The 40,693-nt window shown below is 64.3% G+C and carries 38 protein-coding genes and 3 pseudogenes (1 of these 41 cut by a window edge); 20 read left to right on the top strand and 21 right to left on the bottom strand.

The features are described from left to right. Positions 1-75: 75 nt before the first annotated feature. The gene (locus tag GVV77_RS18605) at positions 76-303 is read right to left on the bottom strand and encodes a hypothetical protein (RefSeq protein ID WP_159618871.1); all 228 of its coding nucleotides are present in this window, start codon (positions 301-303) and stop codon (positions 76-78) included. 123 nt (positions 304-426) lie between these two features. On the opposite strand from GVV77_RS18605, the gene GVV77_RS12610 reads away from it, so the two are divergent. The 3 genes and pseudogenes from GVV77_RS12610 to GVV77_RS12605 all read left to right on the top strand — a co-directional run bounded on the left by GVV77_RS12610 (position 427) and on the right by GVV77_RS12605 (position 2,450). Continuing rightward, the gene (locus GVV77_RS12610; RefSeq protein WP_159618869.1) at positions 427-1,311 is read left to right on the top strand and encodes a helix-turn-helix domain-containing protein; all 885 of its coding nucleotides are present in this window, start codon (positions 427-429) and stop codon (positions 1,309-1,311) included. Positions 1,312-1,753: 442 nt separating this feature from the next. Next, a pseudogene (locus GVV77_RS18600) lies at positions 1,754-1,822 on the top strand (hypothetical protein); the annotation flags it as partial. Positions 1,823-1,862: 40 nt separating this feature from the next. Further along, positions 1,863-2,450 (top strand): MmyB family transcriptional regulator, encoded by a 588-nt coding sequence (locus GVV77_RS12605; RefSeq protein WP_201291437.1) that lies wholly within the window; start codon positions 1,863-1,865, stop codon positions 2,448-2,450. Between the two features lie 358 nt (positions 2,451-2,808). On the opposite strand, the gene GVV77_RS12600 is transcribed toward GVV77_RS12605, so the two are convergent. Together GVV77_RS12600 and GVV77_RS12595 are read right to left on the bottom strand one after the other, a co-directional pair. Next, positions 2,809-3,672: an aldo/keto reductase gene (locus GVV77_RS12600; protein WP_159618867.1), complete on the bottom strand. Its 864-nt coding sequence runs from the start codon at positions 3,670-3,672 to the stop codon at positions 2,809-2,811. A gap of 210 nt (positions 3,673-3,882) precedes the next feature. Beyond that, positions 3,883-4,956: a Gfo/Idh/MocA family protein gene (locus tag GVV77_RS12595; protein ID WP_281350591.1), complete on the bottom strand. Its 1,074-nt coding sequence runs from the start codon at positions 4,954-4,956 to the stop codon at positions 3,883-3,885. 1,017 nt (positions 4,957-5,973) lie between these two features. Between GVV77_RS12595 and GVV77_RS18370 the strand changes: the two genes are divergently transcribed. Together GVV77_RS18370 and GVV77_RS18365 are read left to right on the top strand one after the other, a co-directional pair. Next, on the top strand, positions 5,974-6,426 hold the full coding sequence (locus tag GVV77_RS18370; RefSeq protein WP_159618863.1) for an aldo/keto reductase: 453 nt from the start codon (positions 5,974-5,976) through the stop codon (positions 6,424-6,426). Further along, positions 6,309-6,623, top strand: a complete 315-nt coding sequence (locus GVV77_RS18365) for a winged helix-turn-helix transcriptional regulator (protein ID WP_159618900.1) — start codon at positions 6,309-6,311, stop codon at positions 6,621-6,623. Before GVV77_RS18370 ends, GVV77_RS18365 begins: the two co-directional genes overlap by 118 nt. Before the next feature lie 1,181 nt (positions 6,624-7,804). Here GVV77_RS18365 and GVV77_RS12580 read toward each other — a convergent pair. From GVV77_RS12580 to GVV77_RS12555, 6 genes are all read right to left on the bottom strand, one after another. Next, complete coding sequence (locus GVV77_RS12580) at positions 7,805-8,101, bottom strand: KOW domain-containing RNA-binding protein (RefSeq protein WP_159618861.1); 297 nt, start codon at positions 8,099-8,101, stop codon at positions 7,805-7,807. Between the two features lie 254 nt (positions 8,102-8,355). After that, entirely contained in the window at positions 8,356-11,160 is a 2,805-nt protein-coding gene (locus GVV77_RS12575; RefSeq protein WP_159618859.1) for a helix-turn-helix transcriptional regulator, read from the bottom strand. 224 nt (positions 11,161-11,384) lie between these two features. Beyond that, on the bottom strand, positions 11,385-12,674 hold the full coding sequence (locus GVV77_RS12570; RefSeq protein WP_246199794.1) for an MFS transporter: 1,290 nt from the start codon (positions 12,672-12,674) through the stop codon (positions 11,385-11,387). Between the two features lie 235 nt (positions 12,675-12,909). Next, positions 12,910-13,293, bottom strand: coding sequence for a RidA family protein (locus GVV77_RS12565; RefSeq protein WP_159618855.1), 384 nt, complete (start codon positions 13,291-13,293; stop codon positions 12,910-12,912). An 89-nt stretch (positions 13,294-13,382) separates the two neighbouring features. Beyond that, positions 13,383-14,921, bottom strand: a complete 1,539-nt coding sequence (locus tag GVV77_RS12560; protein WP_159618853.1) for a carboxylesterase/lipase family protein — start codon at positions 14,919-14,921, stop codon at positions 13,383-13,385. Then, a complete protein-coding gene (locus GVV77_RS12555; protein WP_159618851.1) occupies positions 14,918-15,850 on the bottom strand; it encodes an MBL fold metallo-hydrolase in 933 nt (310 codons plus the stop codon). The genes GVV77_RS12560 and GVV77_RS12555 overlap by 4 nt, the downstream gene beginning before the upstream one ends. Positions 15,851-16,367: 517 nt before the next feature. Between GVV77_RS12555 and GVV77_RS12550 the strand changes: the two genes are divergently transcribed. Beyond that, positions 16,368-16,514: a hypothetical protein gene (locus GVV77_RS12550; protein WP_159618849.1), complete on the top strand. Its 147-nt coding sequence runs from the start codon at positions 16,368-16,370 to the stop codon at positions 16,512-16,514. Positions 16,515-16,999: 485 nt separating this feature from the next. On the opposite strand, the gene GVV77_RS12545 is transcribed toward GVV77_RS12550, so the two are convergent. Continuing rightward, complete coding sequence (locus GVV77_RS12545) at positions 17,000-17,266, bottom strand: RidA family protein (RefSeq protein ID WP_246199798.1); 267 nt, start codon at positions 17,264-17,266, stop codon at positions 17,000-17,002. On the opposite strand from GVV77_RS12545, the gene GVV77_RS12540 reads away from it, so the two are divergent. After that, positions 17,265-17,789: a TetR/AcrR family transcriptional regulator gene (locus GVV77_RS12540; protein ID WP_159618848.1), complete on the top strand. Its 525-nt coding sequence runs from the start codon at positions 17,265-17,267 to the stop codon at positions 17,787-17,789. The two genes, GVV77_RS12545 and GVV77_RS12540, sit on opposite strands and share 2 nt — an antisense overlap. Positions 17,790-17,989: 200 nt before the next feature. On the opposite strand, the gene GVV77_RS12535 is transcribed toward GVV77_RS12540, so the two are convergent. After that, the gene (locus tag GVV77_RS12535) at positions 17,990-18,631 is read right to left on the bottom strand and encodes a hypothetical protein (RefSeq protein ID WP_159618846.1); all 642 of its coding nucleotides are present in this window, start codon (positions 18,629-18,631) and stop codon (positions 17,990-17,992) included. 902 nt (positions 18,632-19,533) lie between these two features. On the opposite strand from GVV77_RS12535, the gene GVV77_RS12530 reads away from it, so the two are divergent. The 3 genes and pseudogenes from GVV77_RS12530 to GVV77_RS12520 all read left to right on the top strand — a co-directional run bounded on the left by GVV77_RS12530 (position 19,534) and on the right by GVV77_RS12520 (position 22,172). After that, complete coding sequence (locus tag GVV77_RS12530; RefSeq protein ID WP_159618844.1) at positions 19,534-20,190, top strand: winged helix-turn-helix domain-containing protein; 657 nt, start codon at positions 19,534-19,536, stop codon at positions 20,188-20,190. Positions 20,191-20,192: 2 nt separating this feature from the next. Beyond that, positions 20,193-21,497, top strand: a complete 1,305-nt coding sequence (locus tag GVV77_RS12525) for an MFS transporter (protein WP_159618842.1) — start codon at positions 20,193-20,195, stop codon at positions 21,495-21,497. A 220-nt stretch (positions 21,498-21,717) separates the two neighbouring features. After that, positions 21,718-22,172 (top strand): annotated as a pseudogene (locus tag GVV77_RS12520) (recombinase family protein). Positions 22,173-22,700: 528 nt separating this feature from the next. Here GVV77_RS12520 and GVV77_RS12515 read toward each other — a convergent pair. Next, a complete protein-coding gene (locus GVV77_RS12515) occupies positions 22,701-23,663 on the bottom strand; it encodes an aldo/keto reductase (protein ID WP_159618840.1) in 963 nt (320 codons plus the stop codon). A gap of 140 nt (positions 23,664-23,803) precedes the next feature. Here GVV77_RS12515 and GVV77_RS12510 point away from each other — a divergent pair, with 140 nt between their 5' ends. After that, positions 23,804-24,388, top strand: coding sequence for a TetR/AcrR family transcriptional regulator (locus tag GVV77_RS12510; RefSeq protein ID WP_201291527.1), 585 nt, complete (start codon positions 23,804-23,806; stop codon positions 24,386-24,388). A gap of 80 nt (positions 24,389-24,468) precedes the next feature. On the opposite strand, the gene GVV77_RS12505 is transcribed toward GVV77_RS12510, so the two are convergent. After that, positions 24,469-25,638, bottom strand: a complete 1,170-nt coding sequence (locus tag GVV77_RS12505) for an IS30 family transposase (RefSeq protein WP_246199793.1) — start codon at positions 25,636-25,638, stop codon at positions 24,469-24,471. A 313-nt stretch (positions 25,639-25,951) separates the two neighbouring features. Here GVV77_RS12505 and GVV77_RS12500 point away from each other — a divergent pair, with 313 nt between their 5' ends. From GVV77_RS12500 to GVV77_RS12490, 3 genes are read left to right on the top strand one after another with little or no spacing between them, the layout of a single operon-like run. Next, the gene (locus GVV77_RS12500; protein ID WP_159618838.1) at positions 25,952-26,167 is read left to right on the top strand and encodes a hypothetical protein; all 216 of its coding nucleotides are present in this window, start codon (positions 25,952-25,954) and stop codon (positions 26,165-26,167) included. Then, the gene (locus tag GVV77_RS12495; RefSeq protein WP_246199792.1) at positions 26,164-26,424 is read left to right on the top strand and encodes an Atu4866 domain-containing protein; all 261 of its coding nucleotides are present in this window, start codon (positions 26,164-26,166) and stop codon (positions 26,422-26,424) included. The genes GVV77_RS12500 and GVV77_RS12495 overlap by 4 nt, the downstream gene beginning before the upstream one ends. Before the next feature lie 43 nt (positions 26,425-26,467). Further along, a complete protein-coding gene (locus GVV77_RS12490) occupies positions 26,468-27,301 on the top strand; it encodes a helix-turn-helix transcriptional regulator (RefSeq protein ID WP_159618836.1) in 834 nt (277 codons plus the stop codon). A 142-nt stretch (positions 27,302-27,443) separates the two neighbouring features. On the opposite strand, the gene GVV77_RS12485 is transcribed toward GVV77_RS12490, so the two are convergent. Then, the gene (locus tag GVV77_RS12485) at positions 27,444-27,749 is read right to left on the bottom strand and encodes an Atu4866 domain-containing protein (RefSeq protein ID WP_246199791.1); all 306 of its coding nucleotides are present in this window, start codon (positions 27,747-27,749) and stop codon (positions 27,444-27,446) included. Positions 27,750-28,307: 558 nt separating this feature from the next. Between GVV77_RS12485 and GVV77_RS12480 the strand changes: the two genes are divergently transcribed. The 3 genes from GVV77_RS12480 (at position 28,308) to GVV77_RS12465 (ending at position 31,709) form a co-directional block, all read left to right on the top strand. Next, positions 28,308-29,075: an SDR family oxidoreductase gene (locus GVV77_RS12480; protein WP_159618832.1), complete on the top strand. Its 768-nt coding sequence runs from the start codon at positions 28,308-28,310 to the stop codon at positions 29,073-29,075. 634 nt (positions 29,076-29,709) lie between these two features. After that, positions 29,710-30,444 (top strand): SDR family oxidoreductase, encoded by a 735-nt coding sequence (locus GVV77_RS12475; RefSeq protein ID WP_159618830.1) that lies wholly within the window; start codon positions 29,710-29,712, stop codon positions 30,442-30,444. Between the two features lie 482 nt (positions 30,445-30,926). Then, positions 30,927-31,709, top strand: a complete 783-nt coding sequence (locus GVV77_RS12465; protein WP_159618828.1) for a hypothetical protein — start codon at positions 30,927-30,929, stop codon at positions 31,707-31,709. A gap of 1,487 nt (positions 31,710-33,196) precedes the next feature. Here GVV77_RS12465 and GVV77_RS12460 read toward each other — a convergent pair. Then, on the bottom strand, positions 33,197-33,916 hold the full coding sequence (locus tag GVV77_RS12460) for a flavodoxin family protein (protein WP_159618826.1): 720 nt from the start codon (positions 33,914-33,916) through the stop codon (positions 33,197-33,199). A 248-nt stretch (positions 33,917-34,164) separates the two neighbouring features. Continuing rightward, positions 34,165-34,755, bottom strand: coding sequence for an NADPH-dependent FMN reductase (locus GVV77_RS12455; protein WP_159618824.1), 591 nt, complete (start codon positions 34,753-34,755; stop codon positions 34,165-34,167). Positions 34,756-34,904: 149 nt separating this feature from the next. Here GVV77_RS12455 and GVV77_RS12450 point away from each other — a divergent pair, with 149 nt between their 5' ends. Beyond that, positions 34,905-35,858: a DUF5996 family protein gene (locus GVV77_RS12450; protein ID WP_159618822.1), complete on the top strand. Its 954-nt coding sequence runs from the start codon at positions 34,905-34,907 to the stop codon at positions 35,856-35,858. Between the two features lie 114 nt (positions 35,859-35,972). Here the strand turns inward: GVV77_RS12450 and GVV77_RS18595 are convergent. Together GVV77_RS18595 and GVV77_RS12440 are read right to left on the bottom strand one after the other, a co-directional pair. Continuing rightward, positions 35,973-36,155: pseudogene (locus tag GVV77_RS18595) on the bottom strand (hypothetical protein); the annotation flags it as partial. Between the two features lie 119 nt (positions 36,156-36,274). Then, a complete protein-coding gene (locus GVV77_RS12440; protein ID WP_201291513.1) occupies positions 36,275-36,496 on the bottom strand; it encodes an isochorismatase family protein in 222 nt (73 codons plus the stop codon). Between the two features lie 207 nt (positions 36,497-36,703). Here GVV77_RS12440 and GVV77_RS12435 point away from each other — a divergent pair, with 207 nt between their 5' ends. Continuing rightward, the gene (locus GVV77_RS12435) at positions 36,704-37,174 is read left to right on the top strand and encodes a MarR family winged helix-turn-helix transcriptional regulator (RefSeq protein ID WP_159618818.1); all 471 of its coding nucleotides are present in this window, start codon (positions 36,704-36,706) and stop codon (positions 37,172-37,174) included. A 45-nt stretch (positions 37,175-37,219) separates the two neighbouring features. Here the strand turns inward: GVV77_RS12435 and GVV77_RS12430 are convergent, their stop codons facing one another. Both GVV77_RS12430 and GVV77_RS18590 read right to left on the bottom strand, forming a co-directional pair. Further along, a complete protein-coding gene (locus GVV77_RS12430) occupies positions 37,220-38,701 on the bottom strand; it encodes an MFS transporter (protein WP_159618816.1) in 1,482 nt (493 codons plus the stop codon). After that, positions 38,698-39,135, bottom strand: a complete 438-nt coding sequence (locus GVV77_RS18590) for a (4Fe-4S)-binding protein (RefSeq protein WP_159618814.1) — start codon at positions 39,133-39,135, stop codon at positions 38,698-38,700. Before GVV77_RS18590 ends, GVV77_RS12430 begins: the two co-directional genes overlap by 4 nt. Positions 39,136-39,214: 79 nt before the next feature. Between GVV77_RS18590 and GVV77_RS12420 the strand changes: the two genes are divergently transcribed. Continuing rightward, positions 39,215-39,490, top strand: coding sequence for a hypothetical protein (locus tag GVV77_RS12420; RefSeq protein ID WP_159618812.1), 276 nt, complete (start codon positions 39,215-39,217; stop codon positions 39,488-39,490). A gap of 204 nt (positions 39,491-39,694) precedes the next feature. Here GVV77_RS12420 and GVV77_RS12415 read toward each other — a convergent pair whose 3' ends face one another. After that, positions 39,695-40,693: the 3' portion of a low temperature requirement protein A gene (locus tag GVV77_RS12415; protein WP_159618810.1), read on the bottom strand. The gene runs 174 nt beyond the window's last position; only the last 999 of its 1,173 coding nucleotides appear in the window; its start codon lies off the right edge, out of view — the gene reads right to left on this strand; its stop codon occupies positions 39,695-39,697.

Genomic DNA, 40,693 nt, shown 5'->3' with positions numbered 1-40,693 from the left:
GAGGTCGCCACCGAACTCAATGACCGGCCGCGTAAAACCCTCGGCGGAATCACCCCCGCACACGCCATGCAACAACTACTGTTCAAACCAGAAAACCCGACCGTTGCAACGACCGCTTGAATACACCATCCCATTGGAGGGGTCCAAGGAGACCAGGGTCTTCCGCACGGGCACCTGCCCCTGGGCCGGGACAGGCGCCCGTCCGTCCTCGATCCTGAAGTTGCTTCCCTTCGGATTTCCATGCGGTCGCGCTGCGAGGACGAGGCGTCGATTCACCTGCGGGCTCAAATGCGTTCCTTTCATGAAGGAGGGCCGTAGTGCCGCTATCTGAGAAAGTCATGGCAGTGATCCCAGCCAGTACCCTCGAAGACCCGGGTAGTGGCAGGGCCCTCCCTCATCGTTCCCAGCGCTGGGTACCGTAGCGGTATGACCGACAACGCCAACCACCTGGGTGAATACCTCAAAGCCCGACGAGAACTCGTGACCCCCGAACAGGCGGGCATTCCCGATCACGGGAAGCGGCGGGTACTGGGGCTGCGCCGTGAAGAAGTTGCCATGCTCGCGGGCATCAGCGTCGAGTACTACCTGCGCCTCGAGCGAGGACGTGACCGTAAACCCTCGGTGCAGGTGCTCGAGTCCATCGCCCGGGTCCTCCGTCTCGATGACGAGCATCTGGCCCATCTCCTGAGCCTGGCCGCGGACCAGCCGAGCACCCGCCGGAAGGGCGGCACCGAGGCGGTACCCGGCGGCATCAGGATCCTGCTGTCGACGCTGCCTTACCCGGCCTTCGTCGAGGGACGGTACTTCGACATCCTGGCGGCGAACGCCCTGGCCGCAGCGTTGTCACCGCGCCTGTCAGTCGGGCGTAACCAGCTTCTCGACGTGTTCCTAGACCCAGCCGAGAAGTCCCTCCATCTCAACTGGGACGGCACCCTCAAATGCTACGTGGCGAGCCTGCGTCAGGCCGTCGGCCCGGACACCGGGGACCGCCGCTTCATTGACCTCGTCGGCGAGCTTTCCCTCGCCAGCCCGCGCTTCCGCGACCTGTGGAACCGCCACGACGTCGGCGCCCAACGCGGCGCGTCGGTTCTTTTCGACCATCCGGAAGTCGGAGAGATCACCCTGCACCGCGAGCGGCTCACGATCAGCGGAGCCAATGGAATGACGCTCGTGGTGTACCACGTCGAGGCGGATTCCGAGGATGCCGATAAGCTGGCGCTGCTGGCCTCCTCCATGCTTGAACCTGCGGACGGCAGCGGGCCGGACCGCCGGTCGCCCATCCGACGCCCGGCATCTGACAGGCGGGACTAAGACCTTCTGACGTTTGCGCAGGCATATTCGTCTGGGCAACCGTCAGACTTGCGTACCGAACGGTGCGCGGCACCCGCCTCCACATCCCTTGTGTTCTATGGCGCGGCTCGCAACACGTCACAGGTGGTGCCTTAATGCGCTGAAATTGCGGAAGGAGATCAGATGAGCCCTCTGGCCGCTCGGGATTGAGCCGGAGCACTCCCGCCTTAATTCTGAGGGCGGTTGGAGGCGGGACGCGGCTTTTCCGACCAGGCTTGATGCAGGGCATCCCCGTTGTCGCGTTCCGGCCCCACCCGGGAGCCAACAACGCCCCCTCGGTGGGAACGGCGAATGCTCTCGGCGCGTATCTGCGCGCCCGACGGGAAGTGATCAGCCCTACGCAAGCAGGTATCCCGATGTCGGGGTCCGCCGTGTGCCCGGACTGCGCCGGGAGGAAGTCACCATGCTCGCGGGCATCAGCGCCGACTACTCCCTGAGGCTCGAGCGCGGACGTGACCGCCGTCCGTCCTTGCAGGTACTTGAGGCCATTGCCCGCGTCCTTCAACTCGACGATGACCACCTCGCCCACCTGCTGTCCCTGGTCGCCGAGGTCCCGCGCCGGAGCCAGCGCCGCCCGGGCGCTCAAACCTCTCGAGTCCCTTGCCCAGCCTGCATTTATCGAAGGGCGGTACTTTGACATTCTGGCGTCCAATACCCTCGCGAGGGCACTCTCGCCGCGACTCGACGCCGGGGGCAATCAGCTCAGGGATATGTTTCTCGACCCTGCAGAACAGGCGGTGCAACCCGACTGGAAATTCGTTGCAGAATGCCTCATCGCCAACCTCCGGCGATCCGTCGGCACCGACATCGACAACCCCAGGTTCGTCGGGCTCGTCGGCGAGCTTTCGCTGGCGAGCCCTCTGTTCGGCCAGGTTTGGGCCCGCCATGAAGCCCGCGGGCAGCGAGGAACCCTGATGCGGTTCAACCATCCGCAGGTGGGCGAAATGATCCTCAACCGGGAGAGACTGAGCATCGGCGGTGCCGAGGGCCTGATGCTTGTCGTGTACCACCCGGACGCCGATTCCCGGGACGCACACAAGCTCCCGCTGCTCGCTTCCGCCGGCCTTCCGGCCACATCACCGCGAACGGTTCCTCAGTAGACACTGACGGGCGTACGCACGAAAAACACCGGCGGTCAGGCCGGAACGATGCGGAGAGCAGCGCCCGAAGTTCACGCCGGCCGCTCACCGTGACCGCCCTCCGGCCCTCGACGATGGATCCCCAAGGATAAGTACGGCCGGTGCGTGGACCTCGTCGAACCCTGCCGGTGCGGCGATCAGTTCGGCCACGCCCTCCGCCCGGCCTGGGCGCGCCGGACGGACAAGGGCGGCCCGGACCTGTGCCCGGCCGGGCGATCAGGCTGGGCAGGATCCACGGCGGAGGAGCGCAGGGGCCGCAGCACACATACGCCCGCCCTTCCAGGGAGAAGGACGGGCGCCTGCCTGTGGTGACGAAGAATCACTCGGTGCCGGAGAGCTCCGAGATTTCCTCGGCGGAGAGTTCCAGTTCCGATGCCTTCGCGGAGTCCGAGATGCTTGCCGGACGCGTAGCGCCCGGGATCGGGATGACCGTCGGGGCCAGCGCGAGCTCCCACGCGAGGCAGACCTGCTGCGGGCTGGCGCCATGCCTGTCGGCGACCTGCTGGAAGGATGCGAAATGGGTACCCAGTCCACCGGCGTTCTGAATGCCGCCGAGCGGGCTCCACGGAAGGAAGGCGATACCGTTCTCGCCGCAGTAGCGCAGCTCGCCCTCGCTGGAACGGAACGCGGGGGAGAACTGGTTCTGCACCGCGACGAGCCGTCCGTCCAAAATCTTGTTGGCCTTCCTGATCTGGTCCACGGTGGCGTTTGAGACGCCGGCCATACGGATCACGCCCTCGTCGAGCAGGTCCTTCAGGGCGCCGACCGAGTCCTCGTAGGGGACTCCGGGATCTGGCCGGTGGAGCTTGTAGAGGTCGATGGCGTCGCCGCCGAGCCGCTTCAGGGAGGCCTTCGCGGCTTCCTTGAGGTAGTCCGGGTGGCCGTTCTGCGTCCACGAACCGTCACCGGGGCGCAGGTGTCCGCCCTTGGTTGCCACGAGAACACCGGTGGAGTCCGAGCCGTAGCTTGAGAGGGCCTCAGCGATGAGTGACTCGTTGTGGCCGACTTCGTTCGCTTCGAGGTGGTAGCAGTCCGCGGTGTCGATCAGTGTGACGCCGGAATCGAGCGCGGCGTGGATCGTTCGGATGGAACGGTCCCGGTCGGGGCGTCCCTCGATCGACATGGGCATCGCGCCCAATCCGAGGGCGCTGACCTTGGTTCCGCCGAGTGAGCGTTGCTGCATTGTCGTTCTCCTTTGGGTGGATGCGCGCGTGCGCGTGGTGGATTGGTTCCGACGCTACGGTGTGGACTGCCGGGTAACTCCTGAGTGAATCTGAACGGAGCCCCGCCCCGGGCGGAGCGCACCAGCTGCGGTCGTTCCCGGGGCGTGCAGGATGCTCCGCTGCACAGCCGCCGGCCGGAATGCTCGCCCGAAGCTGAGCTGGCTCATGGTTCACAGCTGCACTCGTCGGCCCGTCGCGGCCGAACGTAGGACCGCGTCGAGGAGTCGGTGCCGCCTGACCGCGTGGGCGAAATCAGGCACGGCCGGTGTGCCGCCCCGGAAGACGTCGCCGATACCTGAATAGGCGTGTGTCAGGGAGTGGATTGCCGTGTCAGCCAGATGCGGATACCGGTCATAGCTTTCCGGAAGCATCAGTGGGGCCAATCGATCGCGGCCGCGGCCGCCCCGAACCTTGACCGGGCCAATATGGGCGTGGTGGGGCGCCGAGATCTCCAGGGTCCCGTCGGTGCCGTCGATCACCATGAGGAACCCTGAGCCCGACGCCGTCCCGCCGCGGTGGTGAGCCGACAGGACGGCGCCCCCGGCAAGAGTGCCCACCACAGCGATCTGGTCCTCGGCTGTCATGGCGACCATTCGCCCGGATTGGGCGAGCGGGACCTCGGGGTGCCGTACTGCGGTCGCCGCCATCACATCCTGAAGTTCGCCGACAACGAGCGCCGCGGTATCCATCGCGTGGCCGAAGCCAATGCCCAACATTGTCGCGCCCTGGTCGCGGTCCAGCATGTAGAGCGACTGCTCGTGAACGGGGCCGCCCCACTCGTCAAAGGTCGCAAGCACGGTCGCCGAAAGGACCTGACCCACATAGCCCTGCGCCACGAGATCAGCCAGCCAGCGAAACTTTGGTGACGATCTACCCTGCAGACCAACGAACGTCGGGATGCCCTGGGCAGCCCGGGCCATCTCCTCGGCCTCCGGCAGGTTGACGGCGAAGGGCCATTCGCCGAGCACCGGCTTTCCGGCCGCAAGCACCGGAAGGATGAGCTCGCGGTGGCGGGGCGTCTTGACGGCCACCACGACAAGGTCAATGTCAGCGGCCCCCGCAAGCGCCGCCGCTGAATCATAGGCATCCACCCCGAAAACCTCGCTTGCAGCCCGGCCTGAAGCTGAAGAGCTTCCCACAAGCCCGCGGACTTCGAAACCGCCGACGGCTGACATGGCCGGCAGGTGTGCTCCGGCCCCCCAACCGCCGCCCGCGCTCAATCCTATGACTCCCACACCGACCATCCGGCCAAGTCCTGCCGGGGGATGTGCCGGGCGCGTCTTATTGGCCATTTCCGTCCTTCCAGGTTCCATTAAAATTCCTCCTTCGACCGCATTGCCCGCGTCATGCCAGTCAGGCCGGGGGAGATTCGGCTGTGGCCGTGTTCCGTCCCGGCCGCAGGCAGCCGGTCGGAGGAGCCGGCCGGGTGCGCAGGGCGAGATCCGGAACTTCCCATTTTTCACCTGCGTGAACCGTTGCCTGCGGGATGAGGTGGAGGCTGTCCGTTCCTCCGCTGGGCTGGCACGCGGCCGTGACAGCCGGCGGGATCGCGGGCGGGTTCATGGGATTCCAATCGTGGGGCAAATCAATCGATGCCTCCAGTAGATCCGTATCCATGATCTCCAACCAGTTCCCTGCGGGACCCGGGTAGCGGCAGGGTCCCCTTCACCGGCGGTGCGCACCCCAACGGGACCCGGCGATAAGACGGACGCGACGGACCCGACGGACCCGACGGACCCGACGGATAGAACCAGAGCGGGCCGGACCGTGGTGCCGAGCGGGCGCCGCCCGGGCCGCTGGTGCGCCGAGGTTCCTGTCAGTCAGGGTGATCACGATCTTGCCGGTCCCGCCCGCGGACGGCCCGTGCGCCGTGCTCATCGAGCCGGGAGGCAGCGCGTGGTCGGCGCGGGGGATGCGCGGGTCATCCATTTCTCCGGGACAGCACCTCGTCACCTGTCTGCGGGCTTGCTACGCCGAAAGGGTCAACGCGGCGCCGGGTCACAACATTCAATCGTTGCGTCGTCGTGGAATCATCCCGACTAACCGGGAACGCGTATCTGGCGGTAATGGCGAGCTTCCCCGGAGCCGCGGACACTACCCCGGAGTTTTCCATTGCGAAGCTGCGGTCAAGGCCGGCGACAGAGGCCGAATCCTCGTATCCGGCGCCTGCCCCCCCCCCCGGGGCCGGTTCGGAACGCCGATCGAGGAAACGGCAGGGGCTGCCGCCGAGTTGATCAGCGAGGGCAGTGCTGCAATTCGGGTTGTCCGAAGCATCCCCCGCCACGATCCGCCCCGCCCACGCCGTGCTGCCGGTGACGGCGCTGCAGACAGAGTACTCGCTGTGGACGCGCGACGTGGAAGAGGAGATCCTGCCCCTGCTGCGCGAACTTCGCGTCGGTTTCGTTCCCTACTCACCACTGGGACACGGCATACTCACTGGGCAGATCCGGACCGTCGAGGACTTCGCCGACGACGACTGGCGCAAGACCAAGCCCCGCTTCACCGGGGAGAACTTCACCCGGAACCTCCGCATCGTCGATGAAGTCCAGAGCGTCGGCGCCGAGATCGGCGCTACCCCCGCCCAGACCACCCTGGCCTGGATCCTGACCCGAGGCGACGACATCGCGCCGATCCCACCCGCCGTGTCTCCCGAGTCGAGGAGAACACCTCGGCCCACGCCGTCGAACTCAGCGCAGACCAGCTCCAACACCTGAACTCACTGCAGCCCGCAGCGTTTCCCTTAGCAGTGCTGCCGACCTCACCCGTGGTCGTCGAATACGCCATCACGCCTCTTGGGGAATCGCTGCGAGAACTATTCGGGCATGCCTACGACTGGACTGTGACCAACGCCCCGTCAATCCGCCGCAAGCAGATCGCCTATGACCAGCGCAAAGAATCCGGTGCAACCTGATTCGTCCGCTGGAAGGCCCCACCCGAAACCGTTCGAGCCGCCTCACGGTGGCGCGCATGCAGTATGTAAGGCGGTTGAAAATCGACGGGCACAGGGTGCAGGAGAACCACGCGGACGCCACGGCGGCAAGGGACCGGCTTCCCCGTCAGGGCCCTTCCCTGAAGAGGAGCTGAACCCATCCGGAGGATTTCCCTATGCGGTTATTGCACAACCCATCTACCGGTCCATCTACATTACGGAGCGCGAAGCCGTCGCACGGTGTTTAGGCCGTGCGTCGCGGTATCTGCGGCCGGGCGCACGATGGGGGGGCGCGGCCCCGCGTGTAAGCAAGCACGGGCGTTGTAGAACGTGGTCTCCATCCACCACCAGCCAGCACATATAGCGGAGCGGTCCGAGGGGGCTATCTGGGAGGGAGACCTTGTAATGGGCAGGCGCCCGTGGGCTGTCATAACCTTGGTTGATCGGAAGACCCGGTATGTGCAGCTGGTCGAGCTGCCGGCGGTAATCACAGCCGACGTCATCCGACAAGCACTAGCGTTGAGCTTCCGCGGGTTACCAGCCCGGCAACGCCGCTCGCTGACCTGGGATCGGGGCCGGGGACCGACTGCTCATCAGGGCTCACATCGGAGCTGGGTTTGTCGGGCTACTTCTGCGACAAGCGCAGTCCCTGACAGCGGGGCACGATCTAGAACACCAGCCGGCTACTGCGCTCGTATCTGCCGAAGAACAGTGACCTGCGCCGGCTAACCCAGCAGGACCTTGAAGAAATCGCGGACAGGACCTGCACCAGCGCGCAACGTCCTGGACTGGAAGATGTCCGCAACCGCTGTCCAACCCTCTGCGCGGCCCGCCGCCGGTGTTTCATAGACAGCGTCCGACTGATGCCGGAGTGGGTGACACCGGAATCGATAACCTGCCGGTTCCGTGTCCGCTCGGTCAGCCGCGCCCCCGTGGCAAGAAGGCGGGCAGTTGTCCACCGCCGCGTATCCATCACGTAGCGACTTTCCTTCTCAACCGGAACCCCGAGTGTAAGAAGCCTACCAAGTTTGGATGGCAGCAGCGGCCGACCATCCTCCACGCCATCTGCTTCGTATTCGCCGCGAGAATATATTGTCCAGCAATTCCAGCACAGCGTTCGTCAGCGGATTGCTTACGGGCACCCAGACTCACGTCATGGTCTGCTAGTGCGCCTCCGACCAAGCAATAATCTCGTCCTCGGGATAGTAGAGCTGCTGTTGTCCCGTGAATCGCACGAGATACTTCTGCTGGTCCTCGTAAAAGCCGATGATGATGCCATAAAGCCCCTTCAACGGCCCTTCCGTCACACTTACGCTGTCTCCAGGGCTGAACTTGTGCATAATTCTCTCCGATTGTATTGGTTCCGAATCCGGCTTCACTTCATCTTCCACACCACAACCATTTACAGCGAGCATTCCGGCGAAAATCGACCCAGCCACTTCAAACCCACGGATCTTCACGATAACTTACAACCTTCCCCCAATATTCCTAGCCAACACACGGCCTCCAAGATGCATCATCACCTGATGCCCGCTCATCGGTGCCGCGGCTCCTAGCCTTACGTTCAGGGTGCCCGCGTTGTACAGAGAAGGCCGGGAGGTCCCGCTGTCATTCAGTGTCAGTATTGCCCGCACGCCCCAACATGCGTGGCGCCCAGTATCAACCAAGGACCGATCGACATCTCATCGTGTAGTGCGTCTGTGCCTTCTGACGCCTAGCGAGGCGTGTCGGCGGCCCGAATGGCAGGTGCGGTGGTCCCAGCAAGGAAGTCACGGAGCTGTGATCGGGAAGTGATTCCAAGCTTGGGAAAGACACGGTATAGATGTGAACTGACTGTGCGGGGTGACAGGAAGAGTTTCTCGCCGATCTCACGGTTGGTAAGCCCAAGCGCAGCAAGCCGGACGACCGGCCATTCCTGGGGGGTGAGCCCGGTAAGCACATCGGGGGCGTGGCCAGTGACATCCATCCCCGCGGCGCGCATCTCCGCCTGAACCCGTTCGATCCAGGGACGGGCGCCGAGGCGGCTGAAGATCTCCAGAGCCGCGGTGAGCCCCGGCCGGGCTTCGGCAATGCGGCGACGGCGCCGCAGCCACTCCGCGTAATCAAGGAGCGTCTGAGCCCATTCAAAAGGCCACTGTCTGAACGCACGATCGGCCAGAGCGGATTGAAACCAGGTTTCGGCATCTTCCGGATCGGAGAGCAGCGCCCGGGCACGGTCGATCAGTGCCTCCAGGCGCAAGGAGGCGCCGCCGCCGAGCTGGTGCGCGGCGCGCTCGACAATAGCGGCGGCCTCGCTGCTGTGGCCGCTGCGAGCAGCTGCGGCGGCCAGTTCGGCCAGGGCTGCGTAGGAGGCGTGGTAGTGCAGCGGTGCACCGTCGGAACGAAACACCTGGCGTAGCTGCTCGAAGGCGGTGCCATAATCGCCTTCTGCCACCGCGGCTGCCCCGAGGGCCCGCCGGGCGTAGACGGCGACCGACCGGCTCACGAGCGGGTCGATGAGGGCAAGGGCGTTTCTGGCCAGCCCGCGGGCCTTGCCTGCGTCGCCTTCCAGCGCGCACACCATGGCCTCCACGGCCGACGCGCAGGCCCTCGCGTGGTGGAGCCCGGTCACCGCAGCCACGGAGGCGACCTCTATGCACACGGCCCGCGCCTGAGACCACCGGCCGTATTCGAGGTATGCCAGGGCGGCAGCACACGTCAGGCCGTGCGGCAGAGGCTCCCGGCTCCGCCACTGGTCGAACGTCACATCAAATGTCCGCACCGCGAGAGGGGTTTCGTCCAACAGCCACGCCGTGATGGCAAGAATCAAAAGACGCTCGGGGCGGTCTGTCTCCGCCCGTATCATTACCGGCAGGTCCGGTGCGATGCCTGCCGCGCTTCCGAAAGGATCGGTGAGCGCGCTCACCCACGCCCGCAGTGGGGCGTCGGGAGGCTCCTCGGCGATTGTGGAAAGGAGCTCCTCAACCTGAGGGCGGTGCGTTTCCTCGCCCGCGTAGAACTGAGCCACGACGGCCTCACCCAACACATTCAAGGCCTCTCCCGGTTCCGCCTGTGACAGGTGCACCGCGGTACGCCTGAGCTCAGCGAAAGCCAAGGAGTGATGCATGGTCATGGTCATCAGCCTTGCCGCCTGGTGCGAGGCCGCCCCCCGAAGGGCCGCGTCATAGGTGAGGGCCCGGGCTCTGTCGGTCAGTTCCTTCACCCATGCGAGTTGTCCGGTGAAGACGGCAGCGCGGGCGGCCGCCACCAGCAGCCGGGCGCTCTCTTCCCGTTCCGGGGCGAGCTCGGCAGCCCTCTCCAGTGCCTTGGCCGCTGCCACGTGCCCACCGCGGCGTCTGGCCCGGTCCGCCGTTTGTTCGAGCGCAGCGGCAACGTCCGCGTCCTGCCGGCTGGTAGCCGCAGCCAGGTGCCAGGCACGCCGGTCGGGCTCGGCCCGCAGCGTTTCGGCGAGCCTCAGATGGGCGTCGGACCGCGCGTCGAATGACGCTGCGTGATAAACCGCGGCGCGGATTAAAGGGTGTCGAAACGTGATCTGCCGGCCAACCTGCCGGATCATGCCCGCCCTCTGGGCGGGAAGCCATGCCTTGTCTCCAAAGTCGGGAAGCCCCTTGGATATGGCTGTTGCCGGGTCCGCCGCATCTGCAGCGGCCAACAGCACCAGAGCACGTTCCGTGGCTTCGGGCAGCTCGTCCAGGCGCGCGGCGAACGTCCGTTCCAGCCGCAGGGTCAGTGGCAGCGGGCCGCCTCCCAAAGCGTCCGGCAGACCCTTCAAAAGCGGCTCCGCACCTGCAAGCTCCAGCAGTGCGAGAGGATTCCCGGCCGCCTGATCGAGAATCTGCATGCGCATCCGGCCGTCAGGCACGCGGGGTCGACGTGCATCGAGCAGACGGCTGGCCGCTTCTTCATCGAGTGGCTTCAGCAGCAGTTCCGGATACCCCTGGAAGCCCGCGATCGGATTGTCACCATCGACAGTCAGCAGCATGGTCACCGGCTCGTGGGCCAGCCGCCTGGCGACGAACGCCAGGATGTCCAGGGAAGCACGGTCAATCAAGTGAGCGTCGTCCACCAAGATCACAAGGGGTTGGCGGTCAGCCAGCTCAGACAGCAGGGCAAGGACCGACACGCCCAAGAGCATGATGTCCGGCGGCTCCGGCGCAGGTTCGAGGCTGAACACCCCCAGCAGGGCTTCGCGCTGCCGGACCGGCAGATCCGCCGCTGCGCGCATAAGGGGCCGCAGTATCTGATGCAGTCCAGCGAAGGCCAGGTGAGATTCTGTTTCGCTGCCGACCGCGGTAAGCACGCGGTAACCGGCCGCGCGTGCACGACGGCCGGTGCCGTTCATGAGGGTGCTCTTACCTGCCCCGGTATCGCCGACCGTCAACAGGACCTGGCTCGCTGATGGGACGCGCTGCATCAGAATACCGAGTCGTTCGGCCTCTTCCGTCCGCCCGACGAGCGGGTGGCTGAGGCCGCACTCTGCTCCCGTGATTGCACCGTGGTGGGACAGGTGGTCATCCACGAGGGCCTCCAAAAAACTGCAATGTCAGCAAGCACCCATCATAGCCAGCCGCCGGGGAACGTCGGATGCAGCACAGTGCAGGCAGGATAACCTCACCCACCACCAGTGAGTACGAGGTGACCATTCTGCCCAAGTCCTCCATCTCCGTTGGAACTGAACATGTGCTGCTGCGAAGGTGCGAGCTACAATCGCCGCCGGTGAAATCCGCTGTGCAGCCCCAGTTCCTAACGCCGACGCCTCCACTCCCGCGCCAGGGCCTCGCGGAGGGGAGGAACGACGACGCCCTGCTGGGCCATCTGCTGCCGTACGCGGCGCCGAACGACAAAAATTGCGCTCGACCCCGCTGCGAGGATAACGAACTGCACAGCCAATGCGAGGCGGAACGACGGGAGCGCATACAGGTCGCCCCCGGAAAAACCGCTGTCCAGCAGCAAGTCCAGGACGATCCCAACGGCAAACATGGCCACGAGCGAGGCCAGGAATCCGCCGATGTTCACAATGCCCGTCGCTGTCCCCATCCTCGCTGCGGGGTTGAAGGTACGTGCGAAGTCGAAGCCGATGATCGAACCGGGTCCTCCGACGGCCAGCGCCACCACGAGGAAGATGAGCAGCGGCAGGGGGGCGGGACCCGGGTAGAGCAGCACGGCGAGCCATGCCACGGCAATGACGGCGGCAATGCCCAACACTATGGTGGACCGACGGAGTGGATGAAGGGCGACGTACCTGCCAAGGAGCGGACCGCACGCGATCCCGACAAGCACGAAGAGCGTCAACAGGGCCGACGCCATTCCCTCCCCGACCTTCTCGGCACGGACAAGGTAGGGGTAGCCCCACATGAGGGCAAAAACCGTGCCGGGAAACTGAACCGTAAAGTGGGACCACAGGCCAAGCCGCGTGCCCGGTTGTGTCCAGGCGGCGGCGAGCGACGCACCGGTCTGGCGGAGCGTCTGGGACACCCTGCCGCCTCCTGGAAGCGGTGAATCCCGGATGATGGAACCGGCGAGGACCGCGGTGAGGACCGACAATGCGGCGGCCGACATAAAAGCGGTCTGCCATCCGAGCGCCGAGAGCAGGGCGGCGAACGGGATGACCGAAACCACCTGACCGAGCTGACCGACAATATAGGTCCACTGTGTGAAGACTGGCATGCGGCGCGGCTCGAACCAGGCGGGCAGCAGCCGGATGACGCTGACGAACGTGGTCGCATCACCAGCCCCGACGAGCAGGCGGCCAACAATTCCGGCACCGACTGAGTCCGCGATGGCCAGCTGAGTCTGACCAATGGCCATGAGCGCGGCGCCGGCAACTATAAGCGTCCGAGGCCCCCAGCGGTCGACGAGGATACCGACGGGTACCTGCAACGCGGCGTACACGAGCAGTTGCACCACGGTGAATATCGACAGCTGGGATGCCGAGGCACCGAATCGTTCCGTCGCGTCGAGTCCGGCGACGCCGAATGTAGTGCGCTGTGTTACCGCCACGAGGTACGCCAGTACTCCGACTGCCCATACCAAGAGTGCATTCGAGGGATTTACCACTTCTTTTACCTGCCTGCAGGGGTCCTCACCTCCTCGGGGAGGTGGATGCCATCGGCGCGGTCCCGCAGACCACGCCGATGGCCTTCCTGGTGCCTACGTCACACTGACGTGAAGCCTGTTGTCACGCGGCGGAGAGGCCGCTGTCCCAGCAATCCTCCCGCAAAGTCGGCCAGCACCGATTGTAGGCAGTGGCCGGGTTGGTGCACTGTGTCTAGTCGGTGAGCACCGCCAGGGCATCGATCTCGACCAGCAGGCCGGGAGGCAGCTCCATGTAGACGGTGGTGCGAGCGGGGTAGGTTTCGCCCACTCCCAATGCGTAGGCGTCGTTCATCTCCGCCAAATGAGCCGGATCGGTGAGATACACCCGCAGCATGACGACGTCTTCCATGCCCGAGCCGGCCGCGTCCAGGACCGCGGTGATGTTCCGCAGGACCTGGGCCGTCTGCTCAGCAACCGTCGTACTGACGATTGCGCCTGTGTGCGGATCGAAGGGCAGCTGCCCGGACACCTGAAGAATTGGGCCCTTGCGCACGCCCTGGGCCAGGGGTGCGTTCAACTTCGGCGCGTGGTCCGTGCTAATGATGGTTCTGCTCATGTCAATCTCCTTCGAGGGGAGTAGATGGAGGTTGCGGCTGCCGTCCTGATCCGACGGGCGGACTGCACCGGATCAGGACAGCAGGCCAATCAGCGCCAGGCGATACGTTCGCTGCCGCGGGGGTCTTCCTGGACGTCCCATGCGTCTGCGTCCATGACGAGCGTCGCACGCCGACGTGTGTCGTAGCGGCTCCAACCGGGATCACCGGTGGTGGCGAAGGCCACCCATGCGGCGTGAGTGCGCGCCGCCAGGTCCGCAGGCGGCTGCTTCGACCCAAGGAGTGCTTCACTGCCGTGCAACCGCGGAAGCCCGATCACATCGAAAACGAAGGGCAGCTCCATGGTGTGGGCAGCCCCGAGCTCACCCCCAAGGCTGTCAGAGCGCCAGGCAAACAGGTAAGCGTACGTGGCAGAGGTGGAACCCGCAGCGTGCGCATCGGCAAGCCGCCAGCTTCCGGCTTCGAAAAGGGCGGCGCCCATGATGGCTGAGCGCAGCTCGCCGAAGCTCGCCCCGGGCCGGGCCTTACGGTAGATCTCCACAAGCCGTTCCGGGTCATGATGGGAGCGCTCCGCCGCCGCCTGGAGATCCGCCTGCGTCGACGTCGAAAGATTGCCGAACGGTGCCAGATAGAGGTTTCCCTCCTCCGCGGTGGTTCCCACCATCAGATCGACAGCGCTTCCGCCTCCGGCGGCGACCGCCTCTGCCGGCTGCTGGTCAAGTACGACGCTGAACGGGCTGAGGCCGATCAACGGGTCTCCATCGGTTGCGGTGCGAAGATCGATGCCCGACAGCCTGGGCATGACGGCCACCAGGTCCTCATCGGAAACGGCGGCAAACGCACCAACCGTCGGCTCGATGCCCAGTGCCTCGGCGGCCACCCCGGTGACCCAGGCGGCCTGCTCGGGCGTGAAGGCGCCCAAGCCACTGCCGCTCTGAACGATCGCTCGTGTGAACAAGCCCTCAGCCGTCGGGTCTGCCAGGATGGCGCCGACAATCGTGGCTCCGGCGGACTGCCCGAAGATGGTTACGCGGCCGGGGTCTCCGCCGAATGCGCCGATGTTGTCCCGCACCCAGCGTAGGGCCGCGATCACGTCGAGCATCCCCCGGTTCGCCGGTGCGCTGGGAAGGTCGAGAAATCCATGAATGCCCAACCGGTAGTTGAGTGTCACCAGCACGACGTTGTCCCGTGCGAAGGTGGTGCCGTCAAACAGCTCGGACTGGGTGGACCCCGCGACGAAACCGCCACCGTGCACGAAAACCATCACCGGCAGTGGCTCGCCACTGGTCCGGGGCGTCCAGATGTTGACGGTCAGGTAGTCCTCCCCGCGGATCCAGCCCGGTCCGAAATAGGCGGACATATCGACCGACCCGAGCCTGCGCTCGGCCTGGGGCGCATTCGGACCCTGATGGGTCGCGTCCCGTACGCCCTGCCAGGGCAGGTGAGGCTCTGGAGCCGAGAAACGGCCCGCTCCCACCGGGGGGGCGGCGTATGGGATGTCGAAAAAGGCAAGGACTCCGTCGTGGATCGATCCCTGGACCGCACCCTGCGCGGTGCTCACGGTGGTGCCGGTGCCATTCAGAGCGGCATCAATGGAATCTTCAGGAGCGTTGTGGCGTGTTCGCTTCATAGTGTGCTCTCCGCGGTCTCGGCAGGGGCGTAAAGGTCAAAAGGAGCCCAGCCCTTGATGGCAAACTTATTCCCGTCACGGCTCACCTCGGCGGCACCCTGACCGCCAAGATGCGCAGGAACGACCAGTGCGTTGTTGTCGGCAGCCCATCCGAGAATTCTGCGGCGCGTCGCCTTGGCGCCGGCGGGGTCCTCGCAGAAGCAGCTGTTCGAGTCCGGCTCGATGATTTGAACCGGGTTGTGCAGCATGTCGCCGACAAACACAGCCCGGTCCGATCCGGAAGCCAAAGTGACCACCGAAGACCCCGGGGTATGTCCCGGTGCTGTATCCAGCCGAAGGTTCTCGTCGATGGTGTAACTGTCCTCCCACAGCACCGACATGCCCGCCTCATGGACGGGGGCCACGCTGTCTTCGAACACGTTCTGATTGCCCCGTCCCAGCAACGGCTTATAGCCATTCACCGGGTTCCAGAAGTCGAAGTCACGCTTGGGCATCAGGTACGTCGCGTTCGGGAAGGTCGGAACCCACGCCTTGCCGTCCAGATACGTGTTCCACCCGACGTGGTCGATGTGGAGATGCGAGTTGATGACGATGTCCACCTCCTCGGGCAGCACGCCGGCGCGGGCCAGATTGCCGAGGAAATCGGTGTTGAGGTGGCTCCAAACCGGGGCGTAGGGCCGCTCCTTATGGTTGCCCACCCCGGTGTCGATGAGGATGTTCTTGCCCCCGCTGCGCAGCAGCCAGGTTTGGATCGCGGAATTGACGATCTGCGTCTGAGAGTCTAGGAAGTGCGGTTCCAGCCACGCGGCATTTTCCGTCCACGCCTCCGGTGGACTTCCCGGAAAAAAGACATCGGGTTTCATGTCCACCGGTCCGAAATACTCCCACACCCGCGTGACGGTCACATCGCCCAACGTGATCTGATTCATGACTGATCCTTAATTTTTGCACCGATACTCACGGTCTTCTCCGGCTGACAGTTGCTACTCGATCCAGCACCCGGGAGGCTCCCGCGTACCAAGGGAATGTCGTCCTTCGATCATGGTTCACCGGGAAGGGCACGGGTATCCGTCAGGTGACTGCAACCGGCCGCCCTGGCTCGGGCACCAATGCGGCGAGGCACTCCCCGGTGCTCGGGTACAAATCCACCGCTGGTGAAGGAATCAGACTAGGTTGCAACCCGGCCTTCCCTATCACTCCATGTCTGAGCACTTTCTGAAGGATGGCGGTATATCCGCGCGTTCGATAGGGGAGGGGTGGATGCGGACCTCATCGCGCTGCTTACTGACCTGGGCCCGTGGATCGGACAGTGATTTATGCCGGCGATACCCGGGGGTTCGGGCTCCATGTGGGCTCGAGGAAGCCCGCGCCGTCGTTGGGATTCCCGTCATCGGGGCAGGTTCCGCCGCAGCAGCGGCTGCCCTCGCCTACTGTGGCCGCGTCGGCGTGCTCGGACTGAAAAGCCCGGTGCCCGCCCCGATTTCCAGCGCGCTGGTGGAGCGGATGATCCTTCTCGATGGATCCGATGGTGTGGAGATTTCCGATGGCTTCCTGCTGCCCACCGGCATCCTCGGCTCCCCGTCAGGAGCGTAGATGCTTGCCGAGGCGGGAGCAAGTGTCATTTGCAGGCGAGAACAGGCCTGTGCAGCGTCGGCATGGCAGAGGTACTGCGCGGTAAGCTCGGCCTTCCGGTCATTGACGCTGTGACGGCCGCCGGCTCCATGCTGACCGCAGCCGTATCGACGCGCCCCCCCGCCCGTGGAGGAAGGACCCCCGGCAGGTGCGCCCCCATCCTGCAACACGACCCGGGCCCTGGCATGGTCCAATTTCAGAGGTGGTGCGGCCCGCGGGCGGAATTCTACCGGGTAGATATGAGCGGAGGGGTTTGCTTGGGGCTTGGTTCAGCGTCGGAGGAGGCGTCCACCGGTCTCGTCGGCGAGGGCCGAGAGGAGCCTGTCCGGGAACGCCGTGCCATAGAGGGAGGGGTGGGGCTCTCGTCGGTGCTTCGCAGCACCGCAGCTGCGGTGTCGGGAGGGAGGGACGGCAGCGGGGCTGTCCCTCCCTCAGGTGCGCTGGCCTCAGGGGCGCTCGATCACGGCGGTGGCCTGTACCTCGATGCGCAGGCCGGAGAGGACCAAGTCGATTCCTCCGAGAATGGCGGTCGGAGCGAAGTTCTCGTCCATCAGTTCGCGGCAGATGTCGATGAATTCGAACGCATCGCGGGCATCGGCCAGGTACACCGTCAGACTGACGATGTTGGCCAGGTTCGTGCCGGCGGCCCCGAGAGCCAGTCCGACGTTGCGGAGGGCCTGACGGGCCGGGGCACCGAATTCGGGCGAAACGATGTTGTATTCCTTCCTGCAGGACGCCCTGCTGGCGCGGATCTGTGACTACATGTTCCCCGGGGACCCGATCCGTGATCATGCGCTGTCCGCACGGGACCGTCTGGTGGCGTGCCTGCGGCAGATCCTCGCTCCGACCGGGGTGGGGGCCGAAGCCCGCAAAGCCTGGGAAACGGTATATAAGGCCTTCATCGAGCCAGAACAGACCACGGACCTCCGCTCAACCTACGCGGGGATCGAGCGGCAAGGAATGCGGCGCGTCAGGTACGGGCTTTCAGTCCTCGCCGAGGAGGGCGCCCTCCAGCGGGCCGATCACACCCCGCAGGCTCGGTTTCTCCTCACCGTCCTGAACAGACTCTCGTGCGAGCGGGCACTTCCCTCGAGCGGATCGCTCCTGCAGGCCGAAACCGCCACACATCATCTCGACGTCGACGCGGTGCTTGGAACCCACCACACCGGCGAAACCTCAGAAACGACGAGTGCTTCGAGTGGCCAACCCGCCGGCGACACTGGTGGTGTCCCTTAGCCCTGTGCCGCCAAGGCAGTCTGCACGGCAACAGGCAGACGGGGCCGCCGGCCGACACCGAGAGGGTATGCGAGTCCCTTTCCGGTGATGCTTCAGGCACTGCCGCGGGCATCGGGTAGTAATCCGGATCCGTTGATCCCGTGGCGGCCGGCGCGGATCGGTTACGTCTTGGCCTTCAGGAACTCCTGGAAGCTGTCTCCTTAGTCGGCCATACCGTCGAGCAGCCAGTGGTACTTCAAGCGGAGTCCGCGCTCCATGCTTCCGAGCACGGCGGCAAATCCGAGGCCGACGTTCATCCAGACCGGCAGGTGGACGGGTGAGGTGAAGGTGCCGAAGCGCTCCATCAAGGGGGGTATTTCCGAGATGGGTTCGGCCAGCTGCAACAGATTGAGGGTCACACCAATGATGAGCATGAGTGCCGCGACCGTCCCGATGACACGGCTCGCCTGCGGGTGCTCGCGCTCTAAACGCAAACGGCGTCCAATGGGGGAGGAAGGGTCTGCGACGAGCTGCGCCTCGGTGCCGTCGGCGCTGACAAAGTGGGCCCGCTTCAGCCCGAATTTTGTCTGCGCCACCTCGAAGTACCCACCGGCGGCAGGCATCACGGCGGGCATCGGCGACTGCGCGGAATGCCTTCTGTCGGCGAACAGGTGCGCCATGACTCTTTCGCTGCCCGGGCGCACGTCCACGGCATATTCAACCTGCCGGCCGTCCTGCCAAAGGTGCAGGTACAGCAGCTTGCGCCCGGTGAGGAAATGCCACCACCGGAAGCGTTGCAGGGCGCGGCCGTCTCCGGGCCGAACTCGCCCGAGCGCCCACTGGCGCTTCACATTATCGAACATTCATGCCTCCCGGCCGTATCACAGAGCGCAGCCGCCATGGCCGCCACCCCCGGACCGCAGTACCGTTATTCACGTCAGCCATGACGGACGGGGCCACAACAGACTAGCACGCCGTACTAGTACGGTGTGCTGAGGGAGGATTTGGAGTTTCCTGTAGACCCTTGGAGGGACGTAACCCCCTCGCGCCCAAGGCCCCTGAATGCAGAGCAGACCAGGCTGGTCCGGTCCGCGATGTCAACGGGTAGCGGACCCAGCCCACGCAATCCGTTGAACCTCATTCTCGAGGTACACAACGCCAGACACCGGAACCAGCACCCCAACACCCAGTCAGCGTTCTACCAAGGCGCGCCTGTAGCGCGGACCGGCACCCAACACACCCCTCGAGGAATAACCCCAGCGACGCCGCCCGGCACGAGCGCGATGCCCAGGCCCGCGGACTCCAAACCGATCGAGCGGGCCAGCCACGCCCCGAGAATGCGATCTTCGGGTCGGGCAGGTCCGGTCAGGCTCCGAACTCGGGCGAGCCGTTGGTGCTCGCGCCCACGATCGACCGTTGGTGCGGAATTTGGTGCGCCATCGCGGTGGGGTAGCCGCCCAGAACCAGGCGCCTAGCGAGCCGGTCGTGTATCCCGGCCAGTTCCTGCTTAGCGGCTGCTAAGCGTTCAAATACCTGTCCGGCATGCCTGACCAGCCCTTCACCCGCTGCTGTTGGACGCACCCCCCCCGCGCCCGCCGTTCGAACATGGGCCCGCCAGTTGCCCGCTCGCTCGCCGCGACCTGAGGCGAGACCGCGGACTGGCTGTAAATAAGGGTCTCGGCGCATCCTCTCTTCAGCGTCGATCAGTTCCGGGAAATAAACAAGAGTCCTTGATAAAGATTCCTTAATGAAGGAGTCTTTAGCTATGGAGATCGAAAAACACTCGCTACCGACCGCCACTCCGCGTGATGGCATCAGCTACCGTGGGCCGTCCAACGAGCAGGTTGTCAGTGACCCGGTGCGCATCCGGGCCCTTGCCCATCCTGTCCGGTTGGAGCTCCTCGATTACCTGGATGATGAAGGGCAGGCAACGGCGACGCAGTGCGCAGTGGCGACTGGTGAGTCGGTGGCAAGCTGCTCTTACCATCTGCGCATGCTCGCGAAGCATGGGTACATCGAACAGGTCGACCAACCGGGCCGAGAAAAGCCCTGGAAGGTCGTCTCGCATGGCAGGTCATCCGTCACCGACCGGAACGCAGAAGGGTCAGTGCACGCTGTGTCCGCCCTGGCGAGCATCTTCGTACATCGTCAGTTGGACCGCATCCAGTCGTGGCTGCAGCGCGCGTCGCAATTACCAGTGGAGGACATCGATGTCTCCACGGTCACCACGTCTAGTTTCTATGCCACTCATGATGAGATCCGCCAGTTTCGGGAGGACCTCTGGGAACTGGCCCGCCGCTTCAACGGACGATGGCAGAATCCGGAGTTGCGGCCCGAGGGATCAGTGCCGGTTCAGCTTTTCTCCGTCATGAATGTAGACCCGGACCGGCCAGCGCACCGGGCCGATCGTGAGGGCAGCTGAGCATGGCTGCAGATGATCCGAGCCCTCAGCAACCAGTGCTCGCAGCCGGCCTCATTACGGAAGAAGAATCGACTCCTCGGCCTAACGACGTCGGCACGAACCGCGACGTACTGAAAGTTCCGACCTTCCGTCGCCTCACCCTGGTGTGGATATTCACGAACTTCGGTGACTCGGCCCTGTTCCTGACAGCCGCCATCTGGGTGAAACAACTCACTGGAAGTGACGCCGCCGCCGGAGTCGTGTTCGTCGCCCTCGGCCTACCGGCTCTCCTGGCACCTCTGATAGGGCAACTTGCAGACCGGTTCAAGCGAAAGCCGCTGCTGATCATCAACAAACTGTGCGCGGCAGCAGTGGTCCTGGTCCTCTTGGCCGTTCAGACAGCTGACCACCTATGGCTGGTCTACCTGGTCGTGTTCACCTACGCGACGTCCAACTACGTGACCTCCGCAGCCCAATCCGGACTCCTCCGCGACATGCTCACGGACCGCCTACTCGCGCCGGCGAATGGGCTCCTGAGCAGCATCGACCAGGGTCTGCGAATCATCTCTCCCCTCATCGGAGCGGGAATGCTCGCCCTCTGGGGAATGCACGCAGTAGTACTGACCACCAGCGTCTGCTTCATCCTGGCCGCGGTGATTCTTACAGCGATCAAGGTTCAGGAATCGGAGCCCGGCACAAACACCGACGAAAACTTCTGGCAAAGCACGACAGCCGGCCTGCGCTTCCTTGCCCGCCATCACCTCCTGGCACCAGCGATGTTGGCCCTCAGCATCGCCATCGGCGCCTCCGGGATCTTCAACGTCACCATCTTCGCCACCATCGAACAAGGCCTGGGCATGCCCCCTGAATTCCTCAGTGTCCTCGTCAGCGTTGAAGGAGCCATGGCGATCGTCGGCGGGCTCACCGCCAGCACTCTCATACGCAGGATCGGTATTCGCCCCGTCATCATCCTCGGCGTACTCCTGCTCGGCATCGCAGTGCTTTCATCTGCCGTGCCATCGACGCCCGTCGTCCTGGCCGGTTCGGTCCTCACAGGCCTCAGCGTCACGTGGACTGTCATCGCCTTCATGACCCTCCGACAGACCGAAAGCCCTGCCCGCCTGCAGGGAAGAACCTCAGCTGCAGCCAGCATGCTCATCAACGTCCCCCAGGTTGGAGCGAACATGATCGCAGCAGCACTCATCGGCACCATCGACTACCGGGCCCTCATCATTACAACAAGTATTATCTGCATGGCAGGAGCACTTCCCCTCCTACTGCGCCGCACTGAACCATCAACATACGAAGCCGAACTGCATGAGAGCTGACCCACCTTAATGTTCTGCTGTACACAGCCCACATGAAAAGGGCAGTACGCGAAGGGCCAGAGGCCAAATTCAACTCGATCCACCCCATGTCACATGACTCCGGGACCAAACGTTCACGCACCGTAAAATAAGTGAACACTTGCGTCACAATTTGCGGTTGCATCGGAGTAAGACCATCGCTTGTCCCGTAACCGGTCGTATAATTGACAGGAGTTCCGGGATGCTCGTCGGCTACATGCGCGTGTCGAAGTCTGATGGATCGCAGACGACCGATCCGCAGCGGGACGCCCTGCTCGAAGCCGGCTTGGACGAGGCCCAGCTGTATGAGGACCTTGCCTCGGGTAAGAAGGACGACCGCCCGGGCTGGCCGCGTGTCTGAAAGCACTGCGGGACGGGGACACGTTGATCGTGTGGAAACTCGACCGGCTCGGCCGGAACCTGCACCACCTGGTGAACACTGTCCATGACCTCACTGCCCGCGGGGTCGGACTGAAAGTCCTCACCGGACAGGGCGCCGCGATCGACACGACCACCGCAGCGGGGAAGCTAGTGTTCGGTATCTTCGCGGCTCTGGCGGAATTCGAGCGGGAGCTGATCTCCGAGCGGACCGTCGCCGGTCTTGCTTCCACTCGAGCACGGGGCCGGGTCCGTGAAGGAATCCCCAGGGCGACGTAGCGCCGCCACGGGTGCGGCACCGCTTCAACAACGGGCTCCTCGGAGGGGATATCGGCCGAAAGGAAAGGCTTGATGTCGCTCACCCTTCCGTCCTGCCAAGCCGGTGCCGCCCTGCGCGAATGTAGGGAACATCCGGACCCCGATGTGACACCGCACCAAATACAGTGCTTGAGCTGCACTCTCCGGGCTTTTTCTCGGGTGGGATATACGCGACTGAAGAGCATCTAATTTCATATAGGACCCTTGTGTAAGTTGCAGCGGTAGGTGGCGCGGTTCTCCCGGCGCTTTATGGCCGCTTGCTCAGGTCGACATGACAGTCCACGAGAGTGCTTTCCGACTTGGTGGCTTTGGGGGCTGCCCCGTTTCTAGATTGGACAGCGGCTCGATAAATCTCGGGCGTCGGGTTTGCAGGTGTTGGAACAGCGTTTGTTTGGAGCGGAGTGGGAGTCGGTTGGGCATGGCTATTCGGACGAAGCAGAAGGTGCGGGGCCCGTAGTGGGTCCCGCACCTTCCTTTACCTGAGCCTCATTAGTGCCAGTTGGGGTTCATGCCTTCGGGGTAGCGTGAGCCGAATCCTCCGGTGGGGAGAATTTCCTTGATGCGGGTGAGGTCGGCTGCTGTGAGGGTGAGGCGGGCGGCGCCGATGTTCTCTTCCACGCGCTTGGCGCTGCGGGAGCCGGGGATCGGAACGATGTGTTCTCCTTGTGCGAGCAGCCAGGCGAGGGCGAGCTGCGCGACGGTGGCGTCCTTGGTCGCTGCGAGTTCGGTCAGCTGGCGGGTGGCCTCGACGTTCTTCTCGAAGTTGCCGGGCTGCCAGCGGGCGTCCCAGCTGCGCATGTCGGCTTCCTCGTATTCGGAGGCCAGCTTGGTGGTGCCGGTGAGGAATCCGCGGCCCAGCGGCGAGTAGGGGACGAAGCCGATGCCGAGCTCGTTCAGGGTCGGGAACAGCACCTCGACGTCGCGTTCGAAGAGGGAGTACTCGGTCTGCAGGACAGACACGGGCTGGACGGCGTGGGCGCGGCGCATGGTCTCGGGTCCGGCTTCGCTGAGCCCGAAATATTTGACCTTGCCGGCGTCGATGAGTTCCTTCACGGTCCCGGCGACATCTTCGATGGGGACGTTGGGGTCGACCCTGTGCTGGTAGAGCACGTCGATGTGGTCCATGCTCAGGTAGCGCAGGCTGTTCTCGACGATCTCGCGGATGTGTTCGGGCCGGCTGTCGAACCCGTAGTCGCGGGTGAAACCAAACTTCGTGGCGACAACCACCTCGTCGCGGAAGCCCTTCACCGCTTGTCCGACGACCTTCTCGTTCTCTCCCCAGCCGTACATCTCGGCGGTGTCAAAGAAGGTGACGCCCAGGTCGTATGCGCGCTGGATGGCCGATGAACCACCCGCAGCGTCGGCCGCTCCGTAAGCAAATGAGATTCCCATCGAGCCGTAGCCGATGGCGGACGTGGTCAGGCCCTGAGTGCCCAGTGTGCGTGTCTGCATGAGGTCTCCTGTGGTGGATGGGCCAGTTTTGTAGATCCTGCGCCCGAAATGCTTGCAGTCTATGCCCAATGTGGCAGTGACTGTCAACCCCGGCGTTGTATGCTGGTGGTGTGAGCGAAAGCGGGAGTTCTGGTGTCGGGTTGCGGCAGCGCACCCGGGATGCCGTGCGTCAGCAGATCGCGGACGCTGCGATTGTGATGTTCGACGAGCAGGGTTTCGAGGAGACGACCGTCGACCAGATCGCGGCTTCGGTCGGTATCTCGCCACGGAGCTTCTTCCGATACTTCGCCGCGAAGGAGGACGTCGTGCTGGGCGACCCGATGGTCCATGGCGAACCCGTTCGCCGGCGTCTTGCTTCGAGCCTGGAGTCAATGCCGGTATGGGAAGCCCTGCGGTCCGGGTTCGAACCGGTTGTGGAGATCTTTGAATCGGATCCTGACCGGTCCCTGCGTGCGATGCGGGTGATCATCAGCACGCCGTCCCTGCGGGCCCGGCATACAGAAAAGCACCTGGCCTGGATGACTGTGCTCGTACCACTGATCGCTGACGCCATGACTGTCCCGGAAACCGAACGGCAGTATCAAGCACGGGCGGTCACGCTGTGCGCCCTGACGTGTCTGGACCTTTCCACCGCCGAGTTCGTACACCGCGATGGTGCCGTGCGGGCTCGGGTGCTGCTTGATGAAGCCTTCCGACTTCTCAAGCCCGCAACACTGGTCAACTAAGCCTGTTCTGGAGCAGTTGGTATTGATGCTTCCTGCACTGCCCTGGGCATGCGTGGCTAAGGGATGGCGGATTCTGGCGGTCATTGCAACAGGAGGTTGCCGATCAGTTCGATCGGCTTCTGGAAGCCTAGTCTTTTGCGGGGCCGGTCGTTGAGTTCGTCCGCGACCCAGTCGAGGTCGGTGGGGCTGTGGATGCTCAGGTCCGTGCCCTTGGGGAAGTACTGCCTTAAGAGCCCGTTGGTGTTCTCGTTGATGCCGCGCTGCCAGGGTGAATGCGGGTCGCAGAAGTAGATGTCGATGCCGGTATCGACGGTCACGGTCTTCCAGTCCTGCATTTCGATGCCCTGGTCCCAGGTGAGCGAATGCCGCAGCACCTGGGGAAGGGTTTGGATCTTCGCGGCCAGCGCATCACGCATCTGCTCGGCTTTGTAACCCCCGGGCAGGTGCACGAGCATGGTGTAGTTCGTGGTCCGCTCCACCAGGGTCCCGATCGCGGACAGGTTCCCTTTGCCGATGATCAGATCACCCTCCCAATGCCCCGGCACGGCCCGGTCCTCGACCTCGGCGGGACGTTCGGAAATGTTGATCATCCCCGGGATCCGGTTCTTGCGCTGCCCGGCCTTCCGGCACGGCTGCCTGAGGGCCCGTCCGGTGCGCAGGCACGCGGTCAGGTCGCGCTTGAGCGCCCCGCGGGACTGCACGTAGAGGGACTGGTAAATGGTTTCGGGTGACACCCGCATCTCCGGTTGGTCGGGGAACTGAACCCGCGGCCGTCCTGCGATCTGCTCGGGCGAGTACTTCTTTTTCAGGTCGCCTTCCACCCTTGCACGCAGCGCCGGGTTCGTGTGCAGTTTGGCCGGTTTCGGCCGGGAGGCGCGCTCATACGCCATCGCATGGGCAGAGGTCGCCCGGTACCCGGCGCCGGGCCGGGTGTTGCGCCGCAGCTCCCGGGACACCGTGGAGGCAGAGGCCCCGATGACCGCACCAATCTGCCGCAGCGAGTATCCCTGAGCGCGCAACACGGCGATCTCCTCCCGCTGGGCAAAGGACAGGCACCGGCCCTTCAGGTTCCGGCCCCGGCGCGGGCGGACACCGCCGGCCTCCAGCAGCACCCGGCGCCCCGTCCGACGGCTGGTACCGATCGGGAGGACCGCGTCGGTGATGAAATCACCGGCCTGCATACCGGCCCAGAACACCTGCAAAAGATCGGGCCTCAGGAAAATCGAATACCCCGCCATAACAACACCCATCCGCTAAGTGTTGCAATCACCGCAAGAACCCAAGGATCCTCCTACGGAACAGCTGTAGCGTGCGTGGACGGTTCGAAATAGCTGAAGACGTCGCCCAGTCCAGGACGCTGCGTGATCTCATGTTGGTCTTGTTGGCGATCTCGTCGAGGTCCTGCTGGCTGAACTGACGTAGCTCCCCGTTTCTCGGTAGGTACTGACGCAGCAGACGGAGGAATTTTCGCTCCCATATCGGCGTGGAACCGGCGGAACGGGGCCTGAGGGTGGGTGTGGTGCGCCCTCCCTCAGGCCAGCGCGTCCCCTTAACGTTGACGTCATGAGCCCTGACACCACCGCCTACCCGCATCTTCACCGTTCTTCACCGCCCGCCGCGGCGTCCTGGACGGACCCGTGCACAACGTCCGTAGGAGCGCCTCCCCTCGTGTGGCGGTTCACCGGAAAGGGCCGGCGGATCGTTCGGGAACACAATCTCACTGTCGTTCTCGCCGGGGACGCCTGTGACGCGACCCTCGCCGGCCGGGTGACCCGGTGAGCGGGCGGGAACACCCCTACATCGGAATGTGGGTCACGCATGACGGGCACGTGCGCCACGAGCTCCTCCCAGGCGGACGGTACGTCGAAGCGCGCGGCCGGAGGGAGGCCGCCTACACCGGCGCCTACGAGATTGAGGGAACCCATATCGAGTACGTAGATGACACAGGGTTCACCGCCGACGGGGACTTTGTGGACGATGTGCTCCATCATGGAGGCATGGTGCTGCACCGATACTCCGCCGGCGACGCCGCGTAGATTGAGGTCGTTACCACCGCTTCATAACGAAGGGAACAACACGATGTTTGGTCAGTTCCTCCAGGCCCGCAGGGCCGCTATAACCCCGGAGGAAGTCGGGCTGCCCACCTCCTCCGGGCGGCGTGTCTCGGGTCTGCGCCGGGAGGAAGTTGCCGCCTTGGCCGGCATGAGTGTGGATTACTACACCAGGCTCGAGCAAGGGCGTGAACGGCATCCCTCCGTCCAGGTCGTTGAAGCGCTGGCGCGGACCCTGCGGTTCGATGAGGACGCTCGGCTTCACGCCTACCGCCTTGCGGGGATGCTCCCGGCGCCGGTCCTTGGACCCTCCACGGAGAGCGCCGCACCCGAGCTCACGGAACTGCTTCGGATGTGGCCAAAGACCCCGGCCATAGTCTTCGGCCGCGCCTATGACGTGCTGAGTGCCAACAGCCTTGCCATTGCACTGTTCGACCCGTTCGACCTCCACGGCAACCTCATCCTGTCAGTCTTCCTGGACCCCGGAGCCCGGGTGTTCTATAAGGAGTGGGACATGGTCGCCAGAAGTTCGGCCGGGGCGCTGCGTCTGGCGCAGGGTGCCGCCCCAGACGACAGACGCGTCACCGAAGTAATTGAGAGTCTGCTCCGGCACAGCCCCGCTTTTGGCGAATTGTGGTCCTCCCACGAGGTGCGCGGCAAGACCTTGGAATCCAAGCATCTTCGCCATCGTAATGTCGGGGAGCTGGTTCTGCGTATGCAGACTTTCGACGTGCGCTCCGCGCCGGGTCAGCAGCTTGTGATCTATCACGCCGAGCGCGGTTCCCCCAGTGCCGACGCGCTTGCCCTGCTCGGCGTGCTAACCGCGAGCCCGTCCCCGGAGAAGGCGGACCGGACGGGATAGCTTGACGGCAGATCCTTCGGGAGAGCACTCCGGCCCGCTTCGGGAGCGTCATCGTTGCCGAGTCCCGCCTAACCCGTGCCACCTAGTCCGTGCCGTCGGGCCGGCCGGACGGTTCTCCATGCGGGCGGTCCGGTACGCCGTCTCAGTTCTGCTTCGAGGCCGCCTGCCGGTGCGCCGGGCTGCCCTCGCGGTAAAAGACGTACCCGCCATGATGCAGCACGTCCCCCTGGAAGTCGCCGTCGGCGCTGAACCCGGTGTCGTCGAGGTACTCGATATGGGTGCCCTGCACCCAGTAGCGGCCGGTGTAGGCGCTTTCACGTTCTCCCCTCGCTTCGTCGTACCGTCCATCCGGGAGGAGCTCCTGCCGGATTTGGTTGTCCGCGGTGACCCACATGCCGACGTACGGGTGAAGGCCGGCCGGTTCCTCGGCGCCGCCAGCTGTAAGCAATGGGCTTGGGGACACCGTTGCGACCGGGGCCGGCTGTCCCTCCGGAGACGACTGACATGCCGTCACGCTCATCAGCCCGACAGCGAGTGAGATTATGCCTGCAGAATTGTTGATGTGTCGCATGGATCGATGATGACCCGAGGGGAGGGGTCAGCGGCAGGCCGTGTCACACCCAGGATCATCACAGCCCGGAGCCCGGGGAGTTCCGCGGCTTCGGGCCCGCGGAGGCAAGGAGCCCCAACCACCCTGCGACCAGTCCATGCTGGAAAGAGGACGGGCCTCAACGGGCAGCGGTCGACGGGACGCGGCGGCCAGCCCCGGATGCTTCAGCCAGTGCGGCGAAGGGCCCGGATGCCGCCAAACGAGGTGAACAGGTTCCATCCCGGGGGGAGAAGGTCTGCTCTGGGCAGGGCCGGCCGATCTGCCGGGTGCGCGGTGCCCTGGTCTCCGGTGCGGTCCGCTAATAGGGGGTGTGCTCCTCCTAGGAATACCACAGCCTTCACCAGTGTCGCCTGAACCCCGACGATGAACCTGTCAGATCCCATCGAAAGGACCCTCATGATTTCTTATCCAGCGGCCGCGCCAGCACGAAAGACGCCCCTGGCCGGCAAAGTGATTCTCATCACCGGGGCGAGCAGCGGCATCGGGGCCGCGACCGCGGTCCGCCTCGCGAAGGAGGGCCATCACGTTGTGCTTGGAGCGCGCCGGATCGAACGGCTCAAGGACTTGGCGGGGCAGATCGCCGCCGACGGTGGAAGCGCCGGCTACAAAGCCCTGGACGTGACGGACGCCGCCGCGATGCAGGACTTCGTCGATTCCGCTGCTGCCGAATACGGCCGGGTGGACGTCATCGTCAACAACGCCGGCGTCATGCTCCTGTCCCGGATGGAAAGCCTGCTCGTCAAGGAGTGGACGGCCATGGTGGATGCGAATATCAAGGGACTCCTGCACGGAATCGCCGCGGCACTGCCCCACTTCCAGCGCCAGCACGCCGGTCACTTCATTACCATCGCCTCCATCGGCGCGCACCAGGTAGTTCCGACCTCGGCGGTCTACTCGGGAACGAAGTTCGCTGCCTGGGCCATCACCGAGGGACTGCGGCAGGAACTGGATCCAAGTATCCGCGTCACGACGATCTCCCCGGGCGTCATCGACACCGAACTTGCCACCCACATCACCGATACGGAAGCCAGGGAGCTCATGGTGGCATACCGCAGGTTCAGCCTGCCAGCCGACACCGTCGCCCAGAGCATTTCCTACGCCCTGAACCAGGACGGGCAGACCGACATCAACGAAATCATCCTTCGACCGACCGGACAACGCTAACCGTGGCTCCGGCAGCCGCCTGAGAACGCCGAGCCGGTTCCCAACCCCCTGCGGGCCGGCGGCAACACCCTGTCGAGCGGTGCAGGGGCGCGAGGCGCGTCATCGCGAGTTGTGGTTGCCCATCGGCCCTGCAGGCGCTTTCCGGCACCGCTCCTGGGACGGGGCGGTGCCGTGCACACTACGGCTCAGCGACGTGCTGGGACGTTGGACTCCACCTCCGGCCCGCACCGCACTGCCGCTTCCTTGCTGCGAGCGACCTTCACGGTTGGAGGAGGGAGCGCGTACCGCATCGCTTGGGACGTGCCGATAAGCATCAGGTCGTGGCCCCGCCCCGCTGAAGGAACAACTTCGGCAGCCGGTCTCTTTGACAACGGAAGGCGCCCGGCCTCGGTGATCCCCCGAAACCATTCCGGGATGTCGGATGGGGTCCTCGCCGCCGGGGCCTCCTCGCGCGGGTGGACCGCACCCTGCATGTGGAAATAGTCGATCGCGCTCGCCGAATTGACGTTCACATCCGGGCCGATGCCTCGACGCAGGTTACCGGGCCGGCGTTGCCCGGCACGGGCACCGGCACGGGCGCGGCCCACCCACGCACCACGCACGAAAGAACATCACGAAACAGGAGAACCACGACGTGACTACCACCGAACGGAACGCAATCGTCATCGGTGCCTCGGGAGGGATCGGACGGGCCATCGCACACCGCCTCGCCCACGACGGCATGAACGTGCTCGTGCATTTCAGCGGCAACGAGCTTAAAGCCAAGGAGACTGTCGAGGCCATCCACGCCTCCGGAGGCCAGGCGGTGGCCTGTGGAGGCGACGTTGCGGACGAGCAGGACATGGCAGCACTTTTCCATCATGCATCCCAGAAGTACGGAGGAGTCGACGTGGTCGTCAATACGGCCGGGATTATGCCGTTGGCGTCCATCGCCGAGATGGACCTCGGGACCTTCGACAGGATCCAACGAACGAATCTGCGCGGAACCTTCGTCATCAGTCAGCTGGCAGCGCGCCAGATCCGTACAGGCGGAGCGCTTATCAACTTCTCGACGAGCATCACGCGTCTGCTGATGCCCACGTATGGGGCTTACGCCGCATCCAAGGGCGGGGTTGAAGCTATGACGCTGGTTCTGGCGCGGGAGCTGCGCGGCCATGGCATCACCGTCAACACCGTCGCTCCCGGCCCCACAGCAACCCCGCTTTTCTTCGAGGGCAAGCCGCAGCAGGTCATCGACCACATCACATCGCTCAGCCCCATGGAGCGTCTTGGCGCGCCTGAGGACATCGCGGAAGTGACCGCTTTCCTTGCCGGGCCCGGCCGATGGATCAATGGCCAAACCCTTTTTGTCAACGGAGGCGCGGTGTGAGCCGTCCCGGTGCCCTTGCCGGGGGAGTCCTGCCCAGATCTGGAGTCGAGCGCATCTCTGAGAGCTGGCCGCTTCGCGAGGATATCTGAAGCGTGCTCGATGAAGACCATCTCGCATCCGGCGGCCTCAAAGCGCGTCGGTCTGACCAACGAAATTGTGTTCTCGGGTCGAGACGCGCGCGTATCCAACAGCTGCCACGCGGGAACTGTACCTCGAACGTGCCCTATAGTACGTAGCTCCCGGACACGGCTCACGTGGCCTGGCGCTGATTCAGGTGTAGCCGCTTCTGAGTGTCCTATGGGCGGTCGTTTATGTGGGTGAAGAACCCGCAAGCCTCCATCTAAGTCAAAACTGATTTCCATTCTTATTGTCACGGGGTCCATACCGGAGGAAACTTAGGGCGACGGCATCCCATCCCGGGCCGCCCGCGGGGCCACCCGGCTGCGGGGCCTCACAGTACCCTGTAGCGGCTTGGTGGATCGATGAGTTCCCTGACATCCCTCGAAAAGGCCGCTCAGCGGTCGCGCCCTCTCTTGATCCTGGTGGCTGCCGCACTGATCGGAGGTCTCAGCGGGTGCGAGTCGGCGCCCGACGACGCCTCCCTCCCGTCCGCCAGTTCTCCAACCACGGAGGCTGGCACGGTTCCAGCACAGCCGGACGGCGGGGACGCTAGTGCAATCCCACCGCTGCCAGACAGCGGCGACATCGACGCCGGCACCTACCTCGTCACCAGCTACGCGCAGCCTTTCGAGATCACCGTCCCAGACGGCTGGGTGACCCCCGAAGGCGACGCACTGGCCAAGGACGACCCGGACCACCCGGATGAATGGGCCGTCGTCGTGGGTTGGTGGCCCGCGGACTATGTGCCGACGGATTCATGCGCGTGGGTGGGCGCACTCGGCGAGGTCGGTCCGTCGGCTGAGGCCTTCGTCGACGCCATGACGGCGCAGACGTCAACGGCCAGCACCCAGCCCGTCGAGGTCGTGGTGGGCGATTACTCCGGCTTCGAGTTCGACCACTCCATCGAGGGCGACGTGGACATCACAGCCTGCGACCGCGACAAGTTCTGCCTCCACTCAAGCTTTTCAAACGAATGCACCCGCTGGTACTCGACCCAGGAGGAACGCGAGACCTACCGGGTGGTCGACCTGGACGGGCAGCGCGCTGTGGTCTGGGTGACCCAATTCCACGAATCCATCAATCCGGAGCTGACGAGAGAGGCACGCGCCGTCTTCGACTCGATCGTGTTCAAGTCCAACAACTGACCAGCTGATGCGACAGGCGATCCCGCCCCCGGGCCCCGACTCCTTCTCTGCACACCCCTGGGCGTCTCATAGCCTCAGTGTCTCGAAACGAATGAGAAGCGAGGCGAGCTGCCCAATCCGGTTTGCCACATAGCGGTGCAGAAAGACAGCCATCCAGCGCTGCGATCTACATTCCTGGCCCGAACCTCGTCGGAGTGTCTTGAAAAGCTTTACGTTTTAGACAGTGCCTGTTCGTTCGGAAGCACCGGCTGTGATCCGGCTCCACGCTTCAACCGGACAGCTAGTGGATGCGCCGCAAGATCGTCCGCCAATTAAGCGTACTTGCGATCTATGACCGCACTAGAACTGTCCTGATCTCGAAGGGGAGCTTTGGTCGTCCGTTCTTCTTTGGTAGTCAATTCAGGACTGAGTCCTTTCGAGCAAGGTCGCAGGCGGAGGCCCAGAGCTCGAGGTGAAGAATCAGATTCGTGGGTGGGGACTGGCCTGCCGGTGATGTATTGGCAGGACAGGTCAGGGACTTCATGCTCGCGGTGCATTTCGCTCTTTTTCACCCCAAGTGATCCCCAAGATCTGCACAGTATAGGCAGTGCGTCCCAAGCGCCGGTATGGCGGAGCGGGAAAATCTGTCATGCAGCTGTGGGCCGCTCGGGTCATGGACGGTTTGAGGGGAGGTGACATCGCGATGGAGAATCTGGAGGCCGTCCAAGTAGTGCGGCATGCCCGGGGCTCTGTAACGAGCGCGGGCGCCGCCCGGTCACGGTCACGGTCACGGTCACGGTCACGGTTAAGTCACTCCCGCAGGATCGGATTATTCACGGTAATAAAGCGCCGCACCCGGTTAGTGCGGGGTGCGGCGGTCCTGGGGAAGGCCTTTGGTGGGAAGAGTGGGGGTGTGGACAGTGTCCACACCTGGGGCTTCGGATCGGGTCATACATCGGCCGGACCGGGCCGGACTGGGGATGTTTTCGGGGGAGCCCAGTGTATGCAAGGGCTGGAGTCCGGTTCGAGTCCCACTTCGGGCACATGTTTCCCCTAGTCAGAGGCCCTTCTGCTCTCTGACTGTGGACAGCCGGCCCAATTCTGCGGTCCGGGTGCCGGTTCTGGTGGCTCTTTTGGAGTTTCCGTGGGGGCTGGGTGCCGCCTTTCTGTCGCGAAGCCCGGTTCGGGCGTTCCTACTACTTCATGGGGGAGCGGAGGGGTAGGTACATGACTTCGGTGGACGTTTCTTGGCCCCCATTGAGGAAGGCGGATGATCCCCTGACGTGTGCTGACATTTGGACAGATACCAGCCCTGCGGATGAACGGGCAGCGATATGCGCGCATTGCGGCCGGCCCTCGGCCCTGACAAGTGGGGCAGACGGGACGCCGACCCCGTCGACATTGTCCTGGCATCATCTACGCCCCCATCGGCGCCCCGGTCCGGTTGAGCATCCCATTTGTACTGCCCGGGGCCTTCACGATTTCGGAAGTTCATTCACATGGGAGGTTTATCGATACTCAGGGTTTTCAAAGTCGAACCGGGTGCCGGCGTCCCAGGCGGAACGGACGTTCCCGTAGGCCGGTATTCCCCCGGCGTCCTTCAGCATCCGTGCCAGGTGCATGAGATTCCACGTCATGAAAGTGGTGTTTCGGTTCGTGAAGTCGTTCTGTGGCCCGCCGCTGCCCTCGTCGAGGTATGAGGGTCCGGGGCCGGCTTCACCAATCCATCCGGCGTCGGCTTGGGGGGGAATGGCGTATCCAAGATGCTGAAGGGAGTACAGAATGTTCTGGGCGCAGTGTTTGACGCCGTCCTCGTTCCCGGTGAGCAGGCAACCACCGACCCGGCCGTAGTACGCGTATTGGCCAGCGGCGTTGAGCTCGCTCGAGGATCCGTAGAGGCGTTCTATAACCCGCTTCATGACACTGGAGTTGTCACCGAGCCAGATGGGTCCGGCCAGGACCAGAATGTCGCTGGCCAAGACCACCTCTTCAATGTCCGGCCAGGCATCGGAGGCAAACCCATGCTTGGTCATATCCGGGTACACACCACTGGCAATGTCATGGTCAATCGCCCTGAACTTGGTGACGGTGACGCCATGTTTTTGCATGAGGGATTCGCTAATCCTCATCAGTCCGTCCGTGTTTGACTTTTGAGGTGATGGCTTAAGAGTGCAGTTGATGAAGGTTGCTCGCAGGTTACTGAAATCCCAGTCGCTCTGTCTTGTCATGCCGTCTACTCGCTTTCTGAAGTGAATCGCTTGTGCGGGGGCCCGCAGGGGAGGTGGTCCGAGGATAGGGTGCCGAGCCAAGGCGGCGATCACCGAAGGTACGGCAGCTTGAGCAGGAGTCTCCTGATGCGGGTGGGGGATCTGAATAGCCAGCCGCCTACGATGCCGGCCACCAGTTGGCGAAGGTTCGGGGCCACTGACATATGCGTCTTTTACCGTCCTTGTGGAAGGCATACGGGCGTATCGCCTCACCTGTGGGCGACTTGTAGGTTGCGCAGATGATGTGCTTCGAGGAGGAAGTGGTGCACCAGCGCCCTCAGGCGCTGTCCGGTTCCGGAGTCGAGGAAGCGGGGGTCGTTGATCTGCTCGTTGGCTCTTGAAAGCGAGTACATGGTGGGGTGAACGTGCATGCCCAGTGACTCAAGCGGCACACGAAGCGCCCATAAACCACGGTTGCCGCCGATCAGTGACGGCGAGGCCGAGGCAAGTAGCCCTCGCTGCCCGGCGAAAGGCTGGGGGCGGAGCCGAGATACCCAGTCGATGACATTCTTTAGTGCGCCGGGCATGGATGCGTTGTACTCGGGTGAACAAATAATGACGGCGTCAGCCTGCTCCAGGGCATCGGCGAGACGCCTGGGACCTGGGGGTAGGCCTGAGGCTACCTCGACGTCGTAGTCGTAGTTGGGGGCAGACACGTCCGCCAACGTCAGTCGATCCACGACCACGGTCTCAAGCTCTGTAGACCGGCCCTCGTCCTCCGCGACGGCCGCAATCCAGTCAGCCAACGTTCCGTTGAGCGAATTGCTCCTCAGTGAGCCCGACACGATCAGTACACGCATAGTTACACCTCTGCCTTTTATTTGCTTGCTCATGCATCATACTGGTGGTGCAGGCAGTTTGAGGGCGTAAAGCGCTTGGAAATCCAGTGCGTGCGAGGGAGGACGCTGCTGCACATTGGATCTGAAGGTTAATCAATTGAGGAGCAAGGATGACCTACGTCGACCAGAAAGAATCCCGGGCAGTATCGTCGTGGCCTGAGCTGCGGCTCGAGGACTGGACGGCGACGCGGGAGACCCTGCATATGTGGCTGCAGATCGTGGGGAAGATCCGATTGGCCAAGGCTCCGATGGTCAACCATTGGTGGCAGGTGCCGCTTTACGTGACGCCTCGTGGCTTGAGTACGACTTCTATCCCGGACGGAGAGCGCCACTTTGAGATTGAGTTCAACTTCTGCACTCACCACCTGACCATCGACCTTGAGGGTGGCGAGCGTCGCAGCGTCCCGCTCGAACCGAAACCGGTTCCGCAGTTCTACGCCGAGGTGCTGGGCGCACTGGGCGAGCTCGGTGTCGAGGTGTCGATCACTCCATATCCGGTCGAGGTCACTAGCACCACTTCCTTCGAGGACGACCATGAGAATGCCTCGTATGACCCCGCCGCGGCGCAGATGTTCTGGCGTCAACTCGTTCAGGCCGGCAGGGTGATGGGTATCTTCCGGTCACGGTTCATCGGCAAGGTCAGTCCCGTGCACTTTTTTTGGGGCGCCATGGACTTGGCATGCACCCGGTTCTCGGGGCGCACTGCGCCGCAGCATCCGGGAGGGGCCCCGAACGTCGGTGACTGGGTGATGGTCGAGGGCTACTCCCATGAGCTCAGCAGCTGCGGTTTCTGGCCTGGCGGCGACGGTGAGGGCATGTTCTACGCCTACGCCTACCCCGAACCGACAGGCTTCCCAGAGCATCCAGTCGCCCCTCAAGGAGCCTTCTACTACCCTGACGGCGGCCAGTTCGTGCTGCCGTACGAGACGGTCCGCACCTCAGCGGACCCCGACGCCACACTGCTCGCCTTTCTCCAGTCGACCTACGAAGCGGCTGCGATTACCGGCTCCTGGGACCGCGCAGGGCTTGAAGGTGATCCGCTTAGAAGAGGCGCTTCGCGCTGACCACGTTTCGCGGATGAGCCTGATAGCCCGGAAGTACGTGCTCACTGGCGGCGGGCACAGTCCGCGGACGCCGGCCGTAGGGCGGCAGCAGGTGCTGCACCTTTGGGCCTGGCCCGCCGCCAGTGAACGCGCCTTATGCTGATGGCCGGTGTCACTGACGCTACGGCGATCGTGATGCTCCCGCATGTGCTCGAGCCACGTACTGACCTCGTAGCTCTTCTTCCACAACTGAGAAACCGCGAGATTTTGGAACAGCTGCCGTTGCCGAGCATCTGAACGTCGCCGGGCTATTCCCACGGGCACCCGGGTCTTGTCGACCTTAATGGCAACCTCGTTTCCGAAGGCTCCACCATGGTGCAGGGCACGCCGAGGAGGATTTCGTTGGAACCCGTGCGGTTTCAGCCGCGCTTAAGCTCTCACAGGATTGAGATCCAATTGACCGGGACCGCACCGGCCCGGACGACCCGGTCGAGCCCGGCGCGATGGGTCTGGGTGGAGGTGCCGGCGACGCAGTCAACCGGTACGTAGATCTCGTACCCTTCACTTAGCGCGTCAACGACGGGGAAGGCGAGGCAGACCTCGGCCCACAGCGCGGCGAAGATCATCTTCTTCCGTCCGGTGGCGCGCACGGCGGTCACGAACTCCTCGTGCGGGGCCCTGTCGGATCAGCACCCGGGCGCCGTTCTCGGGAGTCAGGAGGTGATCGGTTTGGGATCACTGGGCGCAAAACGGGTCATGGGAACGACAAAGGTGCATGAGATTACAAGCCTCCCACGTGCATGTGTGAGCATGCAAAAGTTTTCGAGCATTCGAGATGAACATGTCGTGAATGGGATAATGAACGAATGCGGACACCTCCTAGCTATTTCACCAATGAAGAGCTGCGCGCGTGGGGAGGCTTCCTGAAGCTGAACGCGCGGATTACAACCGAGCTGAGCCTCGCCCTCGAGTCGAGCCTGCGGCTGCGGTTGGTGGAGTACGAGGTGCTCCTGAAGCTTGCGACCAGCCCAGAGGGCAGCCTGCCGATGTCCCGGCTGGCCGAGCGCTCTTACCTCACCCTGTCCCAGAGTGGACTCTCGCGCCTGGTCGAGCGGTTGCGGTCCCGCGGCCTGCTCACCCGCGAAACGTGCGAGACCGGTGACCGACGCAGTGTCATGGTCACCATCACTCCACAGGGTCGCGCCTTGTGGGAGAAGGCATCGGCGGCGCACGCGGCCCGGGTCCGAGAGCTCTTCCTGAACCAGTTGGAGCCCGAGGAGCTCAGCGGGCTCGGCGACTTGTGGCAGCGAGTCCTCGCTCGTTACGACATGGAATGAACTACCTAACCACGATGTGCCCCCGTCGACTGAGCCCTTTCCGGCTCAACGACCATGTCGAACGGGGATCAAGTCGGGCGTGTGGGTAGCCGCACCGGCCTGGGCAGCCTCCTCGCATGCACCGGCCAGAGAATGGTCGCGTAATGTCACCGCGCTTAGCAGCCCACCAGCGGCGCATAGGAGGCCAGCGACCAGGGTCGCGCGGCCGAATCCCTCGCTGAACGCCTCGGGGGAGGCATAGGCTGCCTGGTCAATGCCGACCAGGCTGGGAAGCAGTGCCACGGCGAGGAGGCCGGCGACGCGGGCGATGTCGTTGTTCACTGCCGAGGCCACGCCAACCTGCTGGGGCGGAGCCGCCGCGAGGGTCGTCGCGGTCAATGGTGCGACAGCGAGGCTTAGCCCGGCCCCAAAGACCAGGACCGCCGGCAGTACGTCGGCGACCAACGATGCATCGCTTCCAATCCGGCCGAGAAGGATCAGGCCGACGCCGGCCAGGACCGGCCCGATGGTCATGGGCCATCGCGGGCCGATCCGTTGGGCCAGTCGGCCAGCCCGTGCCGAGAACAGCAGCATCAGCACGGTGACCGGGAGCAGGGCCGCGCCGCTGATGACTGGTGTGAATCCGGCGACGAGCTGCAGTTGCAGCGGCAACAGGAAGAGGGCGCCGCCGAGGGCAGCGTAGACGACGAAGGTGACGGCGTTTGCCGCCCGAAAGACGCCCGAAGTGAACAGCGACAACGGCATCAGCGGGTACCGCACCCGGGCTTCGTTGATCAAGAAGCCAGCCAGGAGCGCCGTGCCGATGGCGACGGCGATCAAGGCGCCAGGTGTCCAGCCTCCGCCCGCGCCTTCGGTGAGGCCGAACATCAGCGAGCCCAACCCGGCTGCGGCGAGCACGGCGCCGGTGAGGTCCGGGAGTCCCCGCGCGTCTTCATCGCGGGTCTCGGGGATTTGTCGGGTCGCGAGTAACACCGCCGCGGCCAGAGGAAGGTTGAGGAGGAAGGTGGTCCGCCACCCGTCGGGCCCGGACTGGACCAGGAAGCCGCCGAGCACCGGCCCGACCGCGGCGGCGACCCCGCCTAGACCCGACCACGTACCTACTGCCGCGCTGCGGTCCGCTGGAATGAACACGGCCTCGATGATCGCCAGCGACCCGGGTACCATCAGGGCGGCCGCGGCCCCCTGGGCAGCCCGGAAGGCAATCAGCATGCTGGCGTCCGGGGCGACGGCGCAGGCGATAGAGGTGATGGCGAACAGTACGACACCGATCACGAAGATCCGCCGTCGGCCGTACCGGTCACCCAGACTGCCCCCTAGGAGCAGGAACGCGGAGAGTGAGAGCGTGTAGGCGTTGACGATCCACTGCAGCGCGGTGAGGTCGGCACCGAGGTCTACGCCGATATCGGGCAGCGCCACATTGACCACCGACCCGCCGAGCTGGGCCAGCCCGCTGGCCAGCACCGTCGCCAATAGAATCACCCGTGCCCGGCCTGTGCCCAGCGCGATCAGAGAAGTTGACGACGTCATGAGAGCTCCGAGGAGTGTAGGCGCGCCGCGTCGCAGATCAGGCGGCGTTGACTGCGTCCACACCCGCATAGAGCGAGTCTCGTCTCTTCGGTGGTGGTTTCGTCGGGCATGGTCAACCTCAAATCGCCGCGCAGGAGGATGAGTCTCTCCCGCTTCACACTTACCTGTGTCGGAACACCTGACTCCTCGGGCAACGCTCCGCCCCCTTCGTATTGCAGGGCGCCGCTCGGGCATCGGCGAATCACCTTGGCCACTTGGGCTGGGTCGGCGGCGCTTGGAATGATCCACGGCCGTCGATCGACGTTGAAGACTCCAGGGAGGCCCCGCAGGCACTCCGCGACATGCCGGCAGCGGCTGGTCTCAAAAAGGACGGTGATTCGGTCGCCCACGTAGGCGCTACCCGTATGGGGTGCTCTGCCGTCTCGTGGATTCATCAACAAGCTCTTTGCTGGTGCATGCGCATGCAACTAATATAGGCCAATGTGACGACAACGAACCTGTATCGGAGCGATTATGTCGAATACTGAATCCGTTTCCTCGTCGGGGGCTGACGCGAGCGGCGGGCTAAAGGCCCCAGCAGAGACAAGCATTCATGTCCGCGCCGTCATCACCTGGCTGGCGATCTTTCCGCTCGTTGCCCTCGGCATGGGCGTGCTGACACCGCTGATGCTGGACTGGCATTCCGTCCTGCGTTCTCTCGTTCTGACCCTCGTGGTTGTTCCGCTGGCCGTCTATATTGCCGTTCCGCTTCTGCTGGCGCTTTACCAGCGCATACGTTCAAGGCGCTGACACGCCTCCGGTGCCCAACATTCCCTGACCCTACTCTCAACCCCGTCGGTCATGAAGGGTCGAGGCGGTCGACCTCGGCCGGGTCGTCGTCACCGTAATGGTTGTAAATCAACGACGATTTTGAGCATCGACGACATCTTTTGCGCAGGTCGCCGATTCGCAACACCGGTGAGGGCTGGATGCAAATTCTGGTGCTCGTGCGACTCAGACTGGTCCCTGCTGCTCAGTGATGCTGGGTCGGCTTCCGCTGATGACGCGGGCAACCACCGCACCGGTCAGCACCAGGCCGGTTATCAATACCGGTTCGGGGGTCCAGGAGGAGCAGATCACCAGGGTTGCGACGATGTAGGGCTTGGCCTCGCGCAGGCCCCGGGGGCGGGCGCTGGCGTGCAGTCCCCACACGAAGAGTATGAAGAGCGCGATTGGCGCCGTGATGGCCAGGGCTGCGGGTAGGTCGCCGAGCTCGGAGTGGCCGGTGGTCTGGTCCACGGCGACCGCCAGACCGCTGCCTACAGCTGCGGCGGACGCGAAGATGAAGAAGTGGCCGTAGCCCCATACGGCGGCGCTGCGGGTCTGGCGGTGTCCGGCACCGAGGGCTCGGCTGGCGACCTCGGCTGCGGGCTGGTCGAAGTAGAGCCACCAGAGTGCGAAAACGATGAGCAGTCCGCCCACCACGACGGCGGTGAGGTCGGCGAGCTGCCGACCCGAACCGACCGCGACCTGTATGCCGATGACGCTGCTGAGGATGGACTCGCCCAGGACGATAATGGTGAACAGGCCGTGGCGGTCGGCCATGTGGCGGGGATGCCAGCGGTTGAGGTGGCCGCTCTCGGCCCAGAACGGCAGGCACAGCTCGAGGGCCGCCAGGGCAAAGAACCCGACCATGCCGGCGGTCATGTCAGGGACGGCCAGCAGCGCGACCCAGCCGATTTGGAGGACGATCAGTCCTCCGGCGTGCCGTTTGGCGCTGCGGCTGCCCTTCCCGTCGGCCCGGGCGACCCGGACCCACTGAGAAATCAGCCCCACCCGCATAATGAGGTAGCCGGCGGTCACGATGCCGAAGCCACGGCCTTCGAAGACCCGCGGCACGCCGGCGGCTAGCACCAGAGCGCCGGACATTTGGACGAACACCGCCGTACGGTAGCCCCAATCGTCGGTGTCGTACGCCGAGGCGAACCAGGTGAAGTTCATCCAGGCCCACCA

The organism is Arthrobacter zhaoguopingii (assembly GCF_009828605.1).
Lineage (GTDB): Bacteria > Actinomycetota > Actinomycetes > Actinomycetales > Micrococcaceae > Arthrobacter_D > Arthrobacter_D zhaoguopingii.
Note: the sequence above shows the minus strand (reverse complement) of the source record. Positions and strands in the feature narration are given on the sequence as shown.

Coding starts and splice junctions, on each gene's coding strand:
- GVV77_RS18605 (WP_159618871.1), bottom strand. CDS start 303: ATGAAAGGAACGCATTTGAGCCCGCAGGTGAATCGACGCCTCGTCCTC.
- GVV77_RS12610 (WP_159618869.1), top strand. CDS start 427: ATGACCGACAACGCCAACCACCTGGGTGAATACCTCAAAGCCCGACGA.
- GVV77_RS12605 (WP_201291437.1), top strand. CDS start 1,863: ATGACCACCTCGCCCACCTGCTGTCCCTGGTCGCCGAGGTCCCGCGCC.
- GVV77_RS12600 (WP_159618867.1), bottom strand. CDS start 3,672: ATGCAGCAACGCTCACTCGGCGGAACCAAGGTCAGCGCCCTCGGATTG.
- GVV77_RS12595 (WP_281350591.1), bottom strand. CDS start 4,956: ATGGTCGGTGTGGGAGTCATAGGATTGAGCGCGGGCGGCGGTTGGGGG.
- GVV77_RS12565 (WP_159618855.1), bottom strand. CDS start 13,293: ATGAGCAGAACCATCATTAGCACGGACCACGCGCCGAAGTTGAACGCA.
- GVV77_RS12560 (WP_159618853.1), bottom strand. CDS start 14,921: ATGAAGCGAACACGCCACAACGCTCCTGAAGATTCCATTGATGCCGCT.
- GVV77_RS12555 (WP_159618851.1), bottom strand. CDS start 15,850: ATGAATCAGATCACGTTGGGCGATGTGACCGTCACGCGGGTGTGGGAG.
- GVV77_RS12540 (WP_159618848.1), top strand. CDS start 17,265: ATGTTGTATTCCTTCCTGCAGGACGCCCTGCTGGCGCGGATCTGTGAC.
- GVV77_RS12535 (WP_159618846.1), bottom strand. CDS start 18,631: ATGTTCGATAATGTGAAGCGCCAGTGGGCGCTCGGGCGAGTTCGGCCC.
- GVV77_RS12530 (WP_159618844.1), top strand. CDS start 19,534: ATGGAGATCGAAAAACACTCGCTACCGACCGCCACTCCGCGTGATGGC.
- GVV77_RS12525 (WP_159618842.1), top strand. CDS start 20,193: ATGGCTGCAGATGATCCGAGCCCTCAGCAACCAGTGCTCGCAGCCGGC.
- GVV77_RS12515 (WP_159618840.1), bottom strand. CDS start 23,663: ATGCAGACACGCACACTGGGCACTCAGGGCCTGACCACGTCCGCCATC.
- GVV77_RS12505 (WP_246199793.1), bottom strand. CDS start 25,638: ATGGGTGTTGTTATGGCGGGGTATTCGATTTTCCTGAGGCCCGATCTT.
- GVV77_RS12500 (WP_159618838.1), top strand. CDS start 25,952: ATGAGCCCTGACACCACCGCCTACCCGCATCTTCACCGTTCTTCACCG.
- GVV77_RS12490 (WP_159618836.1), top strand. CDS start 26,468: ATGTTTGGTCAGTTCCTCCAGGCCCGCAGGGCCGCTATAACCCCGGAG.
- GVV77_RS12480 (WP_159618832.1), top strand. CDS start 28,308: ATGATTTCTTATCCAGCGGCCGCGCCAGCACGAAAGACGCCCCTGGCC.
- GVV77_RS12465 (WP_159618828.1), top strand. CDS start 30,927: ATGAGTTCCCTGACATCCCTCGAAAAGGCCGCTCAGCGGTCGCGCCCT.
- GVV77_RS12460 (WP_159618826.1), bottom strand. CDS start 33,916: ATGACAAGACAGAGCGACTGGGATTTCAGTAACCTGCGAGCAACCTTC.
- GVV77_RS12455 (WP_159618824.1), bottom strand. CDS start 34,755: ATGCGTGTACTGATCGTGTCGGGCTCACTGAGGAGCAATTCGCTCAAC.
- GVV77_RS12450 (WP_159618822.1), top strand. CDS start 34,905: ATGACCTACGTCGACCAGAAAGAATCCCGGGCAGTATCGTCGTGGCCT.
- GVV77_RS12435 (WP_159618818.1), top strand. CDS start 36,704: ATGCGGACACCTCCTAGCTATTTCACCAATGAAGAGCTGCGCGCGTGG.
- GVV77_RS12430 (WP_159618816.1), bottom strand. CDS start 38,701: ATGACGTCGTCAACTTCTCTGATCGCGCTGGGCACAGGCCGGGCACGG.
- GVV77_RS18590 (WP_159618814.1), bottom strand. CDS start 39,135: ATGAATCCACGAGACGGCAGAGCACCCCATACGGGTAGCGCCTACGTG.
- GVV77_RS12420 (WP_159618812.1), top strand. CDS start 39,215: ATGTCGAATACTGAATCCGTTTCCTCGTCGGGGGCTGACGCGAGCGGC.